52 protein-coding genes and 2 pseudogenes (2 of these 54 cut by a window edge) are annotated in these 56,963 nt (G+C 71.6%); 30 read left to right on the top strand and 24 right to left on the bottom strand.

Going from position 1 to position 56,963, the window contains the following annotated elements:
* Positions 1-182, bottom strand: partial view of a dimethylargininase gene (gene ddaH / locus AB0J36_RS05465; RefSeq protein ID WP_357131448.1) — the 5' end (the start) only. Its footprint begins 652 nt before the window's first position; only the first 182 of its 834 coding nucleotides appear in the window; its start codon is at positions 180-182; its stop codon lies off the left edge, out of view.
* 59 nt (positions 183-241) lie between these two features.
* Between ddaH and AB0J36_RS05460 the strand changes: the two genes are divergently transcribed.
* Both AB0J36_RS05460 and AB0J36_RS05455 read left to right on the top strand, forming a co-directional pair.
* Entirely contained in the window at positions 242-703 is a 462-nt protein-coding gene (locus AB0J36_RS05460; RefSeq protein ID WP_354814963.1) for an Lrp/AsnC family transcriptional regulator, read from the top strand.
* A 99-nt stretch (positions 704-802) separates the two neighbouring features.
* A complete protein-coding gene (locus AB0J36_RS05455; protein WP_363660131.1) occupies positions 803-1,759 on the top strand; it encodes a zinc-binding dehydrogenase in 957 nt (318 codons plus the stop codon).
* On the opposite strand, the gene AB0J36_RS05450 is transcribed toward AB0J36_RS05455, so the two are convergent.
* The 3 genes from AB0J36_RS05450 to AB0J36_RS05440 form a co-directional block, all read right to left on the bottom strand.
* On the bottom strand, positions 1,756-2,850 hold the full coding sequence (locus AB0J36_RS05450; protein ID WP_357131441.1) for a hypothetical protein: 1,095 nt from the start codon (positions 2,848-2,850) through the stop codon (positions 1,756-1,758). The genes AB0J36_RS05455 and AB0J36_RS05450 overlap by 4 nt on opposite strands.
* A gap of 108 nt (positions 2,851-2,958) precedes the next feature.
* Entirely contained in the window at positions 2,959-3,222 is a 264-nt protein-coding gene (locus AB0J36_RS05445; protein ID WP_357131438.1) for a DUF6457 domain-containing protein, read from the bottom strand.
* Complete coding sequence (locus AB0J36_RS05440; protein ID WP_363660130.1) at positions 3,219-3,917, bottom strand: NTP transferase domain-containing protein; 699 nt, start codon at positions 3,915-3,917, stop codon at positions 3,219-3,221. The genes AB0J36_RS05445 and AB0J36_RS05440 overlap by 4 nt, the downstream gene beginning before the upstream one ends.
* A gap of 102 nt (positions 3,918-4,019) precedes the next feature.
* Between AB0J36_RS05440 and fdhD the strand changes: the two genes are divergently transcribed.
* Positions 4,020-4,883 (top strand): formate dehydrogenase accessory sulfurtransferase FdhD, encoded by an 864-nt coding sequence (gene fdhD / locus AB0J36_RS05435; protein ID WP_363660129.1) that lies wholly within the window; start codon positions 4,020-4,022, stop codon positions 4,881-4,883.
* Between the two features lie 6 nt (positions 4,884-4,889).
* Here the strand turns inward: fdhD and AB0J36_RS05430 are convergent, their stop codons facing one another.
* On the bottom strand, positions 4,890-5,936 hold the full coding sequence (locus AB0J36_RS05430) for a DUF4192 domain-containing protein (RefSeq protein ID WP_357131429.1): 1,047 nt from the start codon (positions 5,934-5,936) through the stop codon (positions 4,890-4,892).
* Between the two features lie 152 nt (positions 5,937-6,088).
* On the opposite strand from AB0J36_RS05430, the gene AB0J36_RS05425 reads away from it, so the two are divergent.
* The 5 genes from AB0J36_RS05425 (at position 6,089) to AB0J36_RS05405 (ending at position 12,796) form a co-directional block, all read left to right on the top strand.
* Positions 6,089-7,003: a fructosamine kinase family protein gene (locus AB0J36_RS05425; protein ID WP_363660133.1), complete on the top strand. Its 915-nt coding sequence runs from the start codon at positions 6,089-6,091 to the stop codon at positions 7,001-7,003.
* The gene (gene moaA / locus AB0J36_RS05420) at positions 7,000-8,013 is read left to right on the top strand and encodes a GTP 3',8-cyclase MoaA (RefSeq protein ID WP_363660128.1); all 1,014 of its coding nucleotides are present in this window, start codon (positions 7,000-7,002) and stop codon (positions 8,011-8,013) included. Before AB0J36_RS05425 ends, moaA begins: the two co-directional genes overlap by 4 nt.
* Positions 8,014-8,016: 3 nt before the next feature.
* Positions 8,017-8,271 carry a MoaD/ThiS family protein gene (locus AB0J36_RS05415; RefSeq protein WP_357392277.1) on the top strand — a complete coding sequence of 85 codons (255 nt, stop codon included), beginning with the start codon at positions 8,017-8,019 and terminating at the stop codon, positions 8,269-8,271.
* A gap of 12 nt (positions 8,272-8,283) precedes the next feature.
* Positions 8,284-9,534: a metallophosphoesterase gene (locus tag AB0J36_RS05410; RefSeq protein WP_363660127.1), complete on the top strand. Its 1,251-nt coding sequence runs from the start codon at positions 8,284-8,286 to the stop codon at positions 9,532-9,534.
* 61 nt (positions 9,535-9,595) lie between these two features.
* Positions 9,596-12,796, top strand: coding sequence for a UvrD-helicase domain-containing protein (locus tag AB0J36_RS05405; protein WP_363660126.1), 3,201 nt, complete (start codon positions 9,596-9,598; stop codon positions 12,794-12,796).
* Between the two features lie 128 nt (positions 12,797-12,924).
* Here AB0J36_RS05405 and AB0J36_RS05400 read toward each other — a convergent pair whose 3' ends face one another.
* Complete coding sequence (locus AB0J36_RS05400; protein WP_363660125.1) at positions 12,925-13,554, bottom strand: prepilin peptidase; 630 nt, start codon at positions 13,552-13,554, stop codon at positions 12,925-12,927.
* Between the two features lie 10 nt (positions 13,555-13,564).
* Entirely contained in the window at positions 13,565-14,569 is a 1,005-nt protein-coding gene (locus AB0J36_RS05395; RefSeq protein WP_357171770.1) for an EamA family transporter, read from the bottom strand.
* A gap of 585 nt (positions 14,570-15,154) precedes the next feature.
* On the opposite strand from AB0J36_RS05395, the pseudogene AB0J36_RS05390 reads away from it, so the two are divergent.
* The 3 genes and pseudogenes from AB0J36_RS05390 to AB0J36_RS05380 all read left to right on the top strand — a co-directional run.
* Positions 15,155-15,616 (top strand): annotated as a pseudogene (locus AB0J36_RS05390) (flagellar basal body protein FliL); the annotation flags it as partial.
* Positions 15,617-16,014: 398 nt separating this feature from the next.
* On the top strand, positions 16,015-16,425 hold the full coding sequence (locus AB0J36_RS05385) for a hypothetical protein (RefSeq protein WP_357131809.1): 411 nt from the start codon (positions 16,015-16,017) through the stop codon (positions 16,423-16,425).
* Positions 16,426-16,558: 133 nt separating this feature from the next.
* Positions 16,559-17,797, top strand: coding sequence for an ATP-binding protein (locus AB0J36_RS05380; RefSeq protein WP_357131410.1), 1,239 nt, complete (start codon positions 16,559-16,561; stop codon positions 17,795-17,797).
* A 45-nt stretch (positions 17,798-17,842) separates the two neighbouring features.
* Here AB0J36_RS05380 and AB0J36_RS05375 read toward each other — a convergent pair whose 3' ends face one another.
* A complete protein-coding gene (locus AB0J36_RS05375; protein WP_357171830.1) occupies positions 17,843-18,391 on the bottom strand; it encodes an N-acetyltransferase in 549 nt (182 codons plus the stop codon).
* A 134-nt stretch (positions 18,392-18,525) separates the two neighbouring features.
* Here AB0J36_RS05375 and AB0J36_RS05370 point away from each other — a divergent pair, with 134 nt between their 5' ends.
* Together AB0J36_RS05370 and AB0J36_RS05365 are read left to right on the top strand one after the other, a co-directional pair.
* On the top strand, positions 18,526-19,071 hold the full coding sequence (locus AB0J36_RS05370) for a DoxX family protein (protein ID WP_357131407.1): 546 nt from the start codon (positions 18,526-18,528) through the stop codon (positions 19,069-19,071).
* A 215-nt stretch (positions 19,072-19,286) separates the two neighbouring features.
* Positions 19,287-20,732, top strand: a complete 1,446-nt coding sequence (locus AB0J36_RS05365) for a glycosyltransferase 87 family protein (protein ID WP_357131404.1) — start codon at positions 19,287-19,289, stop codon at positions 20,730-20,732.
* A 43-nt stretch (positions 20,733-20,775) separates the two neighbouring features.
* Here AB0J36_RS05365 and AB0J36_RS05360 read toward each other — a convergent pair whose 3' ends face one another.
* From AB0J36_RS05360 to AB0J36_RS05335, 6 genes and pseudogenes are all read right to left on the bottom strand, one after another.
* Entirely contained in the window at positions 20,776-21,204 is a 429-nt protein-coding gene (locus tag AB0J36_RS05360) for a molybdenum cofactor biosynthesis protein MoaE (RefSeq protein ID WP_355048616.1), read from the bottom strand.
* Positions 21,201-22,433: a molybdopterin molybdotransferase MoeA gene (locus tag AB0J36_RS05355; RefSeq protein ID WP_357131803.1), complete on the bottom strand. Its 1,233-nt coding sequence runs from the start codon at positions 22,431-22,433 to the stop codon at positions 21,201-21,203. The genes AB0J36_RS05360 and AB0J36_RS05355 overlap by 4 nt, the downstream gene beginning before the upstream one ends.
* Positions 22,434-22,573: 140 nt before the next feature.
* Entirely contained in the window at positions 22,574-23,044 is a 471-nt protein-coding gene (locus AB0J36_RS05350) for a MogA/MoaB family molybdenum cofactor biosynthesis protein (RefSeq protein ID WP_357131399.1), read from the bottom strand.
* Positions 23,041-23,532, bottom strand: coding sequence for a cyclic pyranopterin monophosphate synthase MoaC (gene moaC / locus AB0J36_RS05345; RefSeq protein ID WP_357131396.1), 492 nt, complete (start codon positions 23,530-23,532; stop codon positions 23,041-23,043). Before moaC ends, AB0J36_RS05350 begins: the two co-directional genes overlap by 4 nt.
* A 265-nt stretch (positions 23,533-23,797) precedes the next feature.
* Positions 23,798-26,041: a tetratricopeptide repeat protein gene (locus tag AB0J36_RS05340; RefSeq protein WP_357421859.1), complete on the bottom strand. Its 2,244-nt coding sequence runs from the start codon at positions 26,039-26,041 to the stop codon at positions 23,798-23,800.
* Between the two features lie 186 nt (positions 26,042-26,227).
* Positions 26,228-26,797, bottom strand: a pseudogene (locus tag AB0J36_RS05335) (AfsR/SARP family transcriptional regulator); the annotation flags it as partial.
* 619 nt (positions 26,798-27,416) lie between these two features.
* Here AB0J36_RS05335 and AB0J36_RS05330 point away from each other — a divergent pair.
* From AB0J36_RS05330 to AB0J36_RS05305, 6 genes are all read left to right on the top strand, one after another.
* A complete protein-coding gene (locus AB0J36_RS05330) occupies positions 27,417-29,939 on the top strand; it encodes an EAL domain-containing protein (RefSeq protein ID WP_357131393.1) in 2,523 nt (840 codons plus the stop codon).
* Between the two features lie 77 nt (positions 29,940-30,016).
* Positions 30,017-31,339, top strand: a complete 1,323-nt coding sequence (locus AB0J36_RS05325) for a glycosyltransferase 87 family protein (RefSeq protein ID WP_363660124.1) — start codon at positions 30,017-30,019, stop codon at positions 31,337-31,339.
* A gap of 41 nt (positions 31,340-31,380) precedes the next feature.
* A complete protein-coding gene (locus AB0J36_RS05320; RefSeq protein WP_357131387.1) occupies positions 31,381-32,013 on the top strand; it encodes a phosphoribosyltransferase family protein in 633 nt (210 codons plus the stop codon).
* A gap of 22 nt (positions 32,014-32,035) precedes the next feature.
* Entirely contained in the window at positions 32,036-32,425 is a 390-nt protein-coding gene (locus AB0J36_RS05315; protein WP_357131384.1) for a zf-TFIIB domain-containing protein, read from the top strand.
* Positions 32,426-32,521: 96 nt separating this feature from the next.
* Positions 32,522-33,199, top strand: coding sequence for a maleylpyruvate isomerase N-terminal domain-containing protein (locus AB0J36_RS05310; protein WP_357131381.1), 678 nt, complete (start codon positions 32,522-32,524; stop codon positions 33,197-33,199).
* A 19-nt stretch (positions 33,200-33,218) separates the two neighbouring features.
* On the top strand, positions 33,219-33,413 hold the full coding sequence (locus AB0J36_RS05305; protein ID WP_357131378.1) for a helix-hairpin-helix domain-containing protein: 195 nt from the start codon (positions 33,219-33,221) through the stop codon (positions 33,411-33,413).
* Positions 33,414-33,491: 78 nt separating this feature from the next.
* Here AB0J36_RS05305 and dnaB read toward each other — a convergent pair whose 3' ends face one another.
* Complete coding sequence (dnaB, locus tag AB0J36_RS05300; protein WP_357131374.1) at positions 33,492-34,895, bottom strand: replicative DNA helicase; 1,404 nt, start codon at positions 34,893-34,895, stop codon at positions 33,492-33,494.
* Positions 34,896-35,291: 396 nt separating this feature from the next.
* On the opposite strand from dnaB, the gene AB0J36_RS05295 reads away from it, so the two are divergent.
* On the top strand, positions 35,292-36,890 hold the full coding sequence (locus AB0J36_RS05295; protein ID WP_357171766.1) for a hypothetical protein: 1,599 nt from the start codon (positions 35,292-35,294) through the stop codon (positions 36,888-36,890).
* A gap of 87 nt (positions 36,891-36,977) precedes the next feature.
* Here the strand turns inward: AB0J36_RS05295 and rplI are convergent, their stop codons facing one another.
* The 4 genes from rplI to rpsF all read right to left on the bottom strand — a co-directional run bounded on the left by rplI (position 36,978) and on the right by rpsF (position 38,637).
* Entirely contained in the window at positions 36,978-37,424 is a 447-nt protein-coding gene (gene rplI / locus AB0J36_RS05290; RefSeq protein ID WP_007453817.1) for a 50S ribosomal protein L9, read from the bottom strand.
* 14 nt (positions 37,425-37,438) lie between these two features.
* Positions 37,439-37,678, bottom strand: coding sequence for a 30S ribosomal protein S18 (gene rpsR / locus AB0J36_RS05285; RefSeq protein ID WP_007073789.1), 240 nt, complete (start codon positions 37,676-37,678; stop codon positions 37,439-37,441).
* Between the two features lie 41 nt (positions 37,679-37,719).
* Positions 37,720-38,256 (bottom strand): single-stranded DNA-binding protein, encoded by a 537-nt coding sequence (locus AB0J36_RS05280; protein WP_357131366.1) that lies wholly within the window; start codon positions 38,254-38,256, stop codon positions 37,720-37,722.
* A 90-nt stretch (positions 38,257-38,346) separates the two neighbouring features.
* Complete coding sequence (gene rpsF, locus AB0J36_RS05275) at positions 38,347-38,637, bottom strand: 30S ribosomal protein S6 (RefSeq protein ID WP_007453836.1); 291 nt, start codon at positions 38,635-38,637, stop codon at positions 38,347-38,349.
* A 631-nt stretch (positions 38,638-39,268) separates the two neighbouring features.
* On the opposite strand from rpsF, the gene AB0J36_RS05270 reads away from it, so the two are divergent.
* Together AB0J36_RS05270 and AB0J36_RS05265 are read left to right on the top strand one after the other, a co-directional pair.
* A complete protein-coding gene (locus tag AB0J36_RS05270) occupies positions 39,269-40,060 on the top strand; it encodes a deoxyribonuclease IV (protein WP_357131363.1) in 792 nt (263 codons plus the stop codon).
* Complete coding sequence (locus tag AB0J36_RS05265) at positions 40,057-42,270, top strand: hypothetical protein (protein ID WP_363660123.1); 2,214 nt, start codon at positions 40,057-40,059, stop codon at positions 42,268-42,270. The genes AB0J36_RS05270 and AB0J36_RS05265 overlap by 4 nt, the downstream gene beginning before the upstream one ends.
* A 125-nt stretch (positions 42,271-42,395) precedes the next feature.
* Here the strand turns inward: AB0J36_RS05265 and AB0J36_RS05260 are convergent, their stop codons facing one another.
* Positions 42,396-43,916 carry a glycosyltransferase 87 family protein gene (locus AB0J36_RS05260; protein WP_363660122.1) on the bottom strand — a complete coding sequence of 507 codons (1,521 nt, stop codon included), beginning with the start codon at positions 43,914-43,916 and terminating at the stop codon, positions 42,396-42,398.
* Between the two features lie 196 nt (positions 43,917-44,112).
* Entirely contained in the window at positions 44,113-46,281 is a 2,169-nt protein-coding gene (locus AB0J36_RS05255) for a transglycosylase domain-containing protein (RefSeq protein ID WP_357171764.1), read from the bottom strand.
* A 4-nt stretch (positions 46,282-46,285) separates the two neighbouring features.
* Between AB0J36_RS05255 and AB0J36_RS05250 the strand changes: the two genes are divergently transcribed.
* Complete coding sequence (locus AB0J36_RS05250) at positions 46,286-46,972, top strand: hypothetical protein (protein ID WP_357171763.1); 687 nt, start codon at positions 46,286-46,288, stop codon at positions 46,970-46,972.
* A 139-nt stretch (positions 46,973-47,111) separates the two neighbouring features.
* On the opposite strand, the gene AB0J36_RS05245 is transcribed toward AB0J36_RS05250, so the two are convergent.
* Positions 47,112-47,567 (bottom strand): DUF5318 domain-containing protein, encoded by a 456-nt coding sequence (locus AB0J36_RS05245; protein WP_357131351.1) that lies wholly within the window; start codon positions 47,565-47,567, stop codon positions 47,112-47,114.
* Between the two features lie 175 nt (positions 47,568-47,742).
* On the opposite strand from AB0J36_RS05245, the gene AB0J36_RS05240 reads away from it, so the two are divergent.
* On the top strand, positions 47,743-48,381 hold the full coding sequence (locus AB0J36_RS05240; protein WP_355048596.1) for a PadR family transcriptional regulator: 639 nt from the start codon (positions 47,743-47,745) through the stop codon (positions 48,379-48,381).
* A gap of 23 nt (positions 48,382-48,404) precedes the next feature.
* Positions 48,405-49,484 (top strand): inositol-3-phosphate synthase, encoded by a 1,080-nt coding sequence (locus tag AB0J36_RS05235; protein ID WP_357131347.1) that lies wholly within the window; start codon positions 48,405-48,407, stop codon positions 49,482-49,484.
* A 151-nt stretch (positions 49,485-49,635) separates the two neighbouring features.
* On the opposite strand, the gene AB0J36_RS05230 is transcribed toward AB0J36_RS05235, so the two are convergent.
* Complete coding sequence (locus tag AB0J36_RS05230; RefSeq protein ID WP_357392254.1) at positions 49,636-50,115, bottom strand: methylated-DNA--[protein]-cysteine S-methyltransferase; 480 nt, start codon at positions 50,113-50,115, stop codon at positions 49,636-49,638.
* A 69-nt stretch (positions 50,116-50,184) separates the two neighbouring features.
* On the opposite strand from AB0J36_RS05230, the gene AB0J36_RS05225 reads away from it, so the two are divergent.
* Genes AB0J36_RS05225 through AB0J36_RS05210 form a run of 4 tightly spaced genes read left to right on the top strand, consistent with a single transcriptional unit; the run spans position 50,185 to position 53,899 of the window.
* Positions 50,185-50,703, top strand: coding sequence for a SigE family RNA polymerase sigma factor (locus AB0J36_RS05225; RefSeq protein WP_357131341.1), 519 nt, complete (start codon positions 50,185-50,187; stop codon positions 50,701-50,703).
* Positions 50,700-51,812: a hypothetical protein gene (locus AB0J36_RS05220; RefSeq protein ID WP_357392252.1), complete on the top strand. Its 1,113-nt coding sequence runs from the start codon at positions 50,700-50,702 to the stop codon at positions 51,810-51,812. The genes AB0J36_RS05225 and AB0J36_RS05220 overlap by 4 nt, the downstream gene beginning before the upstream one ends.
* Before the next feature lie 40 nt (positions 51,813-51,852).
* Positions 51,853-52,374, top strand: a complete 522-nt coding sequence (locus AB0J36_RS05215; RefSeq protein WP_357131797.1) for a hypothetical protein — start codon at positions 51,853-51,855, stop codon at positions 52,372-52,374.
* 28 nt (positions 52,375-52,402) lie between these two features.
* Positions 52,403-53,899, top strand: a complete 1,497-nt coding sequence (locus tag AB0J36_RS05210) for an SPFH domain-containing protein (RefSeq protein ID WP_357131335.1) — start codon at positions 52,403-52,405, stop codon at positions 53,897-53,899.
* Between the two features lie 104 nt (positions 53,900-54,003).
* Here the strand turns inward: AB0J36_RS05210 and AB0J36_RS05205 are convergent, their stop codons facing one another.
* Positions 54,004-55,464 carry a CCA tRNA nucleotidyltransferase gene (locus AB0J36_RS05205; protein WP_357131332.1) on the bottom strand — a complete coding sequence of 487 codons (1,461 nt, stop codon included), beginning with the start codon at positions 55,462-55,464 and terminating at the stop codon, positions 54,004-54,006.
* Positions 55,465-55,590: 126 nt separating this feature from the next.
* Between AB0J36_RS05205 and murJ the strand changes: the two genes are divergently transcribed.
* Positions 55,591-56,963, top strand: partial view of a murein biosynthesis integral membrane protein MurJ gene (gene murJ / locus AB0J36_RS05200; RefSeq protein WP_357171755.1) — the 5' portion only. It continues 385 nt past the right edge of the window; the window shows 1,373 of its 1,758 coding nt (coding positions 1-1,373); its start codon is at positions 55,591-55,593; its stop codon lies off the right edge, out of view.

The following is a 56,963-nucleotide window of genomic DNA, read 5'->3' as shown; positions in this document are numbered from 1 at the left end:
TCGTGGCCGAGACCGACGAGCGTGTCGCGCAGCCGGTCCCACTGCTTGACGGCCAGTTCCCGGTCGACCGGGGTGGTCACGTCCATCCACGGATTGATCGCGTACTCGACCGCGAAATGCTCGGGCGAGCACATGAGATATGTCCGCTTTCGCGGGACTCGCTGCTGGTTCACGGTCACCAAGAGTAGGTATCGTTGAACTTTGGTAACAGCCACAACCATTGCTTCCCAGAGGCGGAACGTTGCAGATAGACGCCGTTGACCAGCGGATCATTGCGTTGCTTGTCGCCGACGCCCGCGCGTCGTACGCCGACATCGGCACCCGGGTGTCACTCTCCGCCCCGGCAGTCAAGCGCCGGGTCGACCGACTGCGCGCCACCGGCGTCATCCGGGGATTCACGGCCGTCGTCGACCCGGCCGCCGTCGGCTGGACCACCGAGGCGTTCGTCGAGCTGTTCTGCGCCGGCCGGACCACCCCGGCGCAGATCGGCGTGGCCGCCCGCCGACACCCCGAGGTGGTCGGCGCGTACACCGTCTCCGGCGAGGCGGACGCGCTGGTGCACCTGCGTGCCGCCGACATCGCCCACCTCGAGGCGGCCCTCGAGCGGCTGCGCGCCGAGTCGTTCGTGACGTCCACCCGCAGCACCATCGTGCTGTCCCGGCTGGTCGAATCCCCCGGCGTCGGGCCGTCCACCGGCGCCTGACCGTCCGCCGCCCGGCTCGGCCCGCAATGCGCGGCTTGACCTCAAGTCTGGTTCAGGTGTTGGACTCGTGGCGGCATGGCACGACACGAGGGGGAAGTGATGCGGGCGATCTGGCTACGTGAGTTCGGCGGTCCCGAGGTGCTGACGCCCGGCCCGGCGCCGGATCCGACGCCCGGCCCCGGCCAGGTGTTGATCGACGTCGCGCACGCGAACGTCACCTTCGTCGAGACGCAGCAGCGCTCGGGGCGTCCCGGGCCGAACCGGTACACCCCGCCGCTGATCCCCGGCAACGGCGTCGGCGGCGTCATCACCGCCGTCGGGTCGGACGTCGACCCGGCCCGCATCGGGCAACGGGTGGTCACCGCCACCGGCGGCGCCGGCGGGTACGCCGAACAGGTCGCGGTGGACGCGTCCGCGCCCATCGACGTGCCGGCCGGGCTGGCGCTGGACGCGGCCGTGGCGCTGCTCGCCGACGGGCGTACCGCCACCATGCTCGTCGAGGCGGTCGGCGTCCGCGCCGGCGACCGCGTGCTGGTCGAGGCCGCCGCGGGTGGGGTGGGGAGCATGCTCGTCCAGATCGCGAGGCGGGCCGGCGCACACGTGATCGGCGTGGCCGGCGGACCGCGCAAGGTGGCCCTGCTGCCCGGGCTGGGCGCCGACGTGGCGGTCGACTACCTACGGCCGGGCTGGGCCGATGGCGTCCGCGACGCGGTGGGCGGGGTCGACGTGGTGTTCGACGGCGTCGGCGGCTCGGTGGCCAGGGCGGCGTTCGAGCTGTTGACCCCGGGCGGCCGGATGATCAGCTACGGGCTGGCCAGCGGCGAGTGGTCCCCCGTCACACCGGATGCCGCCGCCGAACGCCAGATCACGCTGATCCGGCCGGACGTGCCGCCGGCGCGGCTGCGGGCGTACACCATCGGGGTCCTGGCGGCTGCGGCGGCCGGGCAGCTCCGGCCGCTGGTCGGCCAGCGCTTCCCCCTCGAACGCGCCGCCGACGCGCACGCCGCCATCGAGGCGCGCGCGACGGTCGGCAAGACCCTGTTGGACGTGGCCTAGAGGTACATGCCGGTGCGGTGCTGGGAATCGTCACCGCGGACCGGCTTGTCGCCCTCGCCGAAGAAGCGCTTGCCGCCGAACTCACCGTGCAGGCGATCGTCCAACTCGTCGGCGAGACCGGTCATCACCTGCACCGCCAGCATGAGATGGGTCGCCTGGAAGTTACGGCCGAAGACCGGGATGGAAGCCCAGACCGTGTCGTCGGCGCAGTACAGGCGACCGATCGGCATGCGGTTGGTCAGCTCCGACAGCTTGACGTAGAGCCGTTCGGTCGGCTCGACCTCGGTGAGGACCGGGGAGAGGACGTCCACCAGCGGCGGATTGTCCCGCACCCGCACGAAGACCATCGCCGAGCCGGCCCGGATGGTGATGTCGCCGTCCGAGTCGATCTGCAACCGCTCGGCGTCGGACTTCAACATCGTGGACACGACGGTACGGACGCGCTCCGGCAGGTCCAGCACGTCGTCCCGGTCGGCGGACGCCTCGGCCAACGCCTCCTGAAGGTCCCCCTCCACGTCGGCGTCCGGGCCGAACTCGCTGCGCGCGGTGCCCAACGGCTCGACGGCCAGTGGCTCGCCGTCGGCGTCGTGCACCAGGTAGACGAGGAAGGCCGGGTGGGGTGCGCCGTACACGTCGCGCAGCGTCCGGGACAGCAGCGGGGCGATCCGGTTGGCCTCCGCCACCGTGCCGTCCAGCCCGAACGCGCCGCCGGAGCCGGCCACCACGCCGGGCGGGGACCAGCCGAGCGCCACCATGTCCGCCACGGCGGCACGGTCCAGCCGGTAGCCCTGCGGCAGCGCCGCGTTACCGACCGCCCGAGCGGAGAGACCGCCGTCGTCGGTCGCGTCGACGCTGATCGAGTAGACGGCGTCACCCGTACCGGAGGCGGTGGGATCGAGGGTCAGTTCGAGGTGCGCGCCGGCCGGTAGCTCCCGTAGCCGCAGGGCGAGCATCCGGGCGAACTCCCGCCAGGCCTCCGTCACCTTGGCCCGCAGATCGGTGGTGCTGGGGTCGTCGAGCAGGATCGACTCCGCCGGCTCGGGTGTACCGCCGGGCTCTGAATCCGACGCCGAGGGGTGGTCAGCCGTCATGATCGCCTCCGTCCGTTCCGATCACCCTACCCACGGTCCACTCGGCTCGAATCAGCCCGGACCGGGATCGGACACCCGACGCCGTGACACCCGCACGGGGCGCGGCGGTCAGGAGGTGGGGTCGGCGAGTTCGGCGTCGAGCCCGACCGGCCAGTCGGCCGCGAGGGCACTGAGCCGGGCCGCGGCGTCCGCCGGATCGGCGCCACGACCGACGGCCAACCCCAGGAGGTACGCGCTGACCGGCGCACCCGGTCGCACCACCTGGTGGGCGACGTCGCGGGCCAGGTCCAGCACCGCCGGAACCGGCACCTCGGCCGGGTCCAGACCCACCTCGGCGCAGGCCGCCGTGACCCAGTCGTCCAACACCGTCATCGCACCCACTCCTCCGCCCGGCGTACGTCCTCGTCAGTGTCGCAGTCGAACCAGGGCGGCGGACCGGCACCGGCCCACGGCACGTCGTGGATCGCCAGACCGGCCAACAGCGCCCGCATCGAAGCACCGGCCAGACTGCCGCCCCGCTCGGCGGCCAGCCGCAGCAGCCCGGCCCGCAGCGCGTCGACCCGCCACACCCCGCAGAGCGACTGCCGCCGTCCGTCCGCGTCGACGAAGCACACCCCGTCGACAGCCTCGGGGTGAAGGACAGCGCCGGCTTTCGGGCCGGCCGGGTTGTCCGCCGGGGCGGCGAGTGCCGGGCTGTCCGTCGGGGCGGCTGGTGCTGGCCTCCCCGCGGCGGTGAGGTGGGTGAGCAGGTCGCCGATCGCGGCGCGGGTGAGCAGCGGCAGGTCGGCGGCGAGCAGCGCGACGAGCGTCGTGTCGGGGTCGAGCAGCGCCAACCCGGCCGCCGTCGCGGCGACCGGCCCGCCTCCGGGCGGATCCTCGCGCGTCACCCGTACGTCGTCCGGCACGTCGTCAGCGGGCCCGACCAGCACCCGCGGCGCGGCGTCCCCCACCGCGGCCAGCACCCGGTCGCGCATCGAGCGACCACCGACCGGCAGCGCGGGCTTGTCCACCCCGCCCATCCGGCGGGCGGCCCCACCCGCGAGCACCACGGCGGCGTACGTCCCCATCCGGTCACGGTAGCCGTGCCGGCGCTCGGCCGCCGGGCGCTGCGGGGTGCCTGATGGGCGGCGGCCGTGCGGGCCGGCCGGGGCGGGGTGCAGGATGGCGGGATGGGACGGGCGACTGACCGACGGCGCGTACTGCGGATCGACCTGGACGCGGCCGACGGACGCGCAGCCGTCAGACGGCCTGACACCCTCTCGGTGGAGGAGCCGTTGGAGATCCGGGTCGGCCCGGCCGGTCCGGACCGACGCAAGCCGCTCGCCGTCACCATGCGCACCCCCGGAGACGACCTGGACCTGGCGATCGGCTTCCTGCTGACCGAGGGGTTGATCCGGTCCACCGACGACGTGCTGACCGCTCAACTCTGCTCCGGCGCGGAGACTCCGAACACGTACAACGTGGTGGACGTGGTGCTGGCCCCCGGCGTCCCGGAACCAACCACCGACCCGTCCCGGAACTTCTACACGACCAGCTCCTGCGGGGTCTGCGGCAAGGCCAGCATCGACGCGGTCCGTACCCGCTCGCTGTTTCCGGTCGTCCAGGACCCGCTCGCCGTACCGGCCACGCTCCTCGCCGAGCTGCCCGACCGGCTGCGGGCCGCCCAGCGCGCCTTCGACCGCACCGGCGGGCTGCACGCGGCGGGGCTGTTCACCCCGGCCGGTGAGCTGGTGGCGCTGCGGGAGGACGTGGGCCGGCACAACGCCGTCGACAAGGTCATCGGCTGGGCGGTGCGGGAACGGCACCTGCCGTTGACCGGGCACCTGCTGCTGGTGTCCGGCCGGGCGAGCTTCGAGTTGACCCAGAAGGCCTGGATGGCGGGACTGCCGCTGCTGGCGGCGGTGTCCGCGCCGAGCACCCTCGCGGTCGAGCTGGCCGAGGAGGCGGGAATGACGCTCGTCGGATTCCTGCGCGGCCGGACCATGAACGTGTACGCCGGCCCACAGCGGATCACCGTCGAGCAGCCGACCTGACCCGGGTCAGCGGCGGCCACGTCGACGTCGCTTGCGAGGGCGGACCACGCCGGGCACACCGACCGAGGGCCAGCCGTCCAGTTCGGAGGGGGGTACGCCCCGCCGGAGCAGGTCGTCCAGGAGCAGGGCCAGCGAGTATTCGGGGTGCAGGCTCAGCGTCCGTTCCAGCGCGACCGCCGCCAGGGCCCCCTGACCCGCCCGCCACGCCGCGAACGCCAGGAGCGCGCCGGGCGCGGCGGTCAACTCCGGCTCGGCCCGGCGCAGCACGTCCGTCCAGAGGTCGATGTCCCGCTCGCGGCCGTCGGTCCGTTCCCAGGCGTGGTCGCGGACCGGCAGGTGCCCGAGGAGCAGGCTGAGCCAGGCCACCTCGTCGTCGTCGAGCCGCTCACCGCGCCGCTGTCGTCGTTGCGCGTCGCGGACCGCCGTCACCCCGGCGGAGCGTACGGCCCGCCCGCCCAGCAGGTCGCTGGCGGGCGCCTGCTCGATCAGCTCGATTAGCCGTCGCTCGGCCCGGACGGTGGCCGCCCGCAGCGCCTCGCGGGCCGGGCCGGCCACCGGCGACACCTGCGCCACGAGGGCCGCCCGATCGGGGAGGGCGACCTGACCGGCGAACACGGCCGACGCGGTCACCGCATTGGCCTGCGGGTCGTAGCGCCGACCCTCGGGCGGGCAGCAGTCCACCTCGGTGCACAGGTAGGACCACCACCGGCCGTCGGTCACCCGCAGCGCGTCGAGCACCTCCAGGCCGGCCGCCGTCAGGGCGGCGCGCACCGCGTCCACGCTCGGGGTCACCCTCTCGGGTGACCCGTAGCCCACCACGGTGGCGGCGTCCGCGCCCTGCCGGTGGATCACCCCGGCCAGGTGCCGGGCACGGTCGACCGGATCCGTCGCCGGCTCGGGCAGGTCGGCGCGGGCGGCGAAGATGATCTGTCGACCGCGCAGCGCCACCGCGACCACGCTGTCGGCCGGGTGGAAGCCGAGCAGGTACGGCACGGCGGCGATCAGATCTGCGGGCGAGCGGACGGAGAGCTTCGGACGTTCGGTCGAGGTCATGCAGGAAGGCTGCGTCCGAGCCGCGGAGCCTTCCAGACCCTGTGGATGACACGCGACTTATCCACAACTACGGAGCGTATTCCCAGAGGTAGAAGCGATTCGATGTGCTCACAGGACACCGTGGTGTCATGGGCAGCCGCTACCGTGCGCTGATGGACCTGGCGTACCTGCGCGCGCACCCGGCACACCTGCCGACGTTCCGGACCCACCAGCGGCTCCGGGAGACGCCGGTCGCCGGAGGCGACATCTGCGCCGCCGCCCGGCTGACGCTGGACGACGGTCACTCGGTCTTCGCGAAGTCCTGGCCGGAGGGGTCCGACCGGTCGGCGCCCGAGGGCTTCTTCGCTGCCGAGGCCGCCGGGCTGCGCTGGCTGCGGGAGGCCGACGCGATCGGCGTACCCGAGGTGATCGTGGCGTTGCCCGACCTGCTGGCGCTCGACTGGGTGGAGCCCGGCGAGCCGACGCCGCAGGCCGCCGATCGCTTCGGTCGGGAGTTGGCCGCCCTGCACCGGGCCGGCGCGCCTGCCTTCGGCGCGCCGTGGGACGGCTTCATCGGTGCGCTTCCTCAGGACAACACCCCCGACGACGGCCCCTGGTCGACGTGGTTCGCGCGGCGGCGACTCGTTCCCTACCTACGCCTGTCCGTCGACGGCGGTGCGCTGACCAGCAGCGATGCCGCGCTCATCGAACGGGTGATCGGGCACGTCGGTGAGTTCGGCGGGGACGAGCCGCCGGCCCGCGTCCACGGCGACCTGTGGCCGGGCAACGTGCTGTGGGGCATCGACGAGCGGGCCTGGCTGGTCGACCCGGCGGCGCACGGCGGGCACCGCGAGACCGACCTCGCCCAACTGGCGCTCTTCGGTGGTGTCGCGCAGCTGGACCGGGTCCTTGCCGCCTACCGGGAGAGCTGGCCGCTGGCCGACGGTTGGCGCGAGCGGGTGCCGCTGCACCAGCTGCATCTGCTGCTCGTGCACACCGCGCTCTTCGGCGCCGGTTACCGCGATGCGGTTGTCCGGGTCGCCCGAGCCGCCCTGGTCGGCGTCGAGCGCGCTACGGTCGACCGGTGAGTGTCGACCGACGTACCGACGGCGTCCTCGTCGACCGGTACGGCCGCGTCGCGCGGGACCTGCGCGTCTCTCTCACCGACAAGTGCAACCTGCGGTGCACGTACTGCATGCCGGCCGAAGGGCTGCCCTGGTTGGCCGGCCCGGAGCTGCTCACCGACGAGGAGATCGTCCGGCTGATCCGGGTGGCCGTCGAGCAGCTCGGCGTGACCGAGGTGCGATTCACCGGCGGGGAGCCATTGATCCGGCCCGGACTGCTCGGCATCGTGGGCGCGGTCGCCGCGCTCGATCCGCGCCCCCGGATCTCGCTCACCACGAACGGCATCGGCCTGGACCGGCTGGCGCCCGCGCTGCGGACGGCCGGCCTGGACCGGGTGAACGTCTCGCTGGACACCCTGGACGCGGCCCGGTTCGCTCAGCTCACCCGCCGTCCCCGCCTGGACGCGGTGCTGGCGGGGCTCGCCGGGGCGGCGGCCGCGGGTCTCGACCCCGTAAAGATCAACTCAGTCCTGATGCGTGGGGTCAACGAGGACGAGGCGCCGGCCCTGCTCCGCTTCGCGCTCGACCACGGCTACCACCTGCGGATCATCGAGCAGATGCCGCTGGACGCGCAGCACGGCTGGGACCGGAGCACGATGGTCACCGCCGAGGAGATCCTGGCCTCCCTGCGTACCCAGTTCGACCTCAGCCCCGACCCGGCCGAGCGCGGCGCGGCGCCCGCCGAGACCTGGCTGGTCGACGGCGGCCCGGCCCGGGTCGGCGTGATCGCCAGCGTCACCCGGCCCTTCTGCGGCGACTGCGACCGAACCCGGCTGACCGCCGACGGCCAGGTGCGCGCCTGCCTGTTCGCCACCGAGGAGTCCGACCTACGGGCGGCGCTGCGCGACGACGCGACCGACGACGAGTTGGCGCAGCGGTGGCGTACCGCGATGTGGGGCAAGCGGGCCGGGCACGGCATCGACGACCCCACCTTCCTCCAGCCGACCCGGCCGATGTCCGCGATCGGGGGTTGAGTCGTGGAACCGAGGCCGTTGACCGTCCGCTACTTCGCCGGGGCGCGGGCCGCCGCGGGCCGCTCGGAGGAGGTCACGGCCGCCGGCCGGTCTCTCGACGACCTGACGGCCGAGCTGTCCCAGCGGCACGGCGACCGACTGGCCGCCGTGCTGCGGGTGGCCAGTTTCCTCGTGGACGGCGTCACCTGCCATGATCGTCGGGCACCCCTGCCGGGCGGGGCCACGATCGATGTCCTACCCCCGTTCGCGGGCGGCTGAGGGGGCGCGCAGATGTTGGCGGTTCTAGGGTTCATGGGCGTACTGGCCCTGGTCACCGGGCTGATTCACCTCTACCTGTGGAAGCGTCTCGTCCGGGACACGACGACGCCGGGTCGCTGGCGGCGGGTCGGCGGGATCGCCGCCGGAGTGCTGGCGGTGCTCGTACCGGTCACCCTCGTCGGCACGCAGGGCGGCCTCTACTGGCTCGCCTGGCCGGGCTACGTGTGGCTCGCCGTCATGTTCTACCTGCTGGTCACGCTGGTCGTGCTGGAAGTGCCGATGCTCATCGCGCGTCTGGTGCTACGCCGCCGGGTGACCGTCGCCGAGCCGACCACCGCCGCGCCCGAGCCGGTGCTGGTCGGGGCCGCCGGGCCCGCCGATCCGCCGGCCGCCGGCGCGGTCGCGGCACCGGACCACGACCCGGCCCGTCGCCTGCTGCTGGCGCGCGGCGCGGCCATCTTCGCCGGCCTCACCGCCACCGGCATCACGGGGTACGGCGTCCGCACGGCGCTCGGCCCGCCCCGCCTCGACCGGGTGCGGATCCCCCTGGCCAAGCTTCCACGCAGCATGGACGGCCTGCGTATCGCCACCGTCTCCGACATCCACCTCGGCCCGCTGCGCGGCCGGGCACACACCGAACGGATCGTCGCCGCGATCAACCGCCTCGACGCGGACCTGGTCGCGGTCGTCGGCGACCTGGTCGACGGCTCGGTCGCCGAGCTGGGCCCGGCCGCCGCGCCGCTGCGTGACCTGCGCTCCCGGTACGGCAACTTCTTCGTCACCGGCAACCACGAGTACTACTCGGGGGTCGAGGAGTGGGTCCAGGAGGTGGACCGGCTCGGCCTGCGGGTTCTGCAGAACCGCCGGCAGGAGATCCAGGCCCGGGGCGGTGTGCTCGACCTGGCCGGCGTCAACGACCTGAACGCGGACCCCAAGGGCACCGGCCTGGCCGCCGGCCCGGACTTCGAGGCCGCCCTCGGCGACCGCGACCCGAGCCGCCCGGTCGTCCTGCTCGCACACCAGCCGCTCGCCGCCAAGCAGGCGGCCCGCTACGGCGTCGACCTGCAACTTTCCGGGCACACGCACGGCGGGCAGCTGATGCCGTTCAACCTGGCGGTCCGTCTTCAGCAGCCGGTGGTGAGCGGGCTCGGCGAGGTCGACGGCACGAAGGTCTACGTGACCAACGGCGCCGGTTTCTGGGGTCCGCCGGTGCGGGTGGGCGCCGAGCCGCAGATCAGCCTCGTGGAGTTGCGCTCGGCATAGCGGAGGTCACGTCCGCGCGTGGCGGAAGGCGGGCCGCGTGGCGGGCGTGACAGGATGCGGCGTGCCCCCGTTCAGTGACGTACCCCCCGGTGGCCTTGCGCCCTTCGTCGCGGACCTGCACATCCACTCGAAGTACTCGCGCGCGTGCAGCCGGGACCTGACCCTGCCGACCCTCGGATGGTGGGCGCGGCGCAAGGGCATCGCCCTGCTCGGCACCGGCGACTTCACCCACCCCGCCTGGTACGACCACCTGGTGGAGACGCTGCGCCCGGCCGAGCCGGGGCTCTACCGGCTCAGCGAGGAGACGGAGCGCGACATCGCCCGCCGGCTGCCGCCGCGACTGGCCGGTACGACCGACGCGGACGCGGTCCGTTTCATGCTGAGCGTGGAGATCTCCACCATCTACAAGCGGGACGACCGGACGCGCAAGGTGCATCACCTGGTCTACCTGCCCGACCTGGAGGCGGTGGCCCGCTTCAACACCGCTCTGGGGCGGATCGGCAATCTCGGCTCCGACGGCCGGCCGATCCTCGGTCTGGACTCGCGGGACCTGTTGGAGATCACGCTGGAAGCCAGTCCGGACGGGTATCTCGTGCCGGCGCACATCTGGACGCCGTGGTTCTCCGCGTTGGGCTCGAAGTCCGGCTTCGACGCGATCGCCGACTGCTACGCCGATCTGGCCGAGCACATCTTCGCCGTGGAGACCGGTCTGTCGTCCGACCCGGCGATGAACTGGCGGGTCGGCAGCCTGGACGGGTACCAGCTCGTCTCCAACTCGGACGCGCACTCGCCGCCGGCCCTCGGTCGGGAGGCGACCGTGCTGACCGGCGAGCGGGACTACTTCGCCGTCCGGGAGGCGCTGCGCAGCGGTGTCGGCCTGGCCGGCACCATCGAGTTCTTCCCCCAGGAGGGCAAGTACCACGCGGACGGGCACCGGCTCTGCGGCGTCAACTGGTCCCCGGAGCGGACCCGGGCCGCCGGAGGGCTCTGCCCCGAGTGCGGCAAGCCGCTCACCGTGGGCGTCCTGAGCCGCATCGAGGAGCTGGCCGACCGACCCGACGGGCACCGCCCGGCGCACGCCCGGGACGTCACCCACCTGGTGCCGCTCGCCGAGATCCTTGGTGAGATCAACAAAGTGGGCGCCCGGTCGAAGAAGGTCGAGGGGCGGCTCAACGAGCTGCTCGCCGCGCTCGGCCCCGAGTTGGAAATTCTGACCACGACGCCGCTGTCCGACATCGCGCAGGCCGGCGGTGAGCTGCTCGCCGAGGGCATCGGTCGGCTGCGGCGGGGCGACGTACGCCGGGTGCCGGGTTACGACGGCGAGTACGGGGTGATCACGCTGTTCGATCCGGCGGAGCTGGGCACGGGCGCTGGCACGGCGCAGGAGACGCTGTTCGACGTACCCGTGTCGGTGCCGTCGCAGCGACGTCCGGCGGAGCCGGCGGCTCGCGCGACGGCGAAGCGCCCGGCGGCGGCCAAGGCGGAGTCGAAGCGCAAGCCGGCCCCGCCTCCCGCGCCACCGATCGCGCCGCCGCCGTCGCCGCACGAACCGTTCGAGCCGATGCTCTCCGGTATGGAGGAGGTCGGCACCGGCCTGTTGGACCGCTTGGACGCGATGCAGCGGGTGGCGGCGTCCGCTCCCGGCGGACCGCTGCTCATCGTGGCCGGACCGGGCACCGGCAAGACCCGGACGCTGACCCACCGGATCGCGTACCTCTGTGCGGAGCTGAACGTCTTTCCCGAGCACTGCCTGGCGATCACGTTCACCCGCCGTGCGGCCGAGGAGCTGCGGCACCGCCTCGACGGGCTGCTCGGTCCGGTCGCCGAGGACGTCACCGTGGGCACGTTCCACGCGCTGGGGTTGACCATTCTGCGGGAGAACGCCGACGCGGCGGGCCTGCCGGCCGGCTTCCGGATCGCCGACGACGTCGAGCGGGCGGCGGCCCGGTCGGAGGCGGGTGACGACACCGCCGGCTACACGGCGCGGCTGCGCAAGCAGGACCTGGTCGACCTGGATGAACTGGTCACCCTGCCGGTGGAGCTGCTGCGCGCGGACCGCAAGCTGGTCGAGCGGTACCGGGACCGCTGGCGGTGGATCTTCGTCGACGAGTACCAGGACGTCGACGCGGTGCAGTACGAGCTGCTGCGGTTGCTCAGCTCCGCCGACGGCAACCTCTGCGCCATCGGCGACCCGGACCAGGCGATCTACTCCTTCCGGGGCGCCGACGTCGGCTACTTCCTGCGCTTCTCGCAGGACTTCACGGACGCCCGGCTGGTCCGGCTCAACCGGAACTACCGCTCGTCGGCACCGATCCTGGCCGCCGCCGTGCAGGCCATCGCGCCGTCCTCGCTGGTCCAGGGCCGGCGACTGGATCCGGCCCGGCTCGACCCGGAGGCCCCGCTGGTCGGCCGATACCCGGCGTCGTCCGTCGCCGACGAGGCCGACTTCGTGGTCCGGACCGTCGACGAACTGGTCGGCGGGCTGTCCCACCGATCGCTGGACTCGGGCCGGATCGACGGCCGGTCCACCACGCTGTCATTCTCCGACATCGCCGTGCTGTACCGCACCGACGCGCAGGCCGCTCCGATCGTGGACGCCCTGACCAGGGCCAACATCCCCGTGCAGAAACGCTCGCACGACCGGCTTCGGGACCGGCCCGGGGTGGCGGCGATCGCCCGCGAGCTGCGGCACGCCGACGGGTTGGCCGGGTCGCTGGCGGCCCGGGTGCGGCTGGCCGGCCAGACGGTCGCCGAGCGGTTCGCGGTGCCCACCCTGGACGGCACGGGTATCGGGGCCCGCCCGGAGGACGTGCGCTCCGCGGTGGATCTGCTGACCCCGCTGGCCCACCGCTGCGGCGACGACCTGGAGGTGTTCCTGTCGCAGCTGGCCACCGGCGCCGAGGTGGACGCGCTCGACCCGCGCGCGGAGGCGGTCACCCTGCTGACCCTGCACGCCGCGAAGGGCCTCGAATTCCCGGTGGTGTTCCTGGTCGGCGCCGAGGACGGGCTGCTGCCGCTGCGCTGGCCCGGCTCGACGCCCGACGAGGACGCGGTCGCCGAGGAGCGCCGGCTCTTCTTCGTCGGCCTGACCCGGGCCCAGGACCGGCTGTACGTCAGCCACGCCGCCCGCCGTACCCGGCACGGCGCGGAACGCGACTGCACACCCTCGCCGTTCCTCGCCACGATCGATCCGGGCCTGTTCGAACGGTTCGGCGAGACCGAACCCCGCCGCCCCAGGGACCGCCAACTCCGCCTGATCTGAGCCCCGGCGGGCGCGGAGGCCAGGTGGCACGTTGAGCGTGATGCCTCAGAGGCATCAAGATGACTCAGAGGCATCACGCTCTTTCGGGCGGGCCGGCGGGAACGCGCCGTGCCGGGCATGCCACAACCTCAGCCAAGGAGCACGCCGAGCCACGCGCCGGCGAGCAGGGCCGGCCCGAGCGGGAGCAGGGTGTCGCGGCGTACCCGTCGCGTGGCGAGCAGGCCGACCACCAGCCCGCCCTGTAGCAGGTGCGCCAGCAGGAGCCCGGTGAGCAGGGCGTCGTGTCCCAGCCAGCCGAGCGGCAGTCCGAGGACCATGGCGAGCTTGACGTCCCCGAAGCCGAGCCGGGATCTCGGCAGCAGGGCGAGCAGCACGTGCGCCGCGCCGCAGAGAACCGCACCGACCAGAGCGCCGACGAGACGCCCCGGAGTGGCGGCCAGCAACGCCGTCCCGGTCAGGCCGCCGAGGGCCAGCGTGCCGGCAGCAGCGACCAGTGGGTCGGGCAGCCGCAGGCACCCGAGGTCGACCACGGCCAGCACCAACCCCACCACCGCCACCGCGACAAGGACCGGCAGCGCCGGGTCGTCGCGCCGCACGGTGGCGAGCCCCACGAACACCACGACCGCCACCGGCGGACAGAGCCAGGCCGACCCGATCCGCCGCGCCGGCGGATCGACGAACCGCCGGGCCAGTGAGGGTACGACCAGACCGACCAGACCGCCGAGCAGCGCCACCCCCACCAGCGCGGCCGCCGACATGGGCCGGACGTTACCGGCGGGCTCCCGCCCGCGCCGCCCCCGATCGTGGAACCGCTGCCTTGCGGCGTGGGCGTTCGGTGCTCACCACCAGGGCCACCCCGGCGACGATGACCGCCCCGCCGAGCAGCACCTGCGGTGTGATCGGCTCGGCCACGAGCAACGCGCCGAGCGCCACCGCGACCGCCGGGTTCACGTACGCGTACGTCGACACCAACGAGATCGGCGCGCTCTGCAGCAGCCAGACGTACGCCGTGAAGGCCACCAACGATCCGGCCACCATGAGATAGGCCAGCGCCAACCAGGACCGGGCGCTGACGGCCGACGGGTGGAAGTCACTCAGTTCGCCCCGGCCGGCGGCGACCACGGCCAGGGCCAGCGCTCCGGCCGCCATCTCGTACACGGTCGCCACAAACGGGTCGGCGGGCATTCCGATCCGGCCCGACAGGAACGACCCGAAGGACCAGGCGGCGGCTCCCGCCACCACCGTGAGCGCGCCGACCAGTGGCACCGCGTCCGAGGTACCGGCCGGCAGCACCAGCAGCACCAGACCGACGAAGCCCACGGTGACCCCGGCGAACGTCCAGAGCGGCGGTCGGTCGCCGGTGACCGACCGCAGCAGCACCACGAGCAGTGGCACGGTCGCCACCAGCAGGGCGGCGACGCCGGAGGGCAGCGCCACCCCGGGCGGCCCGGACTCGGCGAGCACCACCAGCCCGTTGCCGCCGGCGAGCAGGAGCACACCGACCAGCGCGGCCGAGCCGAGCTGTCGAGGCCGCACGCGGAGGGCACCCGGCCCTCGGCGCAACCGCAGCACCACCGCCAGCACCAAACCGGCCACCGCGAACCGCATCGTGGCGGACAGCAGCGGCGGCAGCGTCTCCACCGTGATCCGGATGGCCAGATAGGTGGAGCCCCACAGCAGGTAGACCACGATCAACGCGGTCCAGACCAGGCTTGGCGCGGCGTCGGCGCGGCGGCCGGATGCGGCGGCGGCGCTCGGTGGAGGTGAGCTCATCGGTGGACCACGCTACGGTGACCTCGGAGTCGGCGTCGCGCTTTGGTGGCCGGCCTCTCACCACTTGTGCAGGAGGGCGGCATGACGAACTACGGACCACCGGGTGAGGGCTACGGACGCCCGTGGCGTGGGCAACGCCCCGACGAGACGCCCAACCGGCCGCCGCAGCAGCCCTATCCGCCGGCCGCGGAGCCCTATCCGCCGGCGGTCCAGCCTTATCCGGTGGCGTCGCAGCGGCCCGGACCCTACGGCGACGGCCCGTACGGCGGCGCACCGGCGGCGCCCTATGAGGGCGGCCAGCACGGGGGCGGCCAGTACGGAGGCGGCCAGTACGGAGGCGGCCAGCACGGGGGCGGCCAGCACGGAGGCGGGCAGTACGGAGGCGGCCAGCACGGGGGCGGCCAGCACGGGGGCGGCCAGCACGGGGGCGGCCAGTACGGAGGCGGCCAGTACGGGGGCGGGACGGGGACGCCGTACGGCGGCGGGGCCTCGGAGCCCTACGGCGGCGCGTACCCGACCGTCGACGGGAACCCGGCTTACGGCCCCGGGCCCTACCAGCCCGACGGTGACGGCCCCGAATCCGGGCCGCCGAGGCGCGGACGGGGACCGCTGATCGCGGTGCTGGCGGTCGTTCTGCTGCTGGTGGTGGCCGGCGGCGCGTACTGGTTCCTGCGGGGATCGGACGATCCGGCGCCGACCACGGCCGCGCCAAGCGGCTCGGCCGCCGCGGCGGAGCCCACCGCCGGTGTGACCGAACCGGACGAGCCGGCGCCGAGCGCCGCGGCGCCGGAGTCGTCGGCCGATCCGCGGTTCGTCAAGGTCGGGCAGTGTGTACGCAACGACGGCGTGTCGGGCGGCAAGCCCAAGCTGCTGATCAGCGGCTGCGCGCCGAAGTCGTACGAGGTGCTACGCCGCGTCGACGGCGCGACCAGCGGTGAACGCGACGCCGAGGCCAAGTGCGCCAAGGTCGAGGGCTACACGAACTGGTACTTCTTCGATAGCGAGCTGGACACTCTCGACTTCGTGCTCTGCCTCAAGCAGCGCTGACCACCCACCCTGGGGATGACATGACGACCTACGGACCACCGAGTTCCGGGCAGCCGGACGACCCGTACCAGCGTCCGCCGACCGGCCCCGGCGGCCCGCCACCGGTCGATCCGACGCTCCCGCAGTGGGGGCCACCACCTGAGCCCTCGCAGTGGGCTCCGCCGCAGCAGCCGGCGCAGTGGAACGCTCCGCCGCAGCAGCCGACGGAGTGGAACGCTCCACCGGGCCAGCCGGCGCAGTGGAACGCTCCGCCGCAGCAGCCGACGCAGTGGAACGCTCCGCCGGGGCCGTTCCCGCCCGCCCCCGGTCAGCCGGGAGCACCGTTGGGCCCGCCGCCGCCCGGCGCGTACCCGATGCCGCCCGCCGCCCCCGCCGGTCGCAACGGCCGCAAGGTCGCCCTGATCGTGGGGTTGGTCGTGTTGCTTCTGCTCTGCCCCTGCCTCGGTCTCGTCGGCTGGGCGGCCTGGCGGATCGCCGACTCCGACAGCGACGTCACGCCCGTGCCGTCGGCGAGCGCGCCGGTCGTTCCTCCCGGCCTACCCAGCGATGCGCCGAGCCAGGTCGCGCCGTCGCAGGACGAGGAGGAGGAGTTCGCCAAGGGCGACTGCGTGGTCAACGACGGCAGCGAGGACGACGCGGAGCTGCGCAAGGTGCCGTGCGGCCCGAACACCTACCAGGTGCTGCTGCGGATCCCGGCGACCACCGACGGGGACCGGTGCGAGACGCTCGCCCCGCAGGCGACCGCGAACTACGTACACGACAACTCGATCGACCTGTTCGACTACGTGCTCTGCCTGAAGAAGCAGTAGACGATTCCCGAAACTAGGGCTGTCTAGCGTGGACGCTAGACAGCCCTAGTTTTGTCTCGACGACCCCGACACGCCGTAGCCTCATCTATCCATATCTAGCTTCCCAGCTAGAGGGCCCGATATTCTGCGATGCGTGGATCCGGTCCGCAACCCGTACGCCCCCGGCGCCGGTCAGCGCCCACCCGAACTCGCCGGACGGGGGCGCGAGCTGGACGTGTTCGACATCGTGCTGGAACGCATCGCCCGCGGCCGGCCCGAGCGCAGCCTCATGCTCACCGGGCTGCGCGGCGTCGGCAAGACCGTCCTGCTCAACACCCTGCGGTCACAGGCGATCAACCGGCTGTGGGGCACCGGCAAGATCGAGGCTCGTCCGGACCAGTCACTGCGCCGCCCGGTCGCCGCCGCGCTGCACATGGCGGTCCGCGAACTCGCCCCACGCCACCGCGCCCCAGACCGGATCGACGCCTTCCTCGGGGTGCTCAAGGCGTTCGCCCAGCGGTCCACGCCGACAGGCCGCGGGGCCACGCCCAAGCTGCGCGACCGGTGGCAACCCGGCATCGACGTACCCGCCGCCAGTGGCCGGGCCGACTCCGGCGACATCGAGATCGACCTGGTCGAGCTGTTCAGCGACGCCGCCGACGTGGCCAGCGACGTCGGCACCGGCATCGCGCTCTTCATCGACGAGATGCAGGACGTCGGGCCGGAGGACGTCTCGGCGCTCTGCGCCGCCTGCCACGAGCTGTCCCAGATCGGCGCCCCACTGATCGTCGTCGGCGCCGGGCTGCCCCACCTACCGGCCGTGCTCAGCGCCGCCAAGTCGTACTCCGAGCGGCTCTTCCGCTACCAGCGCATCGACCGGCTCGACCGGATCGCCGCCGACCAGGCGCTCTGCGCGCCGGCCGAGCGCGAGGAGGTGGAGTACGAGCAGAAGGCGCTCGACCTGCTCTACGAGAAGTCCGGCGGCTACCCGTACTTCGTCCAGGCGTACGGGAAGGCGACCTGGGACCACGCGCCGCGGTCGCCGATCACCGCGGCGGACGTCCGGGTCGCCGCGCCCGAAGCCGAGGCCGAACTGGCGGTCGGGTTCTTCGGCTCCCGGTTCGAGCGGGCCACCCCGGCCGAGCGTGAGTACATGCGGGCGATGGCCACGCTGTCCCTGGTGGAGGGCGAAGCCAGCGGGACGGTACGCGACGACATGGACGCCGCCGTGCCCACCGCCGAGATCGCCCGCGCCCTCGGCCGCAAGCCGGCCAGCCTCTCCCCGGCCCGGGACGCGCTGATCAAGAAGGGGCTCATCTACTCCGGCGAGCGGGGCACGGTGGCCTTCACCGTTCCACACTTCGGCCGCTACCTGCGCACCCAGCCGGCCTGACCCCGCGACCGGTCGGCCCGACGGGCGCGGTGGCGGGCCGGCGAGTCAGACCTGGGACCAGGGCGCGGGGAAGACGACCTCGCCGCGCGGCGGCGGGCCCTCCTCGCTGGTGGACGGCGGCAGCACCAGCGCCTGCCAGGGTTCACCCAGACCGGCCCACGGGCTGCTGAGACCCAGCTCGGTGGCCGGCCCGAAGCCGAAGCGCCGGTAGAAGGCCGGGTCACCGAGCACCACGACCACCCGCTCACCCAGTTCGGTGGCGGCGTCCAGGGCGGCCTGCACCACCGCGCTGCCGTGTCCGACCCGCTGTCGGTGCGGCGCCACGGCCACCGGTCCGAGTGCCAGGGCCGGCACCACGGCACCGCGTTCGGGCCGTACCCGGACCCGGGTGAGCAGCGCGTATCCGACGATTTCCCCGCCGTACTCGGCGACCATGGCCAGTTCGGGCAGCCAGGCGTCGGTGCCGCGCAGGTCGTCGACCAGTCCCACCTCCGGCGGCGTCTGCACGTCCGGGCGGGCGAACGCCGAGGCCAGCACCCGTCGCACCGGGCCGGCGTCGGCCGGGTCCTCGGGGCGGAGCCGCAGCGTCGTCACCCGCGCGACCTTACCCGTCACGCCCCGTCCATCAGCGATGGTCGCTCGATTCGGCGTGGCGCGCGCGGCCGCGGATCGATCCGGATCCGCCGGTTGACCGGGTAGCAAACGCCGCGAGGGGGTATGACTGATCCATGACGCCCGTACGCTCCCTCGCCCGCGCCATGCTGAGCGGCATCTTCGTGATCCAGGGATACCGCAACCTCCGCAACCCGCACCGACTGGCGGAGACCGCCAAGCCGGTGACCGACAAGGTCGCGCCGTTGCTGCAGAAGGCGCACCCGAAGTTCCCCACCGACACCGAGTCGTTGATCCGGCTCAACGCGGCGACGCAGGTCGGGGCGGGGCTGATGTTGGCCACCGGGCGGTTCAGCCGACCCGCCGCGCTGGTCCTCGCCGGCACCCTGGTGCCCGTGACCATCGCCGGGCATCCGTTCTGGAAGAACGACGACCCGATCGCCAAGAACAACAACCAGATCCACACCCTCAAGAACCTCGGGCTCCTCGGCGGTCTCCTCCTCGCGGCCGTCGACACCGAGGGCAAGCCCGGCGTGCGCTGGCGTACGGGTCACCGCATCGGCCACTCTCGACGTTCCATGCAGCGCGCGGTGCGCACCGCCCGCCGCGAGGCGCGGATCGCCGTCCGGTCGGCGGCCACCGCGCGTCGACTCCCAGGCTGACCTGCCTCGATGCCTCTCGTTGTCACCCCCACCCCCCGCTAAGGCCGCGAATTACCTGAACCACCCGGTAGGCGTTAACGCGGTGGAAATGTCAAAAACATGTGTGGGATCGGACACGGTCGCATAACGCGGGAGGCATTGACGTGAGGCGCCGTTCTAGGCTCCGTGCAGGACCTGGACGGGTAGGACGACCTTGGTACGGGGGTGGCCACGCCATGCCGACGACTGTCGGTAGACGGGCGGACCGCCTCGCCCCAGTTCAGCGCATGACCCGGGGGATCGATCGCAGGAATGTCGTGCGGGGCGCCGTCGTGGTCGCCGTCGCCTACGCCGCGTGGCTCGCCATCGGCGAGTTCGGGCGGCCGTACAACTTCTTCGATATGAAGATCTACCATGGCGCGGTGGTGTGGTGGGCGAGCGGTCACGAGCTCTACGAGTTCATCGCGCCCGGCACCACGCTCGGTTTCACCTACCCGCCGTTCGCCGGACTCGTCATGTTGCCGATGGCACAGTTGCCGATCGGCGCGGCCGGGATGGTCAACGCGCTCGCCAGCATCGCCGCGCTGGCCCTGGTGCTGGCCGGGCTGCTGCGCCCCATCGTGGACCGGTTGGCGTGGCCACTGTGGTTCACCGTGGCCCTGGCCGTCCCGCTGGCCGTCGCCATCGAGCCCAGCCGCGAGACCCTGGGCTACGGCCAGGTCAACCTCCTGCTCTTCGCCCTGATCATGGCGGACCTCATCGGGCTGCGGTGGCGCTCCCGCCGGGGCACCCACTACGCCGCGACCGACGGTCCGCTGCTGCGCTTCGTCTACGGTGGCGCCTGGGCGGGCGCCGGCATCGGCCTGGCCACCGCCGTCAAGCTCACCCCGGCGCTGTTCATCGCCTACCTGCTGATCACTCGGCAGTGGCGGGTGGCGGCCACCGCGATCGGCACGGCGATCGGCGTGACCATCGGTACCTTCGCGATCGTCGGCGACGAATCACGTACCTACTTCGGCAGCGTGCTCTGGCAGACCGAGCGCGTCGGCGCGGCCGACATGACGCCGAACCAGTCGCTCGCCGGCCTGCTGGCCCGCCTGTACGACTCGATCGAGACACCCGGCCTGCTCTGGCTCGCCTTCTCGGTGCTGATCCTGGCGCTGGGCCTGTCCCGGGCGGCCAGTTCACGCGCCGAGGGCGACGAGCTGACCGCGTTCACGCTTGTCGGACTGACCGCCAACGTGATCAGCCCGATCTCCTGGACGCACCACCTCGTCTGGGTGATCCCGGCGATCATCGTGCTGGCCGACGCCGCCGTACGCCGCCGCGAGGCCAGCCGGGGTCTCCCGCAGCGCACCGGTCAAGGGCCGGCGTTCGGTGGCCTGAGCGGCCTGAACGCCCTTCGCCCGCCGATCTGGTATCCCACGCTGACCGGGCTCCGGCACGGCGTCGCCGCTGTCGGGCTCTACCTGCTGTTCCTCATCTCCCCCATCTGGCCGTACGAGCACCAGTTGCCGGAGGTGTCGCACTACCAGGACGGCCTGTTCGGGGCGCTGATGGAGAACTCGCTGGCTCTCGCCCTGATCGTGCTGGTCGCGGCCCTGCCCTGGCGGCCCGGCGCTGAGCCGGCCTTCTACGGGGAACGACTCGCCCGAGCAGTGGTGGTGAACGGCCGCCGCTAGGGTCTGTTCCAGAAGAACTGGCCGGCCTAGGGCTGTGGCCCGGTCAGGGGCAGTTGACCCACTCCTCGGTGCCGTCGGCGAAGACCTGCCGCTTCCAGATGGGCAAGCGGGCCTTGGCCTCGTCGACCAGTCGGGCACACGCGGTGAAGGCGGCGGCGCGGTGCGCCGTGCTCACCGCGGCGACCAGCGCCACGTCACCGATGGCCAACGGGCCGACCCGGTGCGAGACCGCCACCGCGTAGACGTCGGGGTCGGCCGCGATCTCGGCGGCGACCTCGCGCAACACCTGCGCGGCGCTCGGGTGTCCCTCGTAGTCCAGGCTCACCACCGCACGCCCGTGGTCGTGGTCGCGGACGACGCCCTGGAAGGAGACGACCGCGCCGGCCCGACGGTCGGCGACCGCCGCCTCGTGGGCGGCGAGGTCCAGGGGCCGGTCGGTGACCTCGACGACGGTGATCGCCGGCGCGGTCACGACGCCCGCTCCCCGGGCAGCAACGGCAGCGGCACGATCGGCACCCGGTCACCCTGCGCACCGCTGGTGCCCGGTCGGATGACAGCGAACCCGTCGGCGCCCGCGAGGCCGCGCAGCATCGCCGAACCGACGTGCCGCACCGGGTACGCCGTGCCGGCGGTCCGGTCCAGCCGAACCAGCGCCAGGTGGGTGTGGTCACCGCGCCCGGGCACCGCCTCGGCCAACGTGGCGTGCGGCAACACCGGCATCGAGCGACCCGCGAGGCCGGCGAGCAGCGGCGCGACCAGTGACACCAGCGCGACGATGGCGGACTGCGGATTGCCCGGCAGGCCGGCGACGAACCGGACCCGCCCGTCCGGATCGGCCAGCCGGGCCAACAACATCGGGAAGCCCGGCCGGACCGCCACCGTGTTGACCACGTAGTCGGCGCCCAGCGCCTCCAGGGTGGGGTGCAGATGGTCCACCGGACCGTGCATCGTGCCGCCGGTGGTGCAGACCAGGTCGGCGGTGGTCAGCGCCGTACGCAGCGCCGCCACGTGCGCGGGCAGCGTGTCCGCCACCGGCCCCACCACGTCCGAGGGGCGGACGTGGCACCCGTACCGCCGCAGCCACGCCGGCACCGCTGGGCCCAGCGCGTCCCGCACCCGACCCGCCGCGGGCGGACCCGCCGTCAGCAACTCGTCGCCGAAGACCAGCAGCGCGGCGCGCGGCGCGCGCCGGACCCGCAGCGTGTCGTGGCCGCAGGAGGCGGCCAGGCCGATCACCGCCGGGTCGACCGGCGTGCCGACGGGCAGGAGCTCCTCATCGGCGTACGCCTCCTCGCCCGGCTGCCGCCACTCCGGCGTGCGCCGGGGCGTTCCGCTGACCAGACCGTCGGCGACGGTTGACTCCTCGACGCGCAGCACGGCGCTGGCGCCCTCCGGGACCATCGCTCCGGTCGCGATCTCGACGGTGGTGCCGTCGTCGGTGAGCGGCCCGGGAGTGTTGCCGGCCAGTACCCGGCCGACGATCCGCCACGGCCCGTCGCCCCGGACGGCCCAGCCGTCCACGCTGGAGGTCGGAAACGCGGGTAGGTCGGTGCGGGTGGTCAGGGGCTCGGCCAGGGTCAGTCCGTCGGTGTCGACCAGCGGCCGGGCGACGGCGGGCAGCGCGGCGGCCAGGCCTACCGCGTACACCCGGGACCGCGCCTCCTCCCACCCGGCCGGCGGGGGCGCGGCGACCTGGGCCACCGTTGGTGTGGTTTCCGTTCGCACCGACCGAGCCTATCGGCACGGACGGACAGCCGGCGCGCTCTGACGACGCGAGACGGGTTGCGGGCCGTTCGGTGATCGCTGCGGCGCGGCTGGCTGGGCAGGTTTCGCGCGTGCGGTCAGTGGTCGCCGCCGCGCAGTTGGTCGACGGTGTGGCTGAGGATCGGCCCCAGCACGGCGAGGCCGTCACGGGCGCCGCCCGTCGAACCGGGCAGGTTGACCACCAGCATCCGGCCGGCCACCCCGGCCAGCCCTCGGGACAGCACCGAGGTGGGCACTCGCTCCCGACTGTGCGACCGGATCGCCTCGGCGATGCCGGGGATCTCGTAGTCCAGCAGGGCCCGGGTCACGTCCGGCGTCCGGTCGGACGGCGTGACGCCGGTGCCACCGCTGGTCAACACCACGTCGACACCGTCGCTGACGGCCTCCCGCAGGGCGTCGCCGACGGGCTCACCGTCGGGCACCACCACCGGATCGTCCACCTGACAGCCCAACTCACGCAGGCCCGCGACGAGCAGCGGACCGCTGGTGTCGGCGTAGACGCCGGCCGCCGCCCGGTTGGACGCCACGATCACCCGGGCCCGGATCACGGCCGGTCCTCCGGCCGCACCCACTCGCCGGTCTTGCCGCCCTCCTTGCGCAGCACCCGGACCGCCTCCACCGAGGCCGCCGGGTCGACCGCCTTGACCATGTCGACAAGCGCGAGGCCGGCGACCGCGACGGCGGTGAGCGCCTCCATCTCGACTCCCGTCCGATCCGCCGTGCGGGCGGTGGCGGTGATCTCCACGGTGTCGGTCGTCAGCCGCAGGTCGACGGTGACGCCGTGCAGGGCGATCGGGTGGCAGAGCGGGATCAGCTCCGGGGTGCGTTTGGCCCCCATGATTCCGGCGAGCCGGCCCACCGCCAGCGCGTCGCCCTTGGGCAACCCGTCCCGGTGTAGCAGGTCGACGACCTCTTCGGTGGTGCGCAGACGGCCCGCCGCGACGGCCAGCCGCCCGGTCACCGCCTTGCCGGAGACATCGACCATGCGGGCCGCGCCGGCACGGTCGACGTGGCTGAGCTGCGCGGGTTCGGTCACGGCGCTGAGCCTATCGGGGCGGTACGACGCTCGGACGCTCGGAAGGGGTGACGGCACAGCGGCTCGCCGGGTGCGACGGCGCCTCCACTGGATCGTCACCCCTTCCTGGCCCGACCCGTCACCGGAGTCGCTGGGGGGTGACCCGGTGACGGGCGTGTCTCGACGACCTGGTTCTGCCCAGGGGCAGAACCTCCCCCGTTCGTCGATACGTGGGAGAAGCTACCGAGCCCGGCGATAAGAAATCGATAAGCGACGTGTGGGCAGGTCAGCGACCTGTCTCGTCGTCCAGCCCGGCGAGGCGACGCTCCACGTCGAGGCGTTCCGGCACACCCATCCGGCGGAAGATGGCGAGCGCCCGTTCCCAGTGCCGCCGAGCCTCGGCCGGATCGATGCTGGCGAAGTGTTCGCCCAGCCCAGCCAGCGCCCGTCCCTGCTCGTGCGGGTGGGCGATCCGGGTCGCCAACCGCAGCGCCTCACGGTGCGTCTCGGCTGCCTCGCGGTCCCGCCCACGTGCCCGCAACGTGCTGCCCAGCTCGTTCAACGCCGCCGCCTCGACGTGCCGTTCGCTCGAACCGACCGCCAGGCTGCGGGCCAACTCGTGCTCGTGTTGCGCCTCCGCCAAACGACCCAGACCGCGATAGGCGACACCGAGGTCCAGGCGTACCTCCGCTTCTCCGTAGCGGTGGCCGGTACGGTCGCGAAGCGCCAGCGAAGCCCTGAGGATCCTGATCGCCTGGGGGAGGTCCCCCTTACGCGCGCGTACCGCCCCGATATGGCTGAGGGCGTTGAGCACGTGGAACTCGCTCGAAGTCGTCCGGGCCCAGGCCAGATGACGGCGATGCATCCACAGCGCCTCTTCGTAACGACCCAGTGACATCAGGGCGAGACCGACATTCGCTAACGCCATCGGTGCCCCGACATTGCCGTAGCCCCGGTAGTCACGCAGACGTTCCTTACCGAGCGCCACAGCTTCGCTGAGATGACCGCTCCAGTAATAGACGGGGGCAAGATTGGCCTGGTAGCGAGCCGTACCCAGCCTGTCCCGCGATTCCTTGGAAAGCTCGACCGCGCGGGTCAGATGTTCGAGCGCCCTCCGATTGTCGCCGGTCTTGACGTAAGCGGATGCAAGGTAATTGTGCATCAGCGCCGTCGGCTCGGTGTCGCCCGTCGCCTCGGCCGCAGCCAGCCCATGCTGGTGCGTCGTGACGATGTCCTCGAAGTACCCGCGGATGTAGCAGAATCGCCACAGGGCGCGGGCCAGTCGCCAAGCGTGTTGATGAAAGCCCGACTCATGGGCTGACACCACCATCGTCACCAACTCCGCCCGTTCCGCCTCCAACCACTCGGCACTCGGCTCGCCGAGGGTCTCGAGCAGTTCGGGTCGGTCGAAGGCAAGATGTTCTACCTGGCTTTTGATGACGACCGGCTCGATGGTCTCGGCGATCCGCAGTGCCGCCTCCAGGGCGAAGCCGAACAGTTGGGCCATGGCCGACCTGCGGTCCTGCGGGGAATCGAGGCGAATGCACAGCTCGACCGAGTACTGACGCATCAGGTCGTGTAAGCCGTACTGCCCCGACTTCAGGTCCTGGGCGAGGTGTCGGTCCGTGAGGTCGTCGAGAGCGGCATGAGCTTGTGCCACCGTCAGTCCGGTAAGCGCCGCGACCGTCGTTGAGCTGAAGCGATTACCGGGATACAGGCCCAGAAATCGAAAGACCCGCTTCGTCGACTCGGGAAGAGGTTCGTACGAGGTGGCGAACGCACCGGTGACGGTGGTGTTCTCTCCGCCCAGATGAGGAAGAACCGACGTGGCGGTGGCCATCTGTGCCGCGAGATCCGCCAACCGCCAACCGGGCCGGTGAGCCAGTCGGGCTCCCGCCAGGCGAATCGCCAGCGGAAGGTGGCCGCACCGCCGGACCACCTCGACGGCCGCTGCCGGCTCGGCGTCGATCCGTTCCCGCCCCACGCTCAGCGCCAACAGGTCGACGCCCTCTTCGGGCGACATGACCGGCAGGGACTGAGACGTTCCGAGATCAGGATGGGTGAGACGTCGTCGTGACGTGACCAGGACGACGGCGGTCGGCTCGATCGGCAGGAGGGGAAGGATCTGGTCGCTGCTGGCGGCATTGTCCAAAATGATCACCGACCTGCGGAGGGCCAGCTCGCGTCGCCAGAGTTCCGTCCTGTCGTCCAGGTCAACCGGTATCCGCTCGGACGGCACTCCGAGCTGGCGAAGCAGGACGACCAGGGCCGACGCCGGTCCCACCAGTTCCTTCTCGCCATGCCCGCGCAGGTCGACGTACAAGCGGGCGTTCGGGTACCGGTCGCTCAGTCGACGGGCCAGGTGCACGGCGAGGGTCGTCTTGCCGCTGCCGGCCATCCCGTCGATGAGGTGCACGGCCGGGACGCGGTCCTCGACACGCCGCGTCTCCGCCAGTAATCGTGCCACCGCGGCCTCGCGACCGACGAAGTCGGTGACCGAACGGGGCAGATGATCCACCGTGGCGACCACGGGTCTTGGCGGGGCCGTCGGGTGTCCCGCCGTCCCCGGGGCGGACGTCACCAGCCGTCCCAACCGGGCTTCGCGGTCGGCGACGACGACGGATGCCAACTTCGGCGTCTCGGCGACGATCAGGCCGCGGAGTTCTTCGAGGTTGTTTCCCGGGCTCACGCCCAACTCCGTGACCAGTTGCCGACGAATCTCGTCGTACACGACAAGCGCCTCGGCGCTGTCACCGCGTTCGTGCAGGGCCCGCATGAGCAGGAGGTACGTCGGTTCCCGGAGCGGATGGCGAGCAGCCACCTCCCGCAACGACGGAATCGCGAGATCGTCCCGCCCGGACCGCAGGTGCACCTCGGCGAGGAGTTCCACCGCCAGTAGCCGCTCCTCCTCGACCGCTACGGTTCGAGCCGTCAGGACGGGGCCGAGCGGTAGGCCGGCGAGCATGGAGCCCTGCCACCGGGCCAACGCACGGCCCAGTAGTTCTGACGCCCGCGCCAGGTCGCCGGCGCCCAGAGCGTTCCGGCCCGCGTAGAGCTCCTTCTGGAAGCGGAAGACATCGATCACATCCGGTCGCACGGTGAGTCGATAGCCGTTCCCCTGCCGTACGAGAGTCGCGTCCGCGAGCGCCAACGTCTCGAACTCCCGGCGAAGATTTGCCGCGTAGGTCCGCACATTCGCTACGGCGGATCGCGGAGGGCGCTCCACCCACAGCTCGTCTATGAGATCGGTCAGCGTCACCAACTGGCCCGGTTGAACAGCGAGCATCGCGAAGACTACCCGTTGTTTCGGTGTGCCCAGGTGCAACTTGTGGTCAGCAAGCAGCACCTCCACGTCACCGAGCAGGTTGATCTTCAACCGTTCCCCCGAATTCACATCCATCGGTGTTTAGCTGATCACACTGGGAAAGGCTATCGGCGTCCACAATTCGGAACAGCCCCTCGACCAGACCCCCCAAACCCACACCGACCAGGCAAGAAAGACCAGATTCTGCCCGACCGGATTGAGCCTGAACCCGAACTGACGGATAGGCCGTCCGCACACCGTCGCCAGACTAGGGAGGAGGTGGCAACGCCGATAGCCTCTCAGCAGGGCGCAAGCTGCGAACCGCCAGTGCAGTACGACCGCGCTCCGCTCAGGCGGCATGGACAGACCGTCACAAAGCTCGCCAGCTTGGCTAATGTTGCGTATACCGACATTTATTGCTACTAAAACCGCGTAGCTCCTCTTAGGCTCCCCGTCACGAGAACGGTTCCGGAATACGGAAACGGCCGGACGAGTGGAGGGGGCATGCAATGCGCGGCAGCGACTGGTACTGACATCCGGGTGACACTGAGCGGTAAGCTCCCGTCGTCAACAGGTAACTGTCGGCGACGACGGGAGCTTCATGGGCCAGGGGTCACCGCAGAGTCCCAGGACAGATCGGCAGCTTCTGCTGCTCGTCGGTCTCATCGTCGTCATGGCAATCGTCCCCACAGTCGTCGCCGGGGCCGACGTGTCGACCCGTCCGCCCGACTCCGTGGGCGACGGCGCGACGTTCGTGGCGCTGACCTTCATGACTGCGCTCGGCACAATCGTCATGGCGCCTATCCGTATCCGCTCCACCACCCACGCCATCACCTGGGTCGAGACGGCGATCGTGATAGGGCTCGCCGTCGCACCACCCTCCTGGGTGGTCCTGGCAACGGGCGCCGGCGTCGGTGTGGGGTCGGTAATCATGAAGCTGCCAACGATCAAGGCAGCTTTCGCAGTCAGCAAGAACATCCTGGTGGCCGGTGGGGCGGGCGTCGCCACCGTGGCCGTCCACTGGCAGTGGCCGTCCGCCGGCGTGGTCGAACTGGCCTCCCTGCTCGGTGTGATCTACCTGGTAGCGGCGCTGCTCGACGATCTGCTGGCGATCCCGGTGATCGCGCTGGCTACCAGCACGCCCATTTCGCGGCAGTTCCTTAACAACCTTGACCTCCGCATCGCCGGCTTCGGCGTGCGCTTCATCGTCGCCTTCTGCACGCTCCTCATCCTCCGGGAAGATCCCCGACTGCTGCTCGCTGTCCCGCCACTGATGTTGAGCCTGCACCTCGCCTACTCCGCACGTATCCGGGGTCGCACCGAACAGCAGGCGTGGCAGCGACTCGCCCGCACCACCGACGCGCTCAACGTGGTCGACCTGGACAACGTCCTCACCACGGCCGTCACCCAGGCCGCCGAACTGTTCTCCGCCGACGAGGTCGAGATCGAGCTCCGCGACGGTGGTCGCACCGTCCGGGGCGCCACCGGTGGCATCACCTTCGACGGGCCGACCGACACAGCCACCGAGGTGGACGGCACCGTCGTGCCCACTCCGCTGGAGGGCCACGACCGCTCCGTCGACATCGGCGTCCTGCGCCTACGCTTCCGTGGGCCGGTGCGGCTGTCCGAGCGGGAGCAGTACACGCTGCGGACCTTCGCCTCGGCGCTCTGCACGGCGGTCCGTAACGCACAGGCGTACGCCGAGCTGGCCCGGGTGGCCGACGAGCACGCGTACGCCGCCGCGCACGACGCCCTCACCGGCCTCGCGAACCGGCGGCAGTTGCTCGATCAGGGCACCGAGCAGCTCAGTGCCCGGCACGCCGACGGGGTGACCGCTCTCGTGCTGATCGACCTCAACCACTTCAAGGAGGTCAACGACACCCTCGGCCACGCTGCCGGCGACCAGGTGCTGGTCCAGGTCGCCGACCGGCTGCGCGGGGCCGCCCAGGCGAGCGACCTGGTGGCCCGCCTCGGCGGCGACGAGTTCGCCGTACTCCTACGCGGGCTGCCGGCGCCGGCGGTGGCCGCGCACCGGGCCGACACGCTGCTGGCTGCCCTGCACGAGCCGTTCGAGCTGGACGGGATGCGGATCAGCGTCGAGGCCAGCGGCGGGATCTCCGTGGCCCCGGCCAGCGGTGGCATGGCCGAGCTGCTGCGCCGCGCGGACGTGGCGATGTACCAGGCGAAGCGGGCCGGGCAGCGGATCTCCACGTACGCGCCGACCCGGGACACCGCCGACCTGAACCGCCTCACCCTCGGCGGTGACCTGCCCCGCGCGGTCGCCGACCACGAGTTCATCGTCAACTTCCAACCCATCGTCGACCTGGGCACCGGCGAGGTGACCAGCGCCGAGGCGCTGGCCCGCTGGCACCACCCCACCCACGGGCTGATCGACCCGCTGCGCTTCCTGGAGGCGGTGGAACGCTCGGGAATGCTGCCAGCCTTCGCCGAGGCCATCCTCGACCAGGCACTGATGGCCGCCGCCGACTGGCGTGACGCCGGCTTCGACGTGCCGGTGGCGGTCAACGTCTCGCCGCGCAGCCTGCTCGACGCGCGCTTCCCCGGCTCGGTACTGGCCCGGCTGCGCGCCCACGACCTGCCGCCCGAGCGGCTGGTGCTGGAGCTGACCGAGACGTTGACGCTCAGCCAACTCGACGTGGTCGACCGGGTCCTCAGCCGGCTGCGCGACGAGGGCGTCCGGTTGGCGCTGGACGACTTCGGCACCGGCTACTCCTCCCTCTCGCTGCTCTCCCGGATACCCGTGCACGAGTTGAAGATCGACCGCAGCTTCGTCACGACCATGGAGAGTTCGGCCGAGGCCGCGGCCGTCATCCGCTCCACCCTCGACCTGGGCCGCAGCCTCAACCTTGCGGTGGTCGCCGAAGGCGTGGAGAGCGAACCGCAGCGGCGGGCCCTCTGGGAGCTGGGCTGCTCGGCCGGTCAGGGCCACCTGTTCGCCCGACCGATGCCCGCCGGGACCCTGCTCGCCACGATGCAGCGCGGCTCGGGGGGCCAACCCGGGACGCTGGCGCCGCCGCTGCACGACACCGGCGCGGTGATCCGCCTCAACCAGACCCGCCGCCAGGCCGGTCGCTCCCGCCCGGACCGCCACCTCCCGGCCTGACCGGGCACCTGCGCACCGACCAGGCTGCGGCCGGACGGCCAGCTGGGTGAGCAGCGAGATCTGCCAGACTGGCGGCCGTGACCGCCGACGCCCCGACCGCCCTTCACCAGCGCTGGCGGACGCTCGAAACCGCCGCCGGCGGACTCGCCCTCGACCTGGGTCTCTACACCGTGTCGGCCCTGTTCGCGGCGATCACCGCGAGCACGTCGACCCTCCTGCCGCACCGGGCCTGGGGTGCCGTCGCCGCCGTCGGCTACCTGGTCGCGACGATGGCGGTGATCGTCCAACTCGTGCTGCGCCGACGCAGCCCCCGGCTGGCCGGCCTCGCCTCCCGCTGGGTGGTGACGGGTTTCGCCTGGGTGACCACCGCACTGGTACCCGTGCTCTGGCAGAGCATCGAACGGGCCAACGGACGCACCGACCGGGCCCAGGAGGAAGTGCTGGTCGTCGAGCAGGCCGGCATCCGACTGCTCGACCATGCCACGCCGTACCTCGGTCGGGACGCGATCGCCGCCCTGCCGCCCGGTGAGCAACTGCTCGGATACACGCCGTACCAGCCGGGCATGGCGATGTTCGGCCTGCCCCGAGCCCTCGTCGACGTCTGGTGGACCGACGCCCGGGTGTGGTTCGCGCTGGGCACCGCGCTGGCGCTCGCCCTGGCCGTGGTCGCGCTGCGCGCCGCGCAAGCCACCCTCGACGCGAAACAGCGGCGGGACGCCGCCCTGCTGCGGGGAGTGCAGGCCGCCACCGTCCTGCCCGTCTGCGCGCTGACCCTGGCCACCGGCGGCGACGACCTACCCGTACTCGCGCTCTGCCTGCTCGCCCTCGCGCTCGCCGCCGCCGGACGGCCGGGCCGGGCCGGTCTCGCGGTCGGCCTGGCCGGCGCGCTGAAGCTGTTCGCCTGGCCGATCGCCCTGGTCCTGATCGTCTGGGGTCTGACCCGGCGAGCCGGCGCCCGGGTCGCCGCCGGCGCGATCGGGCTACCCGTGCTCGCCCTGCTCCCGGCGTTGCTCGTCGACCGCGGTGCCCTCACCGAGAACGTGCTGCGCTTTCCCCTCGGCCACGGCCTGGTCACCAGCCCGGCGCAGTCTCCGTTCCCCGGCCACCTGATCGCCACCACCCTGCCGGGAGGCCGGCTGATCGCCGCCACCCTCCTGGTCGCGGCCGGCGCGGCCATCGCCGTCCGGCTCGCGCGACGCCCGCCCGGCACCGCCGCGACCGTCGCTTCGATCTGCGGGTACGGGCTACTCGCCGCCATCGCCCTCATGCCCTCCACCCGGTTCGGTTACCTGCTCTACCCGGTGGCGCTGCTCGTCTGGGCACCCGCGGTGCACCGCCCGGAGTCCGCACCCACCACCCCGACGCCCGAGCACCTGCCCGGTCGGGCCACATCGGCGTAACCGGCGGGCGAAACGACGTCGCACGGCGTACACCTGAGGGCATGACCACCTACCGCGACCGCGCCGAGGCGGGCCGGGTGCTCGCCGAACGGCTCACCGCCCTGGTCGGTGACCCGGACGCCGTCGTCCTCGGCCTGGTCCGCGGCGGCGTACCGGTGGCCCAGGTCGTCGCCGAACGGCTCGGCGTCCCCCTCGACGTGCTGGTCGTCCGCAAGCTCGGCATGCCCTGGGCGCGGGAGGTCGCCTTCGGCGCGCTCGGCCCCGGTGGCGTGCAGGTGCTCAACGACGCGATCGCCAGCCGCCTCGGCAGCAGCGACATCGCCGAGGTCAGCCACCGCGAACAGGTCGAGTTGGAGCGCCGCGAGCGGCTCTACCGGGGCGGTCGCCCACCGCTGGACCTCACCGGACGCGTCGCCGTGATCGTCGACGACGGTCTGGCCACCGGCGCGACCGCCCGTGCCGCCGTCGAGGTCGCCCGCCGGCTCGGCGCCCGCCGCGTCGTGGTGGCTGTGCCGGTCGGCGCCCAGGAGGCGTACGAGCTGCTGGCCGCCGAAGCCGACCAGGTCATCTGCGCCCAACGCCCGCCGGAGTTCGGCTCGGTGAGCGTCTACTACGACGACTTCCACGAGGTCTCCGACGACGAAGTCATCGCGGCGCTCACAGCAATCGCTTAGGTCGACCGGGTACCGTCGGGTGATGAGTGACCTCATCTGTCCCAAGTGTCGCGGCGAGATGCGCCAGTACGAGCGCAGCGGCGTCGTCATCGACCAGTGTGGCGAGTGCCGGGGCATCTTCCTCGATCGCGGCGAGCTCGAGAAGCTGTTCGAGGCAGAGGCCAACTGGAGTCGCCAACAGGCCGGGCCGACCGCGCCGGCCCAGCAGCCGGGCGGTTACGCGCCCCCACCGCCGCCGCCCGCCCAGCACCAGCCCGGTTACGGCGCCGTCCCGCCACCGCCGCCCCCGCCGCCCGCGCACGGCTACCCGCCGGCGCCTGCCTATGGCCACCAGCAGCAGCAGCACTACGGCTACCACGGCCACTACCGGCACAAGAAGCGCAAGAGCTTCCTCGACGAGATGTTCGGCTGAGCCCAGCCGAGTCTTCCTGCCCGGGTCGATCCACGTCGACCCGGGCAACGCCGCGAGTGATTGGCTGACCCGGCGGTCCGTGCGAGGCTGCATCGCATGACCGCCACCCGGCACGACGAGGCCCTCGCCGAGGCGTACGACGGCATCACCGCAGTGGTCGACGCCCTCGACGACGCTGACCTGCAACGGGCCACCCGATGCCAGGGCTGGCTCGTCGCCGACCTGCTCCTGCACGTGCTCGGCGACGCCCAGCGGGCACTGGTGGCCCTGGCCAGCCCGGTCGACGGTCCGGCAGACGTGGACGACGTCTCCTACTGGCGGGGCTTCCCGGGCGGCGACGAACAGGCAGCCCGGCACGCCTGGTGGATCCGGCGGTCGGCGTCCGCCTTCGACCGGCCGACGGCCATCGTCCGGCTGTGGCGGGAGACCGCCCCGGCGGCGGTCCGCGCCGCCGGGTTCGCGGACCCCGAGGGGTACGTGACCACACAGGGCCACGTGCTGCGCGTACCCGATCTCCTGGCGACCCTGACCACCGAGGCCGTGGTGCACCACCTGGACCTCACGGTGGAGCTGCCGGCCGCGCCGCCGCCCGGACCGCTGGCGGTGCGCGTGGCGGTGTCCACAATGGATGGCCTGTTGAGCGACGACGCCGTACGCCCTGCCGGGTGGGATGACCAGGAGTTCCTGCTGAAGGCGACCGGCCGGCTGCCGCTCACCGACCGGGACCGGCTGGAGTTGGGCGAGGCGGCGGGCTGGTTCCCTCTGCTGGGGTGACGTAATGCACCATGGACACATGGATTCTTCAACCGACCTGCTGCCGAAGATCGGTGCGCCGGCCACCCGCGCCTTGCACAACGCCGGTTACACGACTCTGCGCGAGTTGGCCGGGGTGCCCCGTAAGGAGCTGGCCGCACTGCACGGCATGGGCCCGAAGGCGCTCGACATCATCCAGGCCGCTCTCGAGAAGCACGACCTCAGCCTGGGGTGATGCCTGTCTCCAGCCGTTGCCTCGGGCGATTCGGCCGGCGGCGGATTGGCGAGCCGTACGGCGCCCCGCGGACGCCGATCATCCGATGGCCATGTCCACGAATCGCGAGAGGTGCAGTTGGGCTGCGACCGTCACCGTGTCGGTCGGGCCATTTCGATGCTTGGCAACGATGAAGTCCGCTTCGCCCGCCCGCGGTGACTCCTTGTCGTAGTAATCGTCGCGATGCAGCAGGATGACAACGTCTGCATCCTGCTCAATTGAACCCGATTCACGCAAATCGGACAACTGTGGACGCTTGTCGGTGCGCTGCTCCGGGCCACGGTTGAGCTGGCTGACCGCGATGACGGGGCACTCGACCTCCTTGGCCAGCAGCTTGAGGCCACGGGAGAGGTCGGCGACCTCCTGCTGGCGGCTTTCGGTGCGTTTGGGCGAGGTCATCAGCTGGAGGTAGTCGACCACGATCATCTTGAGGTCGTGCCGCTGCTTGAGTCGGCGGGCCTTCGCGCGAATCTCCATCAGGTTCATGCTGGGCGTGTCGTCGACGAACAACGGCGCTTCGCTGATCTCACCCATGCAGCGGGCCAGCTTGGTCCAGTCGTCGTCGGAGAGCTGCCCGCTGCGCAGCACGTGCAGCGGCACCCGCGCCTCGGCCGAGAGCAGTCGCATGACGATCTCGACCTTGCTCATTTCCAGCGAGAAGATGGCAGCGGCCTGGTTGGCGCGAATGGCGGCATTTCGGGCAAAGTCCATACTCGCCGTAGATTTGCCCAAACCGGGCCGCCCGGCCACAATGATCAACTGCCCCGCGTGCAGGCCGTTGAGCAGCCGGTCCAGGTCGCTGAAGCCGGTCGGCACGCCCGTCATCACGCCGCCCTGCGCGCCCACCGCCTCGATCTCGTCCAGCGTCGGCTGGAGCATGTCGGCCAGGATCGCGAAGTCCTCGCTGACCCGGCGTTCGGTGACGTCGTAGACGGCCTGCTGGGCGAGATCCACGACGTCGTCGACGTCGCGGCTGCCGCCGCTGGCGGTGCCGTAGCCCAGCTGCACGATCTTGGTGCCGGCCTCGACGAGCCGACGCAGCACGGCACGCTCGCTGACGATGCGGGCGTAGTACGAGGCGTTGGCGGCGGTGGGAACGCTGGCGATGAGGGTGTGCAGATAGGGAGCGCCACCGATGCGGGCCAGGTCGCCCGAGTCGGTCAGGGCGGCGGCCACGGTGATCGGGTCTGCCGGCTCACCCCGACCGTAGATGTCGAGGATGGTGTCGAAGATGGTGGCGTGCACCGGCCGGTAGAAGTCGTTGGTCTTGAGGATCTCGACGACGTCGGCGATGGCGTCCTTGGAGAGCAACATGCCACCGAGGACGCACTGCTCGGCAGCGACGTCCTGGGGTGGAGTCTTGTCGAACTGTCCGTCCCGCTGCACGGGTGGCTGGCCGTTGCCGGACCGGGCCTCCGCCCGCATGTCGTCGGTGACCGACACCGGTCCCCCCTCCACTGCGTCGGATCCGTCCCAGCATTACCGCCCGGGTACGACAGTTCTCCCGACCGAACCGGTCGATCGGGGGCCATCGCGCCGGCGGTCGAGGGCCAACCATACGGACCCCGAGGTCAGCGACTCAACAAGCACGGTGGACGAGCCTCGGGACAACCTGTGGACGCCGGTGGGCGAGCATGTGCGCAGGGTGTGCACAGCCTGTGGACAACCGCTGGGGAATTCTCGGCCGCAGGTCGTTGACCTGGCGATATGCGGTCCCCACCCTGTGGAGGAGAATATTTCGGTCGGTTCTTTTACACGATCTTCCCGTACTATCTCCAGCGAACGGCTACACCTGGACAGCGGATCACGCTTTGGGTTCAGAAGGGTCACACTCCGGCCGTGAGTTACCGGGACTGGGGACGCGGGGAGGGCAGCCCGCGGGAGCGTCCGTCAACCGCCTCGTGGGGTCAGCCCGCGCTGCCCGCTCCGGCCGATCCGTACGACGAGGACGCGCCCTACCGCACCTCCAGTCGGCGGCGTGCGCGGGACCGTGGGCAGGACGAGCCGGTCGACGCCTACCTGCCGCGGTGGGCGCTGGAATCGGGCGTCCAGCGTGCCGACGGTGGTGGACGACACGCCGCGCCCGACGAGGCACAGGACGAGGTGGAGCCGGAGCGTCCGAGCTCCGGCGCCGGTTGGCGCAGCGCCGAGACGACGGGCAGACGCCGGGCTGACGCGAGCGGTCGGCGCGAGCAGCGGGCGATCGGTGCGAGCGGTCGGCGCGAGCAGCCGGCGATCGGGGCGGGTGGTCGGCGCGAGCAGCCAGCGATCGGCGCGGGCCCCGAATCGGACCACACCCGGGAGTGGACGCTCGACCGTCCCCAGGAGCAGGGCTATGCGGGCCGCCGACGCGCCGACTCGGCGGAGGAGGAGCCGGTCTCCGGTGCGGCCGCCGACCGTCGTCCCCGTCGTGCGCCGGCCGGTCGTCCGCAGGTGATCTGGTCCGGTGGGGACCTGGAGGCCGGCCCGGCCGAGGCGACGTCCCGCCCGGAGGTGAGCCGACCGACGCGGCGCAGCCGGCGCGCGGCGGAGGAGTCGTGGACTCGTCCGGCGGTCGATCCCTGGGAACGCGGGTCGGAGCGGCCGGCGGAGCCGGATCCGTCGTACGCGCCCGCGGTGGACCCGTGGGACGCGTCGGGCGTGCACGCGTGGCCGCCGCCCGGCCCGGACACCACGGACCTGAGCGGGCAGTGGTCGCAGGGGGAGAGTGTCGGTGGTTGGGAGCGGTCCGACCGCACCGGCCAGTGGGAGCGGTCTGCGGTCGAGGACGACCAGTGGGACCGGACGCTGCCACCCCGCTCGGATCGACTGACGGAGGGATGGCCGAGCCGGGACAGCGGTTTCTGGCCCGGTACGCGGTTGTCCGGTGACGATCCGCGCTGGATGGACACCACGACGACGTCGGCGCCTCGGTCGCCGGTGGTGGGTTACACCGCCCCGCGACCGCGTAGTGCGCCCGTACCCCCTTCCGGCACCGTGCGTCGGGCGGACCGGTCGCCGGTCGGTACGGCGGCGGTGCGGCGGCGGGTCGAGTCGGTGGCGGCGGGCGGCTGGGCGCGGCGTCTGGAGGATGACCTCCTCGACCCTGATCCCGGTGGGTCGGTCCGGCCGCTGCTGTACACCACCGCCTGCTACGTGGTGCCGGCCGTGCTGATCTTCCTGTGGTTGCTGACGCTGGACGGGCAGGCGCCCGCCGGTTGTGTCACCGACATCTCCGGGGGTGGCTGCGACTCCGCACGGTCCCGTGCGTTGGAGTCGTTGCTCGCCGGTTCCCCGCGTTTCGGGTTGGCGCTGGTGAGCAGCCTGGTGGTGGCTGCGCTGCTGCGGCGGGTCGGCACGACGTGGCGGTCGGCGACGATCGCGCTCGCCGCGGCGGTGGTCGGTGGTGGTCTGTCCACGGTGCTGATCAGCGCGGTGACCGGTCAACCGATCGGCTGAGGCTGGCGAGCCGGATCACTTGTGGCGTATGCGCGAAGGCCCGCACCGATCGCTCGGTGCGGGCCTTCGTCGTGGTCCAGCGGGTCGTCAGCCCTGAACGACGTTCAGGTTGAACGACGCGGTGACCTCGGGGTGCAGCTTGATCTTCACCGGGTAGGTGCCGGTCGACTTGATGTGACCGGGCACCTCCAGCCGACGACGGTCGAGGACCGGACCGCCGGCGCCCTTGACGGCGTCGACGATCTCGGCCGAGGTGACCGAGCCGAAGAGCCGCCCGCCGTCGCCGGCACGGGCCTTCAGGTTGACCTTGAGACCCTCGAGCTGGCCCTTGACCTCGTTGGCGTGGTCGAGGTCGCGGATCTCACGGGCCGAGCGGGCCCGCTTGATGACCGTGACCTGCTTTTCCGCGCCCTTGGTCCAGGCGATCGCGAAGCCCTGCGGCAGCAGGTAGTTACGGCCGAAGCCGTCCTTGACCTCGACGATGTCGCCCGGGGCACCGAGGCCGGACACTTCCTGAGTCAGGATGATCTTCATATCGGTGCCTCCTCTCAGCGGGCCGTTGCGGTGTACGGCAGGAGCGCCATCTCGCGGGCGTTCTTGACCGCGCGGGCGATCTGCCGCTGCTGCTGCGAGGTCACGCCGGTGACCCGCCGAGCGCGGATCTTGCCGCGGTCGGAGATGAACTTGCGCAGCAGCGCCGTGTCCTTGTAATCGATGTAGGTGATCCCGTCCTTGTCGAGCGGGTTCACCTTCTTCTTAGGCTTGCGAAGTGCCGCAGCCTTGGCCATTGACCTTGCTCCTGGTTTGCGATCGCGGGCGCTCGGCGCCATTAGAACGGAGGCTCCTCGTCGAAGTTGCCGCCCGAACCGGCACGCGCGGGAGAGGGTGCGGCCGAAGCCCAGGGGTCGTCGAAGTTGCCTCCGCCGCCACCCTGGCCACCACCACCGCCGCCACCACCGAAGCCGCCGCCACCGCCACCGGAGCGGGACATCTTCTGCACCTTCGCCGTGGCGTAGCGCAGCGACGGGCCGATCTCGTCGACCTCAAGCTCGATGACGGTGCGCTTCTCACCCTCGCGGGTCTCGTATGACCGCTGACGCAGCCGGCCCGAGACGATCACCCGAGCGCCGCGCTGCAGCGACTCGGCGACGTGCTCGGCGGCCTGCCGCCAGACGGTGCAAGCGAGGAACAGCGGCTCGCCGTCCTTCCACTCGCCCGACGCCTTGTCCATGAATCGGGGCGTCGAGGCGATACGGAACTTGGCGACCGCAGCCCCGGAGGGGGTGAACCGCAACTCGGGGTCATCGGTCAGATTGCCGATGACCGTGATGGTGGTGTCTCCTGCCATGACCATCTCCTCGCGCACTCAGCGTCTCGTCGTACAGGCTCTCAGAGCCGTACGACAGAGTCGCGGAGGCTGATCCGGGCGAACCGGGTTGAATGCCGGACAGAATGCTTAGCGCATCTCCGGCCGGATGACCTTGGTGCGCAGCACGGACTCGTTCAGCCGGAGCTGACGGTCCAGCTCAGCCACGGCAGCAGGCGTGGCCTGCAGGTCGACGACGGCGTAGATGCCCTCGGCCTTTTTGTTGATCTCGAACGCGAGGCGCCGGCGGCCCCACACGTCCGTCTTCTCAACCGAGCCACCCGCGGTCCGAATCACGTTCAGGTACGTGTCGAGCGACGGGGCGACGGTGCGCTCCTCGAGGCTGGGGTCGAGGATCACCATGATCTCGTAATGACGCAAGACGTGCTCACCTCCTGTGGGCTAAGCGGCCACGGTCCTTCCGTGGCAGGAGGTCGTGCGTCGCTGCCCGCACGTGCCGGGGGAACCCGGCCGGACGCGGACAACCTGACCAGGATACCCGGTCCGGACGATCATGCCCGGGGTGGTCGGGCCAGTGCCCCGGACATGCCGACGGGGGCCCGCCACCCAACCGTCACTGGTCGGTGGCGAGCCCCCGTCAACGAGGCCGCGGAGCGTCCCGTCCGCATTCCTTGGGTGGGACCTGGGGAGGAACGACCACACCGATGAGGTTGGACCGGAGACGCCCCGCGGAGCTTTATCGTGTTGTTATCTGACGATACAACGGGTGTCGTCCCGTGTAGGGCGAAAAGGCAGAAATTTCCGAGATTGTGGATCCGGGCCGATCTGGCACTACGACGGGTCTCCCCCCGCGACGCCGGGCCGCGCCGCAGGGGTGACCTCGCTGTCGGGCCGACGAACACCCGCTGGCCGTACCCGGGCACCTCGTCGCGCCCAGCCCCGGGCCCCGCTCGTCGGATCCCATCCCCTCAACGATCGTCCGACGGCCGGAGTGACGACATCGCGCCGACCGTCAGCACACCCGCCGTGGTCCCGACGTAGGCTCGCTGCCATGCGTATCGGAGCCCACGTCGATTCGACCGACCCGCTGGCGGAGGCAGCAGCACGGTCCGCCGACACCGTGCAGTTCTTCCTCTCCGACCCGCAGGGATGGAAGGCACCCAAGCCTCGGGAGGACGCCGAGCGGCTGCGGGCCACCGACGTCGACCTCTACGTGCACGCGCCGTACGTCATCAACGTGGCGACCCTCAACAACCGCATCCGGATCCCCAGTCGCAAGCTGCTGCTCGGGCACGCGACCGCGGCGGCCGAGATCGCCGCCAAGGGCCTGATCGTCCACGGTGGGCACGTCAACGCCGGAGACGACCTGGCGGTCGGCTTCGACAACTGGCGCAAGACCTTCGCGTACGCGGCCGACTCCGGCGGGTTCGGCGTGCCGGTCCTCATCGAGAACACGGCCGGCGGCGACAACGCGTGCGCCCGCCGGCTGGACGCGCTGGCCCGGCTCTGGGACGCGGTCGGCGACTACGAGGTCGGCTTCTGCCTGGACACCTGCCACGCGTACGCCGGAGGTGAGGAGCTCCTCGGCCTCGTCGACCGGGTCAAGGCGATCACCGGCCGGATCGACCTGGTGCACGCCAACAACTCCAAGGGCGCGTTCAACTCGGGGCAGGACCGGCACGACAACCTCGACGGCGGGACGATCGACCCGGAGCTGGTGGTGGCGGTGATCCGCGCCGCCGGGGCGCCGGTGGTCGTCGAGACCCCGGGCGGCGTCGAGGGCCAGGCCGCCGACATCGACTTCCTGCGCCAGCAGCTCCCGACGGAGCGCCCGGCAGCATGACGACCGGCCAGCCCAAGCCGGGGAAGGCTCGGCCCGCGTCCACCGGCGACCAACCCATCCGACCGGCCGCGCCGCCCACCGGTGACACCCCGGCCGCCTCGCCCGGAACCACCACGAACGGCGCGACCCGCGACGACCCGGCGCAGGGGAAGGCTCGCACGAGCGCCAGCACGGCCGCGAAAAGCGCCGCCGACGAGCAGGCCGCGAACACCGCCGGCACGGCCGCGACGGGCACCCCCGGCAGGAACGGTCGCGCCAGGGGCGGCGCGGAGAAGGCCGACAAGGCCACGACCGTCGGTACGACCAGCGACGGCGAGAAGAAGGCCGACCGGGCCACGAGCGTCGGTACGACCAGCGACAGCGAGAAGAAGGCCGACGACGCCAGGGACGCCACCGCCAAGGACGACGAGTCGACCGACGAGGCCAAGCCGGTCGACCCCGACCGCTGGGAGGCGTTCGCCTCGGCACCGGAGCCCCGGCCCAGCTGGCTCACCCGGGCCGCCCGCCCGGTGGGCCGCTCCCTGGTCCACGAGTGGACCCTGGCGGCCCTCGCCTCGTTGGCGCTGGCCGTGCTGATGACCTGGCCGACACTGCGCTACCCGCGCTACACCCTGCCGCAGGACACCTGGGACCCGAGCCTCCAGGCGTGGCAGATGGCCTGGTCCGGCCACATCCTGCTGGCCGACCCGGCCCGCCTGTGGCAGTCGAACACGTTCTTCCCGGAGCTGTGGAGCTTCGCGTTCTCCGACACGCTGCTCGGCTACGCCCCGGCCGGGATGCTCGGCAGCGGCCCCGAGGACGCGGTGCTGCGCTACAACATCATGTTCGTGCTGGCGCACGCGCTCGCCACGCTCGGGGCGTACGCCCTGGCCCGGCAGCTCGGGGCCGGCCGGATCGGCGCCGCCGTCGCCGGGGTCGGCTACGCCTACGCGCCGTGGCTGCTCGCCCAGGCCGGGCACCTGCACGTGCTCTCCAACGGTGGCATCCCGCTGGCCCTCGCGATGCTCGCGCGGGGGCACGGCTGGTCGCTGCGCCACGGCTACCGGCCCGAACGACGGCACGACGGCTGGGTGTACGGCGGTTGGCTGGTGGCGGCCTGGCAGATCAGCCTCGGCTTCGGCATCGGCCTGCCGTTCGCGTACTTCCTGGCCGCCGCCGCGCTGGTCGCCGCCGTGCTGTTCGGAGTGAAGTGGCTGCGGTCCGGTCGTACCCTGCCGTTCGGCCGCCGGCTGCTCGTGGCCGACCTGGTCGGCGGGTTGTTCTTCGCCGGGGTGGGGGCGCTGATGGCGTTCCCGTACTTCCAGGTGACCGAGCTGCACCCGTACGCCGAGCGGACCGTCGACGACATCTCCATCTTCTCGCCCCCCGCGTCCGGCTTCGTGACCGCGCCCGCGGAGTCGCGGATCTGGGGTGGGTTGCACGAGGGTGCCCGCGCGGCGCTGCCGTTCCATGCGGAGATGACACTGCTGCCGGGTTTCGTGCTCTACGCGCTGGCGTTCGGCGGGCTGTTCTTCTCGGTCTGGCGGCTGCGACACCGCCTGTTCCTGCTCGGCGGTGTGCTGGTCACGATGGTGTTCGCGATGGGCACCCGCTTCTTCGACGGCACCTTCACCTACGTGCCGCTGTTCGAGCACGCGCCGGGCTGGAACGCGCTGCGTACCCCCGGGCGGTTGATGCTCTGGATCACGTTGCTGCTCGCGCTGCTCGCGGCCGGCGCGGTCACCGCCCTCACCGACCGGGTCCGTGAGCTGGCCGCGCAGCGGGTGCCGTCCTGGCCCGGCCCGTGGCTGCGGATCGCCACGCTGTTGCCGCTGCTGCTGGTCACCGTCGAAGGGTTGAACGCCACCCCGCATCCGGTGGTGCCGAGGCAGCCCGCCGCGATGCGCTCGGCGGAGGGTCCGCTGCTCGTGCTCCCCAGCGACCAGGGCATCGACCAGCACGTCATGCTCTGGTCGACGAGTGGGTTCCCGGACGTGGCGAACGGCGGCAGCGGCTTCACGCCCCGGCAGCTCGACGAACTCCGCCGGGCCAGCCAGTCGTTCCCCGACCAGACCAGCGTCAACTACCTGCGGACGTACGGCGTGCGGACGGTGGTGCTGCTACGCGACGAGGTGCCCGGCACGCCATGGGAGATCACCATCGACGCGCCGGTCGAGTCGCTCGGCATCACCCGCCAGGAGGTCGGCGACGCCGTGGTGTATCGGCTCTGATGCGCTCGCCCTCTGGGGCGGTTTGCGGGGGAGCCCGCCCGGCTCCGGGCGGTCAGGCTTGATCCCTGCGCCGGGCGGGCTCCCCCGCAAACCTGACGTGGGTTCGGCGCGTCAGGTCCTGGGGATCAGGTCGTGGTGGCGGTGGCGGCGGCGGTTTCGGGCTCCGGGTCGGGATTGGTCGCGGGGCGGCGCCAGCGGTCCAGCCAGGGGGCGTCCGGTGCGCCGTCCAGTACGCCGCCGTCCGGGTCGTCGGCGTAGGTGGCGCGTACCGCGTCCTGCTCCGGGTGCAGGATCTCCCGCACGACAAGCACGCACAGGGTCACCACGGTCGCCAGCCGCAGCGTCGAGGCCAGCACGAACACCCCTTCGGGGAAGACGGGACGGCTGGTCGCCGCGCCCAGCAGCTCACCGTAGAAGGCCACGAAGTAGCAGACCTCGGCGAGTTGCCAGGCCAGGAAGGCACCCCACTTCGGCCGGGCCAGCACCACCAGCGGCAGCATCCAGAGCACGAACTGCTGGGACCAGACCTTGCTGAAGATGAGGAACGCGGCGACCACCAGGAAGGCGAGCTGGGCGAGCCGCGGCCGGCGCGGGGCCCGCAGCGCCAGCACCGCCACGCCGATGCAGGCCAGCCCGAACAGGGCGTACGAGATGGTGTTGAGGGTCGGGATGTTGGTGTTCAACCATTCGAACGGGCCCTGCTCGCCGGGGTCGTTGCCGACCTTGCCGTCGAGGTAGCGCCCGATGTACCAGAGCGTGCCCCAGTCGATCGGCCGAGTGGTGTTCAGCTCGAAGAACCGACCCCAGTTGTCCGGGTTGGCGCGGTAGGCCGGCAGGTTCACCAGCACCACGGCCACCACCGCCGCGCCGAGCGCGGTGAGCGCGGCGCGGAGCCGGTTGGCCCGCAGCGCCAGGACGAGGATCGGCCCCAGCAGGAACAGCGGCCAGAGTTTCGCCGCGCCGGCCAACCCGAGCAGCACGCCGGCCACCACCGGTTGTCGCCGGGCCCAGGCCAACAGACCGAACGCCGCCAACCCGATGGCGAGCAGGTCCCAGTTGACGGTGGCGGTGAGCAGCAACGCCGGGGCGAGCGCGAACAGGGCGGCGTCCCAGGGTCGTCGTCGGCGCAACGCGAGGATCACCGCGACGGTGGCCACGGCGAGCGCGCCCAGCACGAGCGCGTTCAGGTTGTAGAACCACTGACCCTGGTTGATGCTCGGGTCCCCCTTGCCGATCGCGTGCACCGGCAGACCGAGGGCGCCCATGAAGTAGCCGGTGAGCACCGGGTACTCCACCGGGTGATCCCGGTAGGGCACCTTGCCCTCGTTGAGGCCCTCGGCGTAGTAGAGGGCGAGGACGTCCGTGTAGCAGAACCGGTTGTACTGGACGTTGTTCTGCCACGCGCCGTCCTGACACGGGGACTTCTGCACCCAGTGCAGCGCGAGCGTGAGGCAGGCCAGCGCCAGGACGATCCGGACTGCGGTCCAGAATCGTCGTTCCTGCCCGGCCGGCCGGTCCAGTGCCGTCGCGTGGTCGCCCAGCGGTCCGCCGATGGCGCCGGACAGGCCGCGAACGAACCCGTCGGAGCGGGACGGGTGGTCGGTGGTTCCGGCGTCGTCGATGCCGGGCGTCGACTGGGTGCTCATAGAGAGGCATCCTGCCGTACTCGCAGCGGTGCGTCATGTACTCGTGTACCCGTCGAGGTCACAACCCGCACCGTCGACAAGCGACAAGTGCCCGGTGCCACTACGTCAACCGCCGGCCGGACAGGTCGTCCGGCCGGCGGCGGCGGGTGCGCTGTGGCTCTTGTTCCAGGGTGCTCAGTGGCAGGTCGGGTGGCGGTTAACCGTTCGGACCGCCGGGACCACCGGGACCACCCGGCCCACCCGGGTTGTTCCCGCCGGGGTTGCCGTCGTTGCGGGGGCAGAACGGATTGGTCAGCGGGTCACACGGCTGCCCCGGCTGGCCGGGCTGACCCGGGGGCGGCGGCGGTGGCGCGGCCGGCTCCTTGCCGTTGCCCTTGGTGATGTCGCCCTCACCGGTGACGGTGGGCAGGGGGATCTCCTCCTGACCCTTGAGGGCGGTGTTCATGTACTTCTCCCAGATCGGGCCGGGAAGGGTCGAACCGCCGATGGGCTTACCGCTCGCGAGACGGATCTCGGGCTTCTTGATGTCCCGACTGCCCACCCAGACGGCCGTGGCGATCTGCGGGGTGTAGCCGACCGTCCAGGCGTGCGCGTTGTCCTTGCTGTTGTACTCCCAGGTGCCCGTCTTGGCGGCGGCCTGGCGACCGCCTTCCAACGAGAGATTGTTGGGCGCGGGAATCTGCTTCAGGACCGCGGTGACCTCGTCGGTGACCTTCTTGTCGATCCGCTGCTCGGGCTTGATGCGCTCGCTGCCGACGACCTTCCACTTACCGTTGCTCTTGTCCTGCTGCTCCACCTTGATGACGAAGTGCGCCTTGATGTACTTGCCGTCATTGGCGAACGTCGCCATCGCGTTCGCGTGGTCGAACACGGTGAGCGGGTACTTGCCGAAACCGGTGTAGTTGTCGAACGGGTTCGGCCCCTTCTTCGACAGGTCGAACGCCTGCGGCGGGTCGACTCCCCACATGGTGGTCACGCCGGCCTTGTGCGCCATGTCGACCACCTTCTCGGCGCCGATCTCCTTGGTGACCCAGTAGAACGGCACGTTGTACGACTGGATCGTCGACTCTTCGAGGGTGCAGTACTTGCCGCACTTGAGATTGGTCCGGCCGGCGTTACCGATCGCGACCTTGGAACCCTCGGGCTTGTACGGCGTGGGGTCCCAGTGCGACTTCACCGAGATGCCCGCCTCGATCGCGGCGGCCAGGGTGTAGACCTTCATCGACGAGCCCGGAGCGTGACCACCGGCCAGGTCGCCGTTCTTGTCGGTGTTCTTGCCGGCGTAGTCGAAGTCGGCGCCACTGTCACCGCCGTAGTAGGCGAGCACCCGGCCCTTCTTCGGGTCGATCGAGACCACCGCCGCCATCAGGTTCTTGGGCTGGTCGTTGAGCTCCGAGCCCTTCTTCGACTGCATGGCGACGTTCTCGGCGGCCGTCTGGAGCTTCGGGTCGATGGTCGTGGTGATCCGGTAGCCGCCGTCGCGCAGCGCGTCGACACAGCTCGTCTTACCCTCCGCGCCGCTGTCGGAGCAGAGGCCCATCGCGTCCATCTCCTGACGGACGTAGTTGATGACGTTGCCCCGGGGGCTGTCGACGCCGAAGCCGTTGCCGCCCTTCTTCGGTGGCAGCACCTTCGGGTACGCGATCGGGGCGGCGGGGTCCAGCCACTTCTCCTTCTTCATCCCGTCGATCACGTAGTCCCACCGGGTCTTCGCGTCGGTCGGGTTGACCGCCGGGTCGTAACCCTTGTGGGTGTCGGTCGCCACCGGCTGCTTGATCAGCGCCGCCAGGACCGCGCCCTCGGCGGGCGTGAGCTTGATCGCCGGCTTGCCGAAGTACGTCTGTGCCGCCGCCTCGATGCCGTACGCGCCACGCCCGAAGTAGATGACGTTGAGGTAGTGCTGCATGATCTCCGGCTTGCTGTACGCGTCGTTCAGCTTGGAGGCGAGGATGGCCTCCTTGACCTTGCGGCCGTACGTGTCGTCCTGGAGATTCTCGAACGCGTTGCGGGCGTACTGCTGGGTGATCGTCGACGCGCCCTGCTTGTCACCGTTGGAGACGTTGTTCCAGGCGGCACGGACGATGCCCTTGTAGTCGACGCCGGAGTGCCGGTAGAAGTTCCGGTCCTCGGCTGCGGCCACCGCGTGCTGCACGTGCTCCGGAATCTGGTCGATGGTGACGAAGGTGCGGTTCTCGCTGCCCAGCCTGGCCAGTGTGGTCTTGCCGTCCTTGGCGTACACCGTGGTGGACAGCGGCAGCGGCAGTTCCTCGGGCATGACCACGTTTGTCGAGTAGTAGGTGAACCCGACCACGCCGGCACCGGCGAGCATGATGAAGACGGCGAACCCGGCGATCAGCAGGTTCATCCGCTTGCGCTTCTTGGCCCGCGCCGCCGCGGCGGGGTCACCCGCGCCGCGACCGCCCCGGCCACCGCGACCGGGCCCGTTCGGTCCGCCCGGGCCATTCGGACCGCCGGGACCACCCGGCCCGCCGGAGACCGGCGAGACGCTCGCCCGGGCGACCGCGGCACGGCCACCCACCGACGCGGAGCCGACACTGGCCCGGCCCGCCGAGGCGGCGCCGACGGCGGCGGTGCCCACCCGGGCCCGACCGGCGGGCGCTCCCGGCGCAGGGGACACCGGGACGGAGGCCCGTCCGGCGCCGGCGCGACCCGCGGCCGCACCCGGTGCCGGCGACACCGGCACCGAGGCCCGACCGCTGCGGCCGGGCGTGGCCGAGCCCACCGACGCGGATCCGGCGGCAGCGCCGGGGGGCGGCACGGAGGCCGAGCCACCGACCGACGCGCGACCGCCGGCGGCTCTCGGTGTCACCGAGGCCCGGCCGGGGGGCGCCGCGGGCTCCGCGGAGGACCAACCGCCCGCGCGGGAGTCACCGCCGGGTCTGCGGTACGCGTCGTCCGCGCCCGGTCCGGGGTCACCGTCCGGGCCCGGGTACTGGGCCCGACCGCGCGCGGAGCTGGGATCGCCGTACGAGTTCATTCTTCACACCCTGCCGGTCGCGGTGGGGCGCGACAGCGCCGCCACCGGGTTGCCGTGAGTTGCTTCACCCGGACCGCCGGCACGAGGGTGCCGGTTCGCCAGGGTCATTGCCGAATCAATCGGGCTAATCGGACCAACGAGTGGTCGGCCGTCCCGGGTCATGTCCCCAGCCCCGGAGCCGGTCCAACCCGCTGAGATCACCGTTGCGCCTCTCGCCTCCGCCGACCCACGCCTTCGGTGGCCGCGGCGTCCTGCCCGTCAGCGCCAACACCGTCGCCGTCGCCGGTGAGACCGTCCCGGCCGAGCAGGTACTGCTCGACGAGATGGTTCCAGTCACAGCCGAGGCACACCTCCACCACGAAGACCTGGAACTCACGTAGCGTCATCGCCAGTACGGGCAGCTCGGCGAGCGTCCGGGCCTGTCCGGCGGACTGCTTGAGTTCGTCCCCGTAAATGTAGTGGACCAGGGTCAGATTCTCGCTGCGACAGATGGGGCAGCGCAGGTCGGTCGGCTCACCGTGGAAGCGTGCAGCGTTCTTCAGGTACGGCGACGCGTCACACACGTCGTACGTACCGATGCGGCTGGCCATCAGCTCACGCAGCACTGCTCGCTTCTGAAGCGAGTAGTCGACGATCTGGCGCTGCGTACGCATGCGGTGAAGGGTACGCGGTCCGGCCCGACGAGGCGACCACGGTCACGATGCGTGACGGAAGCACCCCGGAACGGGGGTTTGCCCTGGCCGGCGGCAGCCGCTAACGTGCGATGTATCGGTCCGATACATCGCGGCGGTTACCGCTCCGCGCCGGAGGGTAAAGGGAGGGTGGCTCGTGCTCGAATTCGCCATCCTCGGCCTCCTGCAGGAGTCTCCGATGCACGGCTATGAGCTGCGCAAGGAGTTGACCGCCAAACTCGGCGCGATCCGGGCGGCGATCAGCTACGGCTCGCTCTACCCGACCCTGCGCAGGTTGCAGGCGGCGGGCTGGATCACCGAAGCCGCCGAGACACCCGCCACCGCCGAGGAGGTTCCCGCGCTGACCAGCCGACGAGGTCGGGTGGTCTACAAAATCACCGCGGAGGGCAAGGAACGCTTCGCCCAGCTCATCGCACAGGCCGGGCCCGAGACGTACGACGACACGGGTTTCGGTGTGCACTTCGCGTTCTTCGCCCGGACCGACCAGGCGACCCGCCTGCGCATTCTGGAGGGTCGCCGCCGCAAGATCGAGGAACGTCGTGAAGGCCTTCGCGACGTGCTGGGCCGGGCGGCCGAGCGCCTCGACGCTTACACCTTGGAACTGCAGCGCCACGGCCTGGACGCCTGTGAGCGTGAGGTCCGCTGGCTGGAGGAGCTCATTGCCAACGAGCGCTCCGGCCGAGCCCCGACGGTCCCCCACCTGGGGACAGCCGGTGGCCGACGAGAAGACAACAGCCCGCCTCCGCCTGGAGAGACCAGGAAAGAGCGGCCGTGACAGAAAAGAAGGAGGCAGACGCTATGGGCTCCGTCCGCGTCGCCATCGTCGGTGTGGGTAACTGCGCCTCGTCCCTGGTTCAGGGCGTCGAGTACTACCGCAACGCCGACCCGAACGACCGCGTCCCGGGTCTCATGCACGTCACCTTCGGCGACTACCACGTCTCTGACGTTGAGTTCGTCGCGGCGTTCGACGTCGACGCCAAGAAGGTGGGCATGGACCTCGCGGAGGCGATCGTCGCCAGCGAGAACAACACCATCAAGCTCTGCGACGTGCCGCCGACCGGCGTGTCCGTGCAGCGCGGCCCGACCTTCGACGGTCTGGGCCAGTACTACCGCGAGATCGTCGAGGAGTCCGACGCCACCCCGGTCGACGTGGCCCAGGCGCTGCGCGACGCGCAGGTCGACGTCGTCGTCTCCTACCTGCCGGTCGGCTCCGAGCAGGCCGACAAGTTCTACGCCCAGGCCGCGATCGACGCCGGTTGCGCGTTCGTCAACGCCCTGCCGGTCTTCATCGCCTCCGACCCCGAGTGGGCGCAGAAGTTCACCGATGCGGGCCTGCCGATCGTCGGCGACGACATCAAGAGCCAGGTCGGCGCCACCATCGTGCACCGCGCGCTCGCGAAGCTCTTCGAGGACCGCGGTGTCGAGCTGCTGCGCACGTACCAGCTCAACTTCGGCGGCAACATGGACTTCATGAACATGCTGGAGCGCAACCGCCTGGTCTCGAAGAAGATCTCGAAGACCCAGTCGGTGACCTCGCAGATCCCGCACGAGATGAGCAAGAGCGACGTGCACATCGGCCCGTCGGACCACGTGCCGTGGCTGGACGACCGCAAGTGGGCGTACATCCGCCTGGAGGGTCGCTCCTTCGGCGACACCCCGCTCAACGCCGAGCTGAAGCTCGAGGTGTGGGACTCGCCGAACTCGGCCGGTGTCATCATCGACGCCGTCCGGGCCGCGAAGATCGCGCTGGACCGCAAGATCGGCGGCCCGATCCTGTCGGCCTCGTCGTACTTCATGAAGTCCCCGCCGGTGCAGTACGCCGACCACGACGCCCACCAGGCCGTGGAGGAGTTCATCGCCGGCGAGGTCGAGCGCTGACCCGCTGAACCACCAGCACGGCCGAGGGTCGGGTCCGACAGGACCCGGCCCTCGCCGCGTTCGGGCACTGCCGGTGCGGCGATCGGTGGCAGCCCAGCAGCACCCTGTTCCCCCCGCGTGTCGCGTCGCTCAGCAGCCAACGATCAACGGGTCAGGACCAGGCCTGCCGCAGAGCCACGCCCGCCTCCAGCTCCAGCAACCTGACCTTGCGGGGCAGGCCGCCGCCGAAACCGACCAGCTTGCCGCCCGCGCCGACGATCCGGTGACACGGCACGATCACGGGGATCGGGTTGCGGTTGCAGGCCACCCCCACCGCCCGTGCCGCTCCGGGATCGCCGACCAGCCGCGCCACCTGGCCGTACGTCAGCGTCTCGCCGTACGGAATGCGAGTCATCTCCCGCCACACCGCCCGCTCGAACTCGGAGCCGCGCGGGGCCGACACGGGAACCGTGAACGCGGTCAACGCACCCGCGAAGTACGCCCGCAGCTCGGCCACGACCTGCCGGGACAGCGGATCGCCCGGCTCCTCGACGGCCGTGTCCACCCGACCGAAGTGGGCTCCGCACACACTCGTGCCATCGGTGGCCACGGAGAATTCCCCGATCGGCGAGTCGAGCACAGTCCAGCGCACAAACCCATTGTCCCCCGCGACGAGGCAAAGTTCCGCTGCCGCTCGGCGTCTGAACTACGGAGGTGGGCGGTGGCGGAGGTCGACGGGGAATTCACCACGTTCGTTGAGGAGCGGGGTGCCGCCCTGCTGCGCGTCGCGTACGCGCTGGCCGGGAACCAGCACGCGGCGGAGGACCTGCTGCAGAACGCGCTGGCGAAGGCGTACGCCCGCTGGCCGCGGATCAGGGGCGATGCCGAGCCGTACGTCAAACGCATCCTCTACCACGATCAGGTGTCCGGCTGGCGACGACGAGCGCGGCGCAGTGAGGTGCCCGTGGCCCAGGTGCCGGAGCTGGCGGCAGCCGACGACGACGGCAGCGAAACGGATCTGCGCCTGCTGCTGCTGGAGGCTCTGCGGGCGCTGCCGCCACGGCAACGGGCCGTGCTGACGCTGCGCTACCTGGAGGACCTGAGCGTCGAGCAGACCGCGGCACTCCTCGGCTGCCGGGCCGGAACGGTCGCCAGCCAGAGCTCCCGGGCGCTGGCCCGGCTCCGACGCCTGGTGCCGGGGTTGGACGAGCTGACCGACCGCCCGGGGGTGACGCGATGACCACGCATCTGGACGAGATGCTCCGCCGGGCCGTCCGCGACCTCGCCAACGGCGCCGCACCCGCTCCGGGCCTCGCCGGCCAGGCGCTCAGCCGGGGTCGCCGGCTGCGCCGTCAGCGTCGACTGGTCATCAGCGCGGCGGCAATGGTCGCGATCGTCGCGACGGCTGTGCCATTCGTGCTGCTCCGACCCCGACCGGCCCCGAACCCGGCGACGCCGCCCCCGACCGTGACTCCCTCACCCTCGATCACGGCGTCGCCCTCGATCCGGCCCACCCCGGGAGCGAACTGGGCTGCCGCGCCGCTGGTGCTGCCCGGTAACTGGGTGGTGACCCGGGCACAGTTCGCCGGCGGGTCGGGCGGCGGATTCCTGCTGGACCGGAGCCGGGGCCGCTACGTCCCCACCGACCGCTACGACGGCATCTACCCGGCACCGACCGGGTCGCTGGTGGCGGTCGTCGAGGAGGACCGTCCACGCGAGGTCGGCCTCGTCGACATGGCGACCGGGAAGACCCGCTGGCACGAGGTCGGCCGTGCGCTGAACCGCCCGACCTGGTCACCGGACGGTCGCCGCCTCCTGTTCACCACCACCGCGCTGGACCACTTCGGCTTCGTCGTGGTCGAGCGGGACGGCACGAAGCGTACCCACGAGGTGTCCCGGAAGAATTACTTCTGCACCGACCAGTGCTCCTTCGTCTGGACCCGGGACGGCCGGGAGGTGGCACTGCCACAGACCGCCCAGGGCAAGCCACGGTCCGAGGCGGTCCGGCACCCCCGAAGTGGCGTGCAGATGTTCTCCGCCGACGACGGACGACCGACCCGGTCGGAGCCGCTACCTGGCGATCCCGCCGGACCGTGGGCCTGGTCGCCGGACGGGCGCCTGGTCGTCGTGCAGGGCCAACAGGAGCCGCTGCTGGTGGAGACCGTCACCGGGCGGGTCGTCAATCCGCTGCCGGTCGCCGACGCCGCCTGGGTCGAAGACGACCGACTGCTCTACCGGCAGCCGTACCAGGGTGACGTCGTGCTGGCCGACACGACGGGGCGCGAACTCGTCCGCCAGCCGCTGCCCGAACAGCTGTCCGAGTTGGAGGTGAGCATGGCGCCTCGTTGAGCCGATCGACCGTTCATCGGCGTTGCGCGGCGTCGATACCGTGCAGGTCGTGGCCACGGGGACGCTCATCTTTCTGATCATCGGTGGGGCCGGCGTCGCGGTGCTGGCGCTCGCCCTGCTCGGTAGCGGGCTGCTCCACTTCGGACACCCGGACGTGGACGGCCCGATCTCCACCGAGACGGTCGCCGGCTTCGCCGGAGCGTTCGGCTTCGGCGGAGCGATCGTGAACGAGTTGCTGGGTGCCCGTACCCCCGGGATGATCGCGGGCGCGGCGGCCGGCGGTGTGCTCGCGGCCGTGCCCACCGCGTGGCTGGCGTCGCGCTTCAGTCGGGCGGCGCGCAACATGCGCACCGACGCCACCCCCACCCGCGACGACCTGGTCGGCGCGCTCGGCCTGGTCGTCACGCCGGTACCCCTCAACGGGTACGGCGAGGTGCGGGTACGCGTCGCCGGCCAGCCGATCAAGCTCAACGCCCGCGCCGACCAGCCGATCCCGCTCGGCGCGCAGGTCTTCGTCGTGCAGGCGCTGAGTGAGACAAGCGTGCACGTCGAGACGTACTGATTCCTTCTCGTAGACAGGACCCCCCTTCATGCCCCTGTTGATAGCTGTCGTGGGCGCGGTCGTCCTCGCGCTCGTCCTGGTGTTGTTCGTGCTGTCCCGGATCAAGGTGGCCGGGCCGAATGAGGCATTCATCGTCACGGGCCGCAAGGGACGCACCACGCACACCGCCGACGGCGGCCGGTCGACCGACACCTCCGGGCAGAAGGTGGTGCTCGGCGCCTCGGTCTTCGTGCTCCCGGTGGTGCAGAAGCTCCAGTCGCTCGACCTGTCCAGCCGACGGATCGACGTCGGCATCCGGGGCGCGGTCAGCAAGCAGGGCATCCGTGCCGACCTGCACGGCGTGGCGATCGTCAAGGTCGGCGGCACCGAGGACGCGATCCGGGCGGCCGCCCAGCGGTTCCTGCACCAACAGGACGAGATCGACAATTTCACCCGGGAGGTGCTGGCGGGCGCGCTGCGTTCGATCGTCGGCCGGCTCACCGTCGAGGAGGTCATCCGGGACCGGGCGGCGTTCGCCAGCGCCGTGGCCGAGGAGGCCGAGCACTCGATGACCAACCAGGGTCTGGTGCTCGACACCTTCCAACTCCAGGACATCCTCGCCGAGGGCTCCTACCTGCAGGACCTGGGCCGCCCCGAGGCCGCCCGGGTGCTCAAGGACGCGGCCATCGCCGAGGCGCGGGCCCGGCAGCAGGCCGAGCAGGAGCGGCTGCTCGCCGAGGAGGCCATCGCCGAGGCGAACCGCAACCTGGCCCTCAAGCAGGCCGGCATCCAGGCGGAGATCGACGCGGCGAAGGCCAGGTCGGCCGCGGCCGGGCCGCTCGCCCAGGCGGAACGGGACCAGGCCATCCTCTCCGAGCAGCAGAAGGTGGCCGAGCGCAACGCCGAGCTGAAGCAGCGCCAACTGGACACCGAGGTGCGCAAGCCGGCCGACGCCGCCCGGTACAAGGTGGAGCAGGAGGCCGAGGCGGCCCGCAACGCGGCGGTGCTCAGCGCGGACGCGCAGCGCCAGGCCGTCATCGCCGCCGCGCAGGCTTCCGCCGAGCAGGCGCGGCTCACCGGTGAGGGCGAGCGGGCCCGACGGGCGGCCCTCGCCGAGGCGAACGCGATCGAGGGCGCCAAGGAGGGTGAGGCCGAGCAGCGGCGGCGCTCCGCGATCGCCGAGGCCGTCGAGCGCGAGGGTCAGGCCGAGGCGGCGGCCATCCTGGCCCGGGGTGGGGCCGAGGCCGACGCGATGGCGCGCAAGGCCGAGGCGTTCGCCGCGTACGGCGAGGCCGCGGTGCTGGACCTGCTGGTCAAGGTCCTGCCGCAGGTCGTCGAGGCGGCCAGCGCTCCAATCGGGGCGATCGACAAGATGACGGTCATCTCCACCGACGGCGCGTCGTCGCTGACGAAGTCGGTGGCCGGCAACGTGGCGCAGGGTCTGCAGCTCGGCAGCGACCTCACCGGCATCGACCTGGCTGGCCTGCTGGCCCGCCTCGGCTCGGCATCCACGAACGGAGCAACCAAGCCCACCCTCGACGCCTGAGGCGTAAGGAAGGGCCCCCTGTTATCGCCTGGCGTTGTATAGGGGGCCCTTCCTTTCGCTTTGCCGGCGCTCGGTGGGCTCGGCGCGACAGGGGCGGGGCAGGGTTAGGGGATCAGGCCTTCGGCGCGGGCCCAGCGGAGCAGCTCCGCCTCGGCGGCGTCGCGGTCCAGGGGGCCGTGCTCCAGGCGTTGTTCCTTGAGGTGCTTCCAGGCCCGCCCGACGATCGGCCCCGGAGGTACGCCGAGCAGCTCCATGATCGCGTTGCCGTCGAGGTCGGGGCGTACCCGGGCCAGATCCTCATCGGCGGCGATCCGGGCGATCCGCTCCTCCAGCGCGTCGTAGTCGGCGGCGAGCTGGGCCGCCTTGCGACGGTTGCGGGTCGTGCAGTCCGAGCGGGTCAGCTTGTGCAGCCGGGGCAGCAGGTCACCGGCGTCGGCGACGTAACGGCGCACCGCCGAGTCGGTCCACTCGCCCCGGCCGTACCCGTAGAAGCGCAGGTGCAGCGCGACCAGCGCGGTCACCTTCGCGGTGATCTCCTTGGGGTACCGCATCGCCTTCATCCGGGCCTTGGTCAGCCGGGCGCCGACCACCTCGTGGTGGTGGAAACTGACCCGGCCGTCGGACCCGACGGCCTTCGTCGCCGGTTTGCCCGCGTCGTGCATGAGGGCGGCCATCCGCAGGACGAAGTCGCAGCCCTCCTCCTCGTAGGAGACCGCGTTCTCGACCACCGTCAGCGTGTGCTCGTAGACGTCCTTGTGCTGGGCGTGCTCGTCGATCTCCAGCTTCAGCCCGGTCAGCTCCGGCAGGAACCGTTCGGCCAGACCGGTGTCGACCAGCAGACGCAGCCCGGTGATCGGGTCCGCGCCGCAGAGCAGCTTGGTGAACTCGTCACGGATCCGCTCGGCGGTGATCCGGTCCAGGTCGGCGGCCATCTCGGTCATCGCGACGTGCACGTCCGGGTGGACGGCGAAGCGCAGTTGGGCGGCGAACCGGGCGGCCCGCAGCATGCGCAGCGGGTCGTCGCCGAAGGATTCCCGCGGGGTGCTGGGGGTACGGATGACCTGCGCCGAAAGGTCGGCCAGCCCACCGTGCGGATCGGTGAAGCGGTGGTCCGGCAGGCTGACCGCCATCGCGTTGATGGTGAAGTCGCGCCGCTTCAGGTCCTCGTCGAGGCTGGTGCCGTACACCACCACCGGGTTGCGGCTGACCTGGTCGTACGACTCGGCGCGGAAGGTGGTGACCTCCAGCCGGAGGCCGTCGCGCTGGGCGCCGATGGTGCCGAACTCGCGGCCGGTCTCCCAGATCGACTCGGCCCAGCCCTTGATGATCCGCAGCGTCTCGTCGGGGTGGGCGTCGGTGCAGAAGTCGAGGTCGTCGCCGAGTCGGCCGAGCAGCGCGTCGCGTACCGAACCGCCCACCAGGTGTAGCTCGTGGCCGGCACGGACGAAACGGCGGCCCAGCTCGTCGGCGACCGGGGAGACCCGGAGCAGTTCGGCGACGGCGTTGCGCTGCGCGGCGGTGAGGTCGCGGCGGTCGGCGGCGTGGGGAGCGGAGGCTTCGGACATGGGATCGCCAGCCTATCGGGCCGGGGTGTGATCCGATCCGCCGGGCGCGGGTAACGGGTGCGGGTTGACTAAGGTCTGTGACGTGCGGGTCGGTGCCCGGCTCGACGTACCCCTGGGAGGCTGGAGATGAGCGGCGGGCTCTACCGCAGCGCGAACGCCGCGCGGGACGGTGGTGCGGGAGCCAACATCCGCCCCTCCGACGGCGCCACCTTCATCTCCGCCGAGCCGCTGAACCAGCCGGCCATGGAGTCGACCGCTCCGCCGCAGGAACAGGTGGGCGAGACGAGCGCCGCGGCCAACAGCGCGGTGATGGCGATCGGGAGCCTGGTCAGCCGGGGTACGGGCTTCCTGCGCACGCTCGCGCTGACCGCCGCGCTCGGCGGCGCGCTGGTAGGTGACGCCTACACGACCGCCCAGATCCTGCCCGGGATGGTGTACGAGTTCCTGCTCGGCGGCATCCTCACCAGTGTCCTGATCCCGGTGCTGGTCCGCCGCCGCAAGATCGACAGCGACGGCGGACAGGCGTACGCCCAGCGGTTGCTGACCCTCGCGGTGCTGGCGCTGGCCGCGGCGGCGCTGGTGGCGGTGGCCTTCGCCTCCGTGCTGACCTCGCTCTACGCGAGCAAGAAGACCGGGGCGGACTTCCGGGATCTGGTCACGGCGCTGTCGTACCTGATGTTGCCGATGATCTTCTTCACCGGTCTCAGCGCCCTGATCAGCGCGGTGCTCAACACTCGGGGGCACTTCGCCGCGCCGATGTGGGCGCCGATCCTGAACAACATCGTGGTGATCGCCACGGCGGGCCTCTACATCGCGATCTTCGGCGCGACGATCGTCAAGCCGGACGAGATGACCACCGGCCGGATCCTGCTGATCGGCGGCGGCACCCTGGTCGGTGTCGCCATCCAGGCCGCCGGACTGCTGCCGGCCCTGCGCAAGGTCGGCTTCCGCTGGAAGCTCCGATTCGACTTCCGCACCCTCGGACTGCGTGAGCTGGGCCGCCTGGGCGGCTGGATGTTCTGCTACGTCGCGGTCAGCCAGGTCGGCCTGATCGTGCTGTTCAACCTGCTGAACAGGGCGGGCAAGGAGAACGCCGCCGGTCCGCTGATCTACAACAACGTGTTCCTGCTGCTGATGATGGCGCACGGCATCATCGCCGTCTCGATCATCACGGCGTTGATGCCCCGGATGAGCGCGGCGGCCGCCGACGGCCGCTACGCCGACGTCGCCGCCGACCTGTCCCGGGGCACCCGCACGGTCTCGGCGGTGCTCGCCCCGATCGCGGTCTGCTACGCGGTGCTGGCCACCCCGCTGGCCGTGACGCTGTTCCGGTACGGCGCGTTCACCGACGAGAACGCCGCCGACACCTCACTGGTGCTGCTCCTCGCGGCCCTGGCACTGGTGCCGTTCGCGATCAGCCAGCTCTTCACCTTCGCCTTCTACGCCCTGCCGGACACCCGCACCCCGGCGCTGATCAACATTCCCGTGGTCGCGCTGCG

Source organism: Micromonospora sp. NPDC049662 (genome assembly GCF_040675055.1).
Lineage (GTDB): Bacteria > Actinomycetota > Actinomycetes > Mycobacteriales > Micromonosporaceae > Micromonospora.
Note: the sequence above shows the minus strand (reverse complement) of the source record. Positions and strands in the feature narration are given on the sequence as shown.

Bases quoted from the DNA above. Each gene is read 5' to 3' on its own strand.
- AB0J36_RS05305 (WP_357131378.1), top strand. From the start codon at position 33,219: ATGGATTCTTCAACCGACCTGCTGCCGAAGATCGGTGCGCCGGCCACC.
- AB0J36_RS05445 (WP_357131438.1), bottom strand. From the start codon at position 3,222: ATGACGGTGTTGGACGACTGGGTCACGGCGGCCTGCGCCGAGGTGGGT.
- AB0J36_RS05265 (WP_363660123.1), top strand. From the start codon at position 40,057: ATGACGACCGGCCAGCCCAAGCCGGGGAAGGCTCGGCCCGCGTCCACC.
- AB0J36_RS05430 (WP_357131429.1), bottom strand. From the start codon at position 5,936: ATGACCTCGACCGAACGTCCGAAGCTCTCCGTCCGCTCGCCCGCAGAT.
- AB0J36_RS05205 (WP_357131332.1), bottom strand. From the start codon at position 55,464: ATGTCCGAAGCCTCCGCTCCCCACGCCGCCGACCGCCGCGACCTCACC.
- AB0J36_RS05270 (WP_357131363.1), top strand. From the start codon at position 39,269: ATGCGTATCGGAGCCCACGTCGATTCGACCGACCCGCTGGCGGAGGCA.
- AB0J36_RS05220 (WP_357392252.1), top strand. From the start codon at position 50,700: ATGACCACGCATCTGGACGAGATGCTCCGCCGGGCCGTCCGCGACCTC.
- AB0J36_RS05410 (WP_363660127.1), top strand. From the start codon at position 8,284: ATGTTGGCGGTTCTAGGGTTCATGGGCGTACTGGCCCTGGTCACCGGG.
- AB0J36_RS05315 (WP_357131384.1), top strand. From the start codon at position 32,036: ATGAGTGACCTCATCTGTCCCAAGTGTCGCGGCGAGATGCGCCAGTAC.
- AB0J36_RS05455 (WP_363660131.1), top strand. From the start codon at position 803: ATGCGGGCGATCTGGCTACGTGAGTTCGGCGGTCCCGAGGTGCTGACG.
- AB0J36_RS05365 (WP_357131404.1), top strand. From the start codon at position 19,287: ATGCCGACGACTGTCGGTAGACGGGCGGACCGCCTCGCCCCAGTTCAG.
- AB0J36_RS05370 (WP_357131407.1), top strand. From the start codon at position 18,526: ATGACGCCCGTACGCTCCCTCGCCCGCGCCATGCTGAGCGGCATCTTC.
- AB0J36_RS05440 (WP_363660130.1), bottom strand. From the start codon at position 3,917: ATGGGGACGTACGCCGCCGTGGTGCTCGCGGGTGGGGCCGCCCGCCGG.
- AB0J36_RS05395 (WP_357171770.1), bottom strand. From the start codon at position 14,569: ATGAGCTCACCTCCACCGAGCGCCGCCGCCGCATCCGGCCGCCGCGCC.
- AB0J36_RS05260 (WP_363660122.1), bottom strand. From the start codon at position 43,916: ATGAGCACCCAGTCGACGCCCGGCATCGACGACGCCGGAACCACCGAC.
- AB0J36_RS05320 (WP_357131387.1), top strand. From the start codon at position 31,381: ATGACCACCTACCGCGACCGCGCCGAGGCGGGCCGGGTGCTCGCCGAA.
- AB0J36_RS05210 (WP_357131335.1), top strand. From the start codon at position 52,403: ATGCCCCTGTTGATAGCTGTCGTGGGCGCGGTCGTCCTCGCGCTCGTC.
- rpsR (WP_007073789.1), bottom strand. From the start codon at position 37,678: ATGGCCAAGGCTGCGGCACTTCGCAAGCCTAAGAAGAAGGTGAACCCG.
- AB0J36_RS05245 (WP_357131351.1), bottom strand. From the start codon at position 47,567: ATGCGTACGCAGCGCCAGATCGTCGACTACTCGCTTCAGAAGCGAGCA.
- AB0J36_RS05400 (WP_363660125.1), bottom strand. From the start codon at position 13,554: ATGTCGGCGGCCGCGCTGGTGGGGGTGGCGCTGCTCGGCGGTCTGGTC.
- AB0J36_RS05425 (WP_363660133.1), top strand. From the start codon at position 6,089: ATGGACCTGGCGTACCTGCGCGCGCACCCGGCACACCTGCCGACGTTC.
- AB0J36_RS05255 (WP_357171764.1), bottom strand. From the start codon at position 46,281: ATGAACCTGCTGATCGCCGGGTTCGCCGTCTTCATCATGCTCGCCGGT.
- AB0J36_RS05450 (WP_357131441.1), bottom strand. From the start codon at position 2,850: ATGACGGCTGACCACCCCTCGGCGTCGGATTCAGAGCCCGGCGGTACA.
- AB0J36_RS05235 (WP_357131347.1), top strand. From the start codon at position 48,405: ATGGGCTCCGTCCGCGTCGCCATCGTCGGTGTGGGTAACTGCGCCTCG.
- AB0J36_RS05310 (WP_357131381.1), top strand. From the start codon at position 32,522: ATGACCGCCACCCGGCACGACGAGGCCCTCGCCGAGGCGTACGACGGC.
- AB0J36_RS05330 (WP_357131393.1), top strand. From the start codon at position 27,417: ATGGGCCAGGGGTCACCGCAGAGTCCCAGGACAGATCGGCAGCTTCTG.
- rplI (WP_007453817.1), bottom strand. From the start codon at position 37,424: ATGAAGATCATCCTGACTCAGGAAGTGTCCGGCCTCGGTGCCCCGGGC.
- fdhD (WP_363660129.1), top strand. From the start codon at position 4,020: ATGGGACGGGCGACTGACCGACGGCGCGTACTGCGGATCGACCTGGAC.